The sequence below is a fragment of the Priestia sp. YIM B13551 genome (genome assembly GCF_042787905.1).
Classification (GTDB): domain Bacteria; phylum Bacillota; class Bacilli; order Bacillales; family Bacillaceae_H; genus Priestia.
The window spans coordinates 173,015-230,685 of the sequence record NZ_JBHZOX010000003.1; the positions used below are offsets into that span (position 1 = coordinate 173,015).

Annotated in this window: 57 protein-coding genes, 1 pseudogene and 2 riboswitches (2 of these 60 running past the window's edge); of the genes and pseudogenes, 39 read left to right on the top strand and 19 right to left on the bottom strand. The window is 38.4% G+C overall.

What is annotated here, in order from left to right:
- The 3 genes in view from aepY to ACFX4N_RS17915 are tightly spaced (at most 7 nt apart) and all read left to right on the top strand, a layout consistent with a single transcriptional unit that may run on beyond the window.
- Nucleotides 1–371, top strand: partial view of a phosphonopyruvate decarboxylase gene (aepY, locus tag ACFX4N_RS17905; RefSeq protein ID WP_013055493.1) — the end only. Its footprint begins 760 nt before the window's first position; only the last 371 of its 1,131 coding nucleotides appear in the window; its start codon lies off the left edge, out of view; its stop codon occupies nt 369–371.
- The gene (locus ACFX4N_RS17910) at nt 364–2,205 is read left to right on the top strand and encodes a 2-aminoethylphosphonate aminotransferase (RefSeq protein ID WP_301264152.1); all 1,842 of its coding nucleotides are present in this window, start codon (nt 364–366) and stop codon (nt 2,203–2,205) included. The genes aepY and ACFX4N_RS17910 overlap by 8 nt, the downstream gene beginning before the upstream one ends.
- A 7-nt stretch (nt 2,206–2,212) precedes the next feature.
- The gene (locus tag ACFX4N_RS17915) at nt 2,213–2,635 is read left to right on the top strand and encodes an NUDIX hydrolase (RefSeq protein WP_013055495.1); all 423 of its coding nucleotides are present in this window, start codon (nt 2,213–2,215) and stop codon (nt 2,633–2,635) included.
- 111 nt (nt 2,636–2,746) lie between these two features.
- Here the strand turns inward: ACFX4N_RS17915 and budA are convergent, their stop codons facing one another.
- The 6 genes from budA to ACFX4N_RS17945 all read right to left on the bottom strand — a co-directional run bounded on the left by budA (nt 2,747) and on the right by ACFX4N_RS17945 (nt 7,246).
- On the bottom strand, nt 2,747–3,460 hold the full coding sequence (gene budA, locus ACFX4N_RS17920; protein ID WP_029324807.1) for an acetolactate decarboxylase: 714 nt from the start codon (nt 3,458–3,460) through the stop codon (nt 2,747–2,749).
- Nucleotides 3,461–3,476: 16 nt separating this feature from the next.
- Nucleotides 3,477–5,156: an acetolactate synthase AlsS gene (alsS, locus tag ACFX4N_RS17925; RefSeq protein WP_082611872.1), complete on the bottom strand. Its 1,680-nt coding sequence runs from the start codon at nt 5,154–5,156 to the stop codon at nt 3,477–3,479.
- 225 nt (nt 5,157–5,381) lie between these two features.
- Nucleotides 5,382–5,546 carry an aspartyl-phosphate phosphatase Spo0E family protein gene (locus ACFX4N_RS17930; protein ID WP_078081481.1) on the bottom strand — a complete coding sequence of 55 codons (165 nt, stop codon included), beginning with the start codon at nt 5,544–5,546 and terminating at the stop codon, nt 5,382–5,384.
- Between the two features lie 870 nt (nt 5,547–6,416).
- Nucleotides 6,417–6,614 (bottom strand): YwbE family protein, encoded by a 198-nt coding sequence (locus tag ACFX4N_RS17935; protein ID WP_377261945.1) that lies wholly within the window; start codon nt 6,612–6,614, stop codon nt 6,417–6,419.
- Nucleotides 6,614–6,793, bottom strand: coding sequence for a hypothetical protein (locus ACFX4N_RS17940; protein WP_013055499.1), 180 nt, complete (start codon nt 6,791–6,793; stop codon nt 6,614–6,616). Before ACFX4N_RS17940 ends, ACFX4N_RS17935 begins: the two co-directional genes overlap by 1 nt.
- Before the next feature lie 84 nt (nt 6,794–6,877).
- On the bottom strand, nt 6,878–7,246 hold the full coding sequence (locus tag ACFX4N_RS17945) for a winged helix-turn-helix transcriptional regulator (RefSeq protein ID WP_013055500.1): 369 nt from the start codon (nt 7,244–7,246) through the stop codon (nt 6,878–6,880).
- A gap of 329 nt (nt 7,247–7,575) precedes the next feature.
- Between ACFX4N_RS17945 and ACFX4N_RS17950 the strand changes: the two genes are divergently transcribed.
- The 9 genes from ACFX4N_RS17950 to ACFX4N_RS17990 all read left to right on the top strand — a co-directional run bounded on the left by ACFX4N_RS17950 (nt 7,576) and on the right by ACFX4N_RS17990 (nt 16,319).
- Nucleotides 7,576–8,775: an MFS transporter gene (locus ACFX4N_RS17950; protein WP_014461498.1), complete on the top strand. Its 1,200-nt coding sequence runs from the start codon at nt 7,576–7,578 to the stop codon at nt 8,773–8,775.
- Between the two features lie 57 nt (nt 8,776–8,832).
- Nucleotides 8,833–9,789, top strand: coding sequence for an LLM class oxidoreductase (locus tag ACFX4N_RS17955; RefSeq protein ID WP_029324810.1), 957 nt, complete (start codon nt 8,833–8,835; stop codon nt 9,787–9,789).
- A 143-nt stretch (nt 9,790–9,932) separates the two neighbouring features.
- A complete protein-coding gene (locus ACFX4N_RS17960; protein ID WP_179863784.1) occupies nt 9,933–10,106 on the top strand; it encodes a hypothetical protein in 174 nt (57 codons plus the stop codon).
- A 115-nt stretch (nt 10,107–10,221) separates the two neighbouring features.
- The gene (mdcH, locus tag ACFX4N_RS17965; protein WP_053486855.1) at nt 10,222–11,148 is read left to right on the top strand and encodes a malonate decarboxylase subunit epsilon; all 927 of its coding nucleotides are present in this window, start codon (nt 10,222–10,224) and stop codon (nt 11,146–11,148) included.
- Between the two features lie 37 nt (nt 11,149–11,185).
- Nucleotides 11,186–12,838, top strand: a complete 1,653-nt coding sequence (gene mdcA / locus ACFX4N_RS17970; protein WP_274588866.1) for a malonate decarboxylase subunit alpha — start codon at nt 11,186–11,188, stop codon at nt 12,836–12,838.
- Between the two features lie 5 nt (nt 12,839–12,843).
- Nucleotides 12,844–13,710, top strand: a complete 867-nt coding sequence (locus tag ACFX4N_RS17975) for a triphosphoribosyl-dephospho-CoA synthase (protein ID WP_377261952.1) — start codon at nt 12,844–12,846, stop codon at nt 13,708–13,710.
- Nucleotides 13,711–13,733: 23 nt separating this feature from the next.
- Nucleotides 13,734–14,036 carry a malonate decarboxylase subunit delta gene (locus ACFX4N_RS17980; RefSeq protein ID WP_013055506.1) on the top strand — a complete coding sequence of 101 codons (303 nt, stop codon included), beginning with the start codon at nt 13,734–13,736 and terminating at the stop codon, nt 14,034–14,036.
- The gene (mdcD, locus tag ACFX4N_RS17985; RefSeq protein WP_192100521.1) at nt 14,023–15,723 is read left to right on the top strand and encodes a biotin-independent malonate decarboxylase subunit beta; all 1,701 of its coding nucleotides are present in this window, start codon (nt 14,023–14,025) and stop codon (nt 15,721–15,723) included. The genes ACFX4N_RS17980 and mdcD overlap by 14 nt, the downstream gene beginning before the upstream one ends.
- Nucleotides 15,711–16,319, top strand: a complete 609-nt coding sequence (locus ACFX4N_RS17990; protein WP_013055508.1) for a malonate decarboxylase holo-ACP synthase — start codon at nt 15,711–15,713, stop codon at nt 16,317–16,319. The genes mdcD and ACFX4N_RS17990 overlap by 13 nt, the downstream gene beginning before the upstream one ends.
- 39 nt (nt 16,320–16,358) lie before the next feature.
- Here ACFX4N_RS17990 and ACFX4N_RS17995 read toward each other — a convergent pair whose 3' ends face one another.
- Together ACFX4N_RS17995 and ACFX4N_RS18000 are read right to left on the bottom strand one after the other, a co-directional pair.
- Entirely contained in the window at nt 16,359–17,297 is a 939-nt protein-coding gene (locus ACFX4N_RS17995) for a response regulator (protein ID WP_013055509.1), read from the bottom strand.
- 4 nt (nt 17,298–17,301) lie between these two features.
- A complete protein-coding gene (locus ACFX4N_RS18000; RefSeq protein ID WP_057274346.1) occupies nt 17,302–18,552 on the bottom strand; it encodes a sensor histidine kinase in 1,251 nt (416 codons plus the stop codon).
- A 266-nt stretch (nt 18,553–18,818) separates the two neighbouring features.
- Between ACFX4N_RS18000 and ACFX4N_RS18005 the strand changes: the two genes are divergently transcribed.
- Nucleotides 18,819–19,808, top strand: coding sequence for a glutaminase (locus ACFX4N_RS18005; protein ID WP_035439364.1), 990 nt, complete (start codon nt 18,819–18,821; stop codon nt 19,806–19,808).
- 103 nt (nt 19,809–19,911) lie between these two features.
- Nucleotides 19,912–21,342, top strand: a complete 1,431-nt coding sequence (locus ACFX4N_RS18010; RefSeq protein WP_057274347.1) for an alanine/glycine:cation symporter family protein — start codon at nt 19,912–19,914, stop codon at nt 21,340–21,342.
- Nucleotides 21,343–21,372: 30 nt separating this feature from the next.
- On the opposite strand, the gene ACFX4N_RS18015 is transcribed toward ACFX4N_RS18010, so the two are convergent.
- Complete coding sequence (locus ACFX4N_RS18015) at nt 21,373–22,872, bottom strand: sodium:solute symporter family protein (protein ID WP_013055513.1); 1,500 nt, start codon at nt 22,870–22,872, stop codon at nt 21,373–21,375.
- The gene (locus tag ACFX4N_RS18020) at nt 22,872–23,075 is read right to left on the bottom strand and encodes a DUF3311 domain-containing protein (protein ID WP_013055514.1); all 204 of its coding nucleotides are present in this window, start codon (nt 23,073–23,075) and stop codon (nt 22,872–22,874) included. The genes ACFX4N_RS18015 and ACFX4N_RS18020 overlap by 1 nt, the downstream gene beginning before the upstream one ends.
- Nucleotides 23,076–23,174: 99 nt before the next feature.
- On the opposite strand from ACFX4N_RS18020, the gene ACFX4N_RS18025 reads away from it, so the two are divergent.
- Nucleotides 23,175–23,348, top strand: coding sequence for a hypothetical protein (locus ACFX4N_RS18025; RefSeq protein ID WP_170959555.1), 174 nt, complete (start codon nt 23,175–23,177; stop codon nt 23,346–23,348).
- A 105-nt stretch (nt 23,349–23,453) separates the two neighbouring features.
- Here the strand turns inward: ACFX4N_RS18025 and ACFX4N_RS18030 are convergent, their stop codons facing one another.
- Entirely contained in the window at nt 23,454–23,954 is a 501-nt protein-coding gene (locus tag ACFX4N_RS18030) for a cupin domain-containing protein (protein ID WP_231101671.1), read from the bottom strand.
- Nucleotides 23,955–24,439: 485 nt separating this feature from the next.
- A riboswitch (ZMP/ZTP riboswitch) is annotated at nt 24,440–24,518 on the top strand.
- Between the two features lie 56 nt (nt 24,519–24,574).
- On the opposite strand from ACFX4N_RS18030, the gene ACFX4N_RS18035 reads away from it, so the two are divergent.
- The 7 genes from ACFX4N_RS18035 to ACFX4N_RS18065 all read left to right on the top strand — a co-directional run bounded on the left by ACFX4N_RS18035 (nt 24,575) and on the right by ACFX4N_RS18065 (nt 33,352).
- Nucleotides 24,575–26,170: a glutamate/serine transporter AimA gene (locus ACFX4N_RS18035; protein ID WP_013055516.1), complete on the top strand. Its 1,596-nt coding sequence runs from the start codon at nt 24,575–24,577 to the stop codon at nt 26,168–26,170.
- Between the two features lie 182 nt (nt 26,171–26,352).
- Nucleotides 26,353–27,399 (top strand): DUF5105 domain-containing protein, encoded by a 1,047-nt coding sequence (locus ACFX4N_RS18040; RefSeq protein WP_194719151.1) that lies wholly within the window; start codon nt 26,353–26,355, stop codon nt 27,397–27,399.
- Between the two features lie 151 nt (nt 27,400–27,550).
- The gene (locus tag ACFX4N_RS18045; protein WP_013055518.1) at nt 27,551–28,060 is read left to right on the top strand and encodes an acyl-CoA thioesterase; all 510 of its coding nucleotides are present in this window, start codon (nt 27,551–27,553) and stop codon (nt 28,058–28,060) included.
- Nucleotides 28,061–28,193: 133 nt separating this feature from the next.
- Nucleotides 28,194–28,343 carry a hypothetical protein gene (locus ACFX4N_RS18050; protein ID WP_377261962.1) on the top strand — a complete coding sequence of 50 codons (150 nt, stop codon included), beginning with the start codon at nt 28,194–28,196 and terminating at the stop codon, nt 28,341–28,343.
- A gap of 179 nt (nt 28,344–28,522) precedes the next feature.
- Nucleotides 28,523–31,291: a phosphoenolpyruvate carboxylase gene (gene ppc, locus ACFX4N_RS18055; protein ID WP_013055519.1), complete on the top strand. Its 2,769-nt coding sequence runs from the start codon at nt 28,523–28,525 to the stop codon at nt 31,289–31,291.
- 217 nt (nt 31,292–31,508) lie between these two features.
- Nucleotides 31,509–31,952 carry a hypothetical protein gene (locus ACFX4N_RS18060; RefSeq protein WP_057274350.1) on the top strand — a complete coding sequence of 148 codons (444 nt, stop codon included), beginning with the start codon at nt 31,509–31,511 and terminating at the stop codon, nt 31,950–31,952.
- 392 nt (nt 31,953–32,344) lie between these two features.
- Complete coding sequence (locus ACFX4N_RS18065; RefSeq protein ID WP_057274351.1) at nt 32,345–33,352, top strand: aromatic ring-hydroxylating dioxygenase subunit alpha; 1,008 nt, start codon at nt 32,345–32,347, stop codon at nt 33,350–33,352.
- Nucleotides 33,353–33,382: 30 nt separating this feature from the next.
- Here ACFX4N_RS18065 and ACFX4N_RS18070 read toward each other — a convergent pair whose 3' ends face one another.
- The 3 genes from ACFX4N_RS18070 to ACFX4N_RS18080 form a co-directional block, all read right to left on the bottom strand.
- Complete coding sequence (locus tag ACFX4N_RS18070; protein WP_013055522.1) at nt 33,383–34,138, bottom strand: ABC transporter permease; 756 nt, start codon at nt 34,136–34,138, stop codon at nt 33,383–33,385.
- The gene (locus ACFX4N_RS18075; protein WP_029324823.1) at nt 34,135–34,872 is read right to left on the bottom strand and encodes an ABC transporter ATP-binding protein; all 738 of its coding nucleotides are present in this window, start codon (nt 34,870–34,872) and stop codon (nt 34,135–34,137) included. The genes ACFX4N_RS18070 and ACFX4N_RS18075 overlap by 4 nt, the downstream gene beginning before the upstream one ends.
- A gap of 97 nt (nt 34,873–34,969) precedes the next feature.
- The gene (locus ACFX4N_RS18080) at nt 34,970–36,277 is read right to left on the bottom strand and encodes a homocysteine synthase (protein ID WP_013055524.1); all 1,308 of its coding nucleotides are present in this window, start codon (nt 36,275–36,277) and stop codon (nt 34,970–34,972) included.
- A 344-nt stretch (nt 36,278–36,621) separates the two neighbouring features.
- On the opposite strand from ACFX4N_RS18080, the gene yknW reads away from it, so the two are divergent.
- Genes yknW through ACFX4N_RS18100 form a run of 4 tightly spaced genes read left to right on the top strand, consistent with a single transcriptional unit; the run spans nt 36,622 to nt 40,318 of the window.
- Nucleotides 36,622–37,308, top strand: coding sequence for a YknW family membrane protein (gene yknW / locus ACFX4N_RS18085; RefSeq protein WP_057274352.1), 687 nt, complete (start codon nt 36,622–36,624; stop codon nt 37,306–37,308).
- Nucleotides 37,309–38,439, top strand: a complete 1,131-nt coding sequence (locus tag ACFX4N_RS18090; protein WP_057274353.1) for an efflux RND transporter periplasmic adaptor subunit — start codon at nt 37,309–37,311, stop codon at nt 38,437–38,439.
- A complete protein-coding gene (locus ACFX4N_RS18095) occupies nt 38,436–39,125 on the top strand; it encodes an ABC transporter ATP-binding protein (protein ID WP_029324827.1) in 690 nt (229 codons plus the stop codon). Before ACFX4N_RS18090 ends, ACFX4N_RS18095 begins: the two co-directional genes overlap by 4 nt.
- Nucleotides 39,122–40,318 (top strand): ABC transporter permease, encoded by a 1,197-nt coding sequence (locus ACFX4N_RS18100; protein ID WP_016763129.1) that lies wholly within the window; start codon nt 39,122–39,124, stop codon nt 40,316–40,318. Before ACFX4N_RS18095 ends, ACFX4N_RS18100 begins: the two co-directional genes overlap by 4 nt.
- 69 nt (nt 40,319–40,387) lie before the next feature.
- On the opposite strand, the gene ACFX4N_RS18105 is transcribed toward ACFX4N_RS18100, so the two are convergent.
- Nucleotides 40,388–41,374 carry a S8 family peptidase gene (locus ACFX4N_RS18105; RefSeq protein ID WP_013055529.1) on the bottom strand — a complete coding sequence of 329 codons (987 nt, stop codon included), beginning with the start codon at nt 41,372–41,374 and terminating at the stop codon, nt 40,388–40,390.
- A 353-nt stretch (nt 41,375–41,727) separates the two neighbouring features.
- On the opposite strand from ACFX4N_RS18105, the gene folP reads away from it, so the two are divergent.
- The 3 genes and pseudogenes from folP to ACFX4N_RS18120 all read left to right on the top strand — a co-directional run bounded on the left by folP (nt 41,728) and on the right by ACFX4N_RS18120 (nt 43,720).
- Complete coding sequence (gene folP / locus ACFX4N_RS18110) at nt 41,728–42,576, top strand: dihydropteroate synthase (protein ID WP_082611874.1); 849 nt, start codon at nt 41,728–41,730, stop codon at nt 42,574–42,576.
- A gap of 118 nt (nt 42,577–42,694) precedes the next feature.
- Nucleotides 42,695–43,155: pseudogene (locus ACFX4N_RS18115) on the top strand (alcohol dehydrogenase catalytic domain-containing protein); the annotation flags it as partial.
- A gap of 370 nt (nt 43,156–43,525) precedes the next feature.
- Complete coding sequence (locus ACFX4N_RS18120; RefSeq protein WP_013055532.1) at nt 43,526–43,720, top strand: hypothetical protein; 195 nt, start codon at nt 43,526–43,528, stop codon at nt 43,718–43,720.
- A 26-nt stretch (nt 43,721–43,746) separates the two neighbouring features.
- Here the strand turns inward: ACFX4N_RS18120 and liaG are convergent, their stop codons facing one another.
- On the bottom strand, nt 43,747–44,616 hold the full coding sequence (gene liaG, locus ACFX4N_RS18125) for a LiaG family protein (protein ID WP_029324831.1): 870 nt from the start codon (nt 44,614–44,616) through the stop codon (nt 43,747–43,749).
- Between the two features lie 387 nt (nt 44,617–45,003).
- Nucleotides 45,004–45,105: riboswitch (purine riboswitch) on the top strand.
- A 138-nt stretch (nt 45,106–45,243) separates the two neighbouring features.
- Between liaG and ACFX4N_RS18130 the strand changes: the two genes are divergently transcribed.
- From ACFX4N_RS18130 to ACFX4N_RS18155, 6 genes are all read left to right on the top strand, one after another.
- Nucleotides 45,244–46,437: a NupC/NupG family nucleoside CNT transporter gene (locus tag ACFX4N_RS18130; RefSeq protein ID WP_013055534.1), complete on the top strand. Its 1,194-nt coding sequence runs from the start codon at nt 45,244–45,246 to the stop codon at nt 46,435–46,437.
- Nucleotides 46,438–46,753: 316 nt separating this feature from the next.
- Complete coding sequence (locus ACFX4N_RS18135; protein ID WP_057274357.1) at nt 46,754–48,190, top strand: amino acid permease; 1,437 nt, start codon at nt 46,754–46,756, stop codon at nt 48,188–48,190.
- 137 nt (nt 48,191–48,327) lie between these two features.
- A complete protein-coding gene (locus ACFX4N_RS18140) occupies nt 48,328–48,891 on the top strand; it encodes a biotin transporter BioY (RefSeq protein WP_057274358.1) in 564 nt (187 codons plus the stop codon).
- A gap of 32 nt (nt 48,892–48,923) precedes the next feature.
- Nucleotides 48,924–49,646 (top strand): dethiobiotin synthase, encoded by a 723-nt coding sequence (gene bioD / locus ACFX4N_RS18145; protein WP_057274359.1) that lies wholly within the window; start codon nt 48,924–48,926, stop codon nt 49,644–49,646.
- Entirely contained in the window at nt 49,627–51,000 is a 1,374-nt protein-coding gene (gene bioA, locus ACFX4N_RS18150; protein WP_057274360.1) for an adenosylmethionine--8-amino-7-oxononanoate transaminase, read from the top strand. The genes bioD and bioA overlap by 20 nt, the downstream gene beginning before the upstream one ends.
- Nucleotides 51,001–51,121: 121 nt before the next feature.
- Nucleotides 51,122–51,256 carry a hypothetical protein gene (locus ACFX4N_RS18155; protein ID WP_255286047.1) on the top strand — a complete coding sequence of 45 codons (135 nt, stop codon included), beginning with the start codon at nt 51,122–51,124 and terminating at the stop codon, nt 51,254–51,256.
- An 81-nt stretch (nt 51,257–51,337) separates the two neighbouring features.
- Here the strand turns inward: ACFX4N_RS18155 and ACFX4N_RS18160 are convergent, their stop codons facing one another.
- Nucleotides 51,338–51,520 (bottom strand): YolD-like family protein, encoded by a 183-nt coding sequence (locus tag ACFX4N_RS18160; RefSeq protein ID WP_013081858.1) that lies wholly within the window; start codon nt 51,518–51,520, stop codon nt 51,338–51,340.
- Between the two features lie 376 nt (nt 51,521–51,896).
- Here ACFX4N_RS18160 and ACFX4N_RS18165 point away from each other — a divergent pair, with 376 nt between their 5' ends.
- A complete protein-coding gene (locus tag ACFX4N_RS18165; RefSeq protein ID WP_013055539.1) occupies nt 51,897–52,562 on the top strand; it encodes a TerC family protein in 666 nt (221 codons plus the stop codon).
- 131 nt (nt 52,563–52,693) lie between these two features.
- On the top strand, nt 52,694–52,831 hold the full coding sequence (locus ACFX4N_RS18170) for a hypothetical protein (protein ID WP_013055540.1): 138 nt from the start codon (nt 52,694–52,696) through the stop codon (nt 52,829–52,831).
- 75 nt (nt 52,832–52,906) lie between these two features.
- On the opposite strand, the gene ACFX4N_RS18175 is transcribed toward ACFX4N_RS18170, so the two are convergent.
- Both ACFX4N_RS18175 and ACFX4N_RS18180 read right to left on the bottom strand, forming a co-directional pair.
- A complete protein-coding gene (locus ACFX4N_RS18175; protein WP_013055541.1) occupies nt 52,907–54,175 on the bottom strand; it encodes a dicarboxylate/amino acid:cation symporter in 1,269 nt (422 codons plus the stop codon).
- Between the two features lie 145 nt (nt 54,176–54,320).
- Complete coding sequence (locus ACFX4N_RS18180; protein WP_049787027.1) at nt 54,321–55,334, bottom strand: DctP family TRAP transporter solute-binding subunit; 1,014 nt, start codon at nt 55,332–55,334, stop codon at nt 54,321–54,323.
- A gap of 153 nt (nt 55,335–55,487) precedes the next feature.
- Here ACFX4N_RS18180 and ACFX4N_RS18185 point away from each other — a divergent pair, with 153 nt between their 5' ends.
- The gene (locus ACFX4N_RS18185) at nt 55,488–57,056 is read left to right on the top strand and encodes an ATP-binding protein (protein ID WP_029324833.1); all 1,569 of its coding nucleotides are present in this window, start codon (nt 55,488–55,490) and stop codon (nt 57,054–57,056) included.
- 12 nt (nt 57,057–57,068) lie between these two features.
- Nucleotides 57,069–57,671, top strand: the 5' portion of a protein-coding gene (locus ACFX4N_RS18190) for a response regulator (protein WP_013055544.1). It continues 84 nt past the right edge of the window; the window shows 603 of its 687 coding nt (coding positions 1–603); it begins with the start codon at nt 57,069–57,071; its stop codon lies off the right edge, out of view.

Consider the following 57,671-nt stretch of genomic DNA (forward strand, 5'->3'; position numbering starts at 1 on the left):
ACATCATTACAATTGATGGAGACGGAGCGTTGCTTATGCGCATGGGAAATCTAGCAACCAACGGATACTACTGTCCAGCAAATTTATTACACATTCTTTTAGACAATCAAACCCATGACTCTACAGGGGGACAACATACGGTCTCTCATAACATTAATTTTGTAGATATTGCTTCTTCCTGTGGGTATCAAAATTCCATTCATGTTCATAACTTATATGAGTTAGAGACGTATATCAAACAGTGGAAAAGTGATAAAAAATTAACGTTTTTATATCTTAAAATAGCGAAAGGATCTAAAAAGAACCTGGGGCGTCCTGAAATGAAGCCTTATGAAGTCAGAGAAAGACTGCAGGTGTTTTTAGATGATTAAAACAGCTGTTATTCTAGCTGCAGGGATGGGGAGCAGGATTCGTAAAAGAGCTGGAAACCGCCCTAAAGGTTTTTTGATGATTGATGAAAAATCGATTATTGAACATTCCATTTCCAAGTTAATAGAAGCAGGAGTCAAGACGATTTTTATTGGAACAGGTTATATGAAAGAAGAATATGAAAAGCTAATGGTTAGATATCCTCAAATAAAATGTGTTTATAATTCTAGATACGAAACAACGGGAAGTCTGTTTACGCTGTATCAATTTAAAAATTATATTAAAGAAGATTTTTTACTATTGGAATCGGATGTAATTTATGAAAAGAATGCGTTGGAAACATTAGTAAATCATTCGAGATCAGATGTCATACTAGCGAGTAAATTGAACGGTGCTGGCGATGAAGTTTATATTGAAGCTGATGAAGATAATAACCTTAAGAATATGTCAAAACAAAAAGAAGAGTTGAATAGTATCTATGCAGAACTAGTTGGTTTAACCAAACTCTCTTATGCTACATTTCAGAGACTTTGTGATGAAGCAAATACGCTGTTTCAGTTTAATCAAACGATCGATTATGAATATGGCCTCGTTAAAATTTCCGAAAAAGCAAATGTGTATGTTCATAAACTGGATAATTTGGCATGGTGTGAAGTGGATGATGAAGATCACTGGGCAAGAGCAACTACTATTGTTTATCCGATTATTAAAGCTCGAGAAGGTATTCCACTTACAGTTAAAAGAAATATACTCCTAAACCCCGGACCGGCAACTACAACAGATACCGTCAAATATGCTCAAATAGTGGAGGACATTTGCCCGAGAGAAAAACAATTTGGAGAGACAATGGAATTTATCTCTGCTGAACTAACAAAATTTGTTGGGAATCCAGAGAAGTATACTACGGTATTATTCGGCGGATCTGGAACGGCGGCAGTGGAATCGATTTTAAGTTCAGTAATTGATAACGGTACGGTTGTTATTATCAATAATGGTCCATACGGTGAAAGAATGTGTAAAATCGCTGAAATTTATGGACTGAATTATTTAGAATATAAAAGCTCCGCCCAGCAGGCTATTGATATGAACGACTTAAAAATTTTTATAAAAAAGATTTCAACGAACGTTTCCTATCTGGCGCTTGTTCACTGTGAAACTTCCACGGGGCTTCTTAATGATATTGAACAAATTGGGGAATTTTGTGCAGTGAAAAATATCGAAATGATTGTGGATGCAATGAGTTCGTATGCAGCTGTTCCAATTGACATGCAAAAAATGAATATAAGCTATCTGGCCGCAAGTGCAAATAAGAACCTTCAAGGAATGGCAGGCGTGTCGTTTGTTATAGCAAATAAAGACCGGTTAGAAAAAACGGAGCAAATAAAGCCTCGTAACCTTTATCTTCATTTATATGATCAGTATCGATATTTCCAAATGAATAAACAAATGCGTTTTACTCCTCCTGTTCAGACTATGTACGCCTTAAAGCAGGCAATTATAGAAACTCAGTGGGAAGGAATTGAGAAACGATATGAACGCTACTCAAAATCATGGACTACTTTAACGGATGGAATTACTCGGCTTGGGTTAACCTATTTGGTTCCTGAAACACATCATTCTAAAATTATTACCTCTATCATCGAGCCTTCCAATAGAAAGTATAATTTTGATATTATGCATGATTTTTTTTATAAACAAGGATTCACCATTTATCCTGGTAAAATTGATAAATTAGAAACGTTTCGAATAGCAAATATTGGTGATATCACATATAGAGATATAGAAAGATTTCTTCACCTTCTTGAACAATATCTTAAAGCTTTAAAAGGAGAGTGAGAAAAAGTTGAATCAAAAATTAGCTGTAGCAGTTATGGTGGTAAATCAAGATCATCACGTGCTTCTAGTCAAGAACCATAGACGGGGATGGGAATTTCCAGGCGGTTTTGTTGAAGCAGGTGAATCAATAAAAGATGCGGGGATACGAGAAGTTAAAGAAGAATCTGGAATTGTTATTGAAGTGACCAACTTTCTAGGAGTAGAACAAGATGTTAAACGATCTACTACTGTTATTTTATTAAAGGGAAAAGCGATTAGCGGAAAAATTTCTGTCTCCAATGAAACGCAGGATGTGGGATATTTTACGTTAGAAGAAGCAAAAAATATAATTAAATTAGATAACTTTAAGGATCGAATGGCTAGATGTCTAAAAGAGACTGAAATACCATTTTTCTATGTTTTAAAAGACACGGGCTCCTTTTACGTATAGGCGGAAGGTTTCTGTGTTGTGCTAGAAATGAAGCCTGAACGCGATTAAATAAAAAACGCTCATCGTCATGCGTGACGATGAGCGTTTTTTTATCAGTAAAAGTATGGTTGTTTATTCAGCCGTGGCAATTTCTTCTTCTACATCATGGTCTTCTAAATTAGCACTTAAAAATTCACTTGTTTCCGATAAATTGAGATTTAATTTCGTTTTTTTGCAGATTTGAATTGTAACATCCTGAACGGAGACATCTAAAACATGCCCCCCTTCTTTTTTATATTCATCAATAAAGTGCAGGTGGTAGCCGGGAACACCGATGCCTGAAGAATATTCTGGCGTGTAAAAACCTGCTAGTGTTCCATTTACATCTGAAGATGTAAATGTAGGCTGATCAGCAGCCGCATCTACCATGGAAGGATAGGGCTTCTCTTGCTTTGCAACCGTGCGCGTTTTTACTTCTTTAAACTTCCCGTCAATGCGAACTGCATAGAATAAATTCGGGCTAGGAATAAGCTCGTTCATTAAGGTTTCTAGTTGTTCACGATTCATTTCCTTTTCTACACGATAAGAGATATCTTCATAAAAGGTTGTCATAATGGCAAAAGGTGTTTTTGCATCTTTACTAATAGGTGAGGCTTTACCATCAGCAATATGATAAAATTCTCCGTCAAAGGCAATCATTTCACCATCCAATTGATTAAAGGTACCAATGCCGAAATCCCCTTTCTTAGCTAAATCCTTGTATGTGACAACACCGTCAAATACTCCGTCTAATAAAGCGATCATAGTGGAAGTTTGGTGAATCGTTAATTTTTCTTTATTGCTCATTCTTTACTCAGTCCTTTCAGTTAATTTGATCTGGCAGTAGCTGTGTATTTAATTTTTCATTATCTTTATAATCTACAGGAACATCGATGATAACGGGGCCCTGTTCACGAAAAGCGCTTGCTAGAGTGTCCGAAAATTCTTCTGGTGAGTTAACTCTAAATCCTTTGGCACCAAAACTTTCAGCAAGCGTAACAAAGTCTACACTGCCAAACTCTACTGCAGATTTTCGGCCATATTTAATCTGCTGTTGAAAGCCAACCATATCGTAGGTTTGATCGTTCCAGATAATGTGAACAATTGGTAAGTTTAACCGAACGGCTGTCTCGAGCTCCATAGCTGAAAATAAAAACCCCCCGTCTCCAGACATGGACAGAACTTTTTTATGGGGGCGAACGAGTGCAGCTGAAATAGCCCAAGGCAAAGCAACACCTAGTGTCTGCATGCCGTTGCTGAATAGTAAATGCTGAGGTTCATAGGAACGAAAATAACGAGCCATCCATATGTAATGCGAACCAACGTCACATGTGATGGTAGTATCATCTTCAACAAAGTTCTGCAGAGCTTCAATTAATTGTAGGGGATGAAGGTGAGTGTCATTAGAAAACTCGTACTGATCGTCAGGTTGTTCAAGTTTGCTTTTTAGCGTTTTTAAAAAAGAAGCACTTTCTTTTGAACGTATTAAATGTGGGAGTTTATCCGCTAATATGTCAATTGTGCTTGGAATATCCCCTACTAACTCAATTTCCGGCTGATAATGGTGGTCAGCTTGTGCTTGTAAATCATCTAAATGAATAATGCTTCTTTGACTTTCTGAGTTCCAAAGAGAAGGAGGGTATTCAACTGGGTCATATCCGATTGTTAAGACGACGTCAGCATGCTTCAATAACACGTCTCCAGGCTGATTGCGAAAAAGACCTACTCGCCCAAAAAAGTGAGTTTCAAGCTCTCGTGAAACAGCTCCCGCACCTTGGAACGTTTCCACCACAGGAAGGTCATGTTCTGCTATAAGCTGACGGATTGATTCCACTGCTTTAGATTTACTTGCTCTCATACCTAAAAGTAAAACAGGTAGTTTTGCTGTGCGAATAGTGTGTATAGCTTGGGCAACAGCGTCTAAATTAGCAGCGCCAATCGTAGGAGCTTTTAAAACGGATAGAGTGGAAGCTGATGTTTCGTTATCCATTACATCCTGCGGCAAGCTGACAAAAGATGCTCCTGAAGGAGAAGAAACAGCTTCGCGAAAGGCGTCTGTTATCACTTCTGGAACGTTTGCAGCGTCTTCTACCTCAACGCTGAATTTGGCGATAGATTTAAATAGTCCTTCATTATCCATTGATTGATGCGTCTTTTTTAATCGATCTGCTCTTGGAACGGCTCCTGCTAGGGCTACCACTGGATCACCTTCAGAAGTAGCAGTGACAAGGCCAGTGGCTAAGTTAGCGGCACCTGGACCTGATGTGACAAGGCAAACGCCCGGCGTACCTGTCAGTCTTCCCATAGCAGCTGCCATAAACGCAGCATTTTGTTCATGGCGGCAAACAATTACTTCTGGTCCTTTTTCTTTCAAAACATCAAATACGCCATCAATTTTGGCTCCTGGAATGCCAAAAATATAAGGCACATTCTGACTTGCCAAACTTTCTACTAGTAAGTCGGCGCCTTTTTTTGTTTCGGTAGTATCAGCATTACTCATCATGCACTCTCTCCTTTATATTTCTTAGATAGGTTTTAAGGCCTACTGATTGGATACCCAATTTGTATGACAACTAACCTAAGGAAAGGAGAAGGTTTTAATTTTCTAAATAAAAAACTTCCCTATTAATTAGGGAAGCAGAGATATACCTATTGCGAATAAAACATATCTGTTTTATTTGTAGTTTATGGTACTTGAGGGATAGCAAGTGAAAGTCCTACGCGGCTCTTATTTGGTACGGTTAAAAAGCTTTTGGTAACTAACAATTTTTTGATCTAGCTTTTGACTTAATTTTAAAATCTCACCGTGAGAATAGCTGCTTGTTTTTTTAGCTAATTGGTAAATATCTGATTGTAAGGCTCGAATTTCTTTTTCTAACTGAGGTTGCTTCATTGAAATCCTCTCCAAGTCAGAATACTTCTATCTTCTATGTTGTATCTTTTATCTAATAGTATGAAATTCCTTCATATTTGTAAAATGTTTTTTGTTTTGAAAAATATGACATAGGTGAAGAGCTGCTGACAAGCTTTGTCGAACACTTTTTTTACCTGTTTTCAACAAGTATGATATACTGAGGCTAGGAAAAATGACAATCTGGAGCGCACGTTCAGTTATTCTTAACAGGCGAATGAATTCTTAGCTTTGACAAGTTTAGCTTGTAAGGTGAAGAAATTCATCACATAATCTTATTAGATCTGAACCTTGTTAGCCCGGATGAGGATTTGTCGAAAACGATTCACTAGAAAAAACCTTCGAGACCGCCAACTCGGAGGTTTTTTTATTTTTGTGTATGGGAAGTGAAAAAAAGACATAGACTAATAAAGAAAAAGGTCCCGCACCCATAATCGGCCGTAGTTGATTACACCTTGTCCATTTCTGCAAGGAAGCTGTCTTTTTACTATAGGGAAGTGCCGCCAAACACCATTCCCTAAAGACAATCAGCACACGAGCCTTATGGATGAAGAACCTTTTAGACGATACTTATCGGTGATTACTTATTTTACTACTGGAAAAATAGCAAAATAAGAGCGACTATGGCTCCTAAAAGCTCTACGTAAGCCGTTAGGAGCTGAACATTCTCAGCATCTAGGAAAAATGACTTGAGGATTCGTCTCAGACTATCCACCACCTTTTTCTTCCTTGCGTGAATTCCCAAGGGAAAGAAAGGGGACGACAGTGCTTCTTTATTTTAACAAAAGTAGGAAATGATAAGTAGATTTATTTGAAGTGTAAATTAAAAAAGCATGTAGAATACATGCTTTTTTAATTTGGATAAATTTCTTTTATGCGTCCGACTTGTCCATCTGTTAAACGGACTTTGATGCCGTGTGGGTGAAAGTTTGAATTGGTCAGAATGTCTTTGACCGTTCCGTGTGTAAGTTTTCCAGAACGCTGATCTGCTTTTAAAACAATGTCGACTTCAATTCCAGGAGCTACGTCTTTTCTATTTTGTCCGTTCATTATACACCTGTTCTCTTTCGCTGATTATTCGTTTTTTTTGTTTGTTGACTCGTCAGCTTTTTGGTTGCTTGATTGGTGCTGCTATTTTGAGCTTTACTTGAAGATTGATTTTTCTTATTAGCAAGCTGCTGTTTGATAGCATCTTGAAGACTAATTTTCTTTTTAAGTTGTTCTGTCATATGGGTTCCTCCTGAATATATACATCATCTGAAAAAACAAAGAAAGTAAGGGAATGAAAAAGCTGACTAGATAGTCAGCTTTTTTTAATTAGAAACAGTGACTTCTTCTACAGGCTGCATAAGTACAGCTTCTTTATCAGGATACGTTTTTTCAATATGATGTTCTCCCCAAGAGCATAATGAATCAAGAATGCTTTTTAAAGACCATCCGTAATCTGTTAAAGAGTATTCTACTCGAGGCGGCATTTCATTGTACATTTTTCTAACAATGATGCCGTCTGCTTCAAGTTCGCGAAGCTGCTGCGTTAATACTTTTTGCGTAACGCGCGGCATAATTCTTTTTAATTCTCCAGGGCGCTTTGTCCCTTTAATTAAGTGGCAAAGAATAACGACTTTCCACTTGCCTCCAATGACTTCTAGTGCCGCTTCCACTGGAATATTATATTTTTTCACGTTAACAACTCTCCTTGTTCTAGAGATAACGGTCAAATGCATGTTTTCGCATTTTTTCTGATGTTTATCATATCACTATAGAGCAAAATTTTCTAGGTGTAAGCATTTTTTTAGAATACCCAATAGTTCATGACTTTAGTATTTACGCTTATTGTAACCTCCAGGTGCCTATATCACTTGAAAGTGCGTACTTTTTCTTTGGTTTTACATCGCTCATAATAACAATTGTTGATGGCGAGTTAGCGAATATATGAAAGGTACCTAAGCTAATCAGCCGTAAGAGAAGCTATTATGAAGAAGTTATCATAACGAACAGGAGGCGTTAAGAAGTGAACACACTTTCACAAACACAACAAAGTAAAAAAAGCGGTGCTTTGCCGCTATTAGCGCTAGCTATTAGCGCCTTTGGAATCGGGACTACAGAGTTTGTTCCAGTAGGTTTATTATCATCGCTTGCAGATGATTTAAATATTTCCATTACACTAGCAGGGTTATTAATTTCAGGATACGCAATGGGAGTTGCATTTGGAGCTCCCGTATTAACAGCTTTAACAAGTAAAATGAGCAGAAAATCACTGTTGATGCTATTGATGGTTATTTTTATCGTAGGAAACTCAGTAGCAGCTTTATCAACAAGCTTTGGGCTGCTGCTTATAGCACGAATTATTACTGCATTTTCACACGGAATTTTCTTTTCCATCGGTGCGACTATCGCTGCTGATTTGGTGCCGGAAGATAAGCGAGCAAGTGCCATTGCTTTAATGTTTACAGGTTTGACAGTTGCAACTGTTACAGGTGTTCCGCTTGGTACATTTATCGGACAAGCTTTCGGCTGGAGAGCAACATTTTGGGGAGTAGCGTTACTTGGGGTTATTGCCATTATTGCAAGTGCTCTTTTAGTGCCTAAAAACTTAAAGGAAGCGCCGCCAGCAAAGTTTAGTGATCAATTGAAAATTTTGAAAAACGGGCCGCTTTTACTATCGTTTGCTATTACCGCCTTAGGGTATGGCGGAACGTTTGTAGCTTATACGTATTTAGCACCTATTCTTGAAAAACTAACAGGATACGCACCAAGTGCGGTTAGTATCTTGCTACTGGTATACGGTGTAGCAGTAGCCATCGGAAATACGATCGGAGGAAAAGCTGCGAATAAAAACCCGTTAAAAGCATTATTTTGGATGTTTTTAATTCAAGCAGTTATCTTAGTTATTTTATCGTTTACTGCATCGTTTAAAGTAGCGGGAACAATTACGATTTTTGCCATGGGCTTATTGGCATTTATGAACGTACCTGGACTGCAAGTACTGGTTGTGAACTTAGCTGAAAAGTATGTTCCTTCAGCAGTGAACGTAGCCTCTGCGCTTAATATTGCTGCATTTAACGTTGGAATTGCTATTGGTTCTTTTGTAGGCGGCCTGATTGTTGATTCGATTGGTCTTGTTCATACTCCTTGGATTGGGGGAGTTATGGTTTTAGGAGCGGTCTTATTAACAGCATGGAGCCGCTCAATAGAAGCAAAAGCAAAATAAAACAAGAGATCATCGCCTTTTGCGATGATCTCTTAGCTATAAAAGGAGAGGAAGCAAATGACTACATTTCAACATCATAAGGCATATCGTCGTATGTACAAGAAGAATGAGTTAACGTTAGGTTTGCATATGCCACTTGAAAATTATCAATATGCCACGCCTACGATGGAAAAACAAGTAGAGCTCACGCAGCTTGCAGAACAATATGGATTTACAAGCTTATGGTTCCGCGATGTCCTTCTTCAAGATCCATCATTTGGCGATCCAGCCACGGGTCAAATTTATGATATGCTTATTTATTTGACTTATCTGGCCAGTCAAACAAAAGAAATTGCTCTTAGTACAGCTGCTATTGTGCTGCCTTTGCGCCATCCGCTTCGCGTAGCTAAAGAAATGGCAACCATTGATCAGCTTTTTCCTGAGCGTTTGATTATGGGCGTATCTTCTGGAGACCGTCAAGCAGATTTTGGAGGGTTAGGTATTCCTCATGAAGAAAGAGGAAAGCGATTTGCAGAAGCTTTTCATTATTTAGAAGAAGCGTTAAATAAAGAATTTCCATCTATCCAGTCTGCTTTGGGATCCATTCAAGGAGCAAATGTCGTTCCTAAGCCAACGAAACGTATTCCAACGATGATCACGGGATACAGTCAGCAAAATATGGAGTGGTTTGCACAGTATGGAGACGGCTGGATGTATTATCCTCGTCACCCCCATTTTCAAGCAGAAGCTATTACACAATGGAGGAAACTGGTTGACATCTATCATCCAGGCGTTTTTAAACCTTTTACACAACCTATGCATCTAGATTTGGCAGAAGATCCAAATGAAATGCCAACGCCGATTCGTTTAGGATTTCGAGCAGGGCGCAATGCATTAGTTGAGCTTCTTTCTATTTATAAAGAAATAGGAGTTAATCACCTGTTTTTTGCTCTTTTTGATAGTAAGCGTCCGGCTGAGGAAGTCATACATGAGCTTGGTGAAGAAGTGCTTCCGCATTTTCCGTCTCATATGTAGCAAAAAGAGGCTGGGACAAAAGTAGTTTAGTTAAAGGGAAATCCGAACGATGAATCGAGATTCTTAATGGAGAATCTAACTCGTTCGGATTTTTTTATTGGTAGGATGAACGTAGCATTTATGTATGTAGTTGCTTCTAGCGGTTGATTGGAAGACAAGACGAAGACTCTGGGGGGCTCGCGGGCCGCCCGCGGAAAGCGAAGTCTTGCACGGAAGTCAACCGTGATGGAACAAGCGACCCATATGAGCTCCTTTATCCAATTAGTTCGTCTTTAGATTCCATTGATTTCGTTATGTCTCAATCTCTTTTTATATAGATTTCAAGTTATAGGATATATAAGAAATATGTATTAGAGTTATTGATCCTATGTTCTTTATAATAAAATTATCCATTATCTCCTTGGATGATATAAAGTCGAAAGGAGAAACACGATGAGTGTTGCATTTCTATTTCCAGGACAAGGCGCACAATACGCTGGTATGCTTCATGATATAAAAAATAAATGGGGATTATCCCCTACTTTTGAAGAAGCAAGTGAGGTTTTAAATCAAGACGTATTATCATTAGATTCGTCAGAAAAATTAAAATGTAATAAAAATGTTCAGATATGTCTTTTTATTGCAGGAGTGGCTACGGTTAGGTCGTTTAAAAACAAAGGATACTCGCCAGACGTGGTAGGAGGGCATTCTATAGGGGCGTTTGGAGCAGCAGTTGCATCTGAAGTGTTATCTTTTAAAGAAGCTCTTCTTCTTGTGAAAAAAAGAGGGGAACTGATGGAAAATGCTTATCCTGATGGTTATGGTATGGGGGTTGTGATGGGACTGCGTGAACATCAGATTCTCTCTATTGTACATGAACTATCAACTGATGCAGCTCCTGTGTACGTAGCGAATCTAAATTCTCCTGATCAAATAACGATTTCTGGCACCTTAAAAGCAATTGAGAAAGTTCTTGAAAAAGCATCTAAAAAAGGGGCTAGAAAAACTAAAATGCTTCATGTAACGGTGCCTTCTCACTGTCCTCTTATGGAAGGAGTTTCGAGTGAATTACGAAAAACCATAACGGAAGTGAAAGGAAAGGACCCGGCCGTTCCTTTTATAGGTAATTGTAAAGCTCGGAAATTATGGAAAGCTGCTGATATTAAGGAAGATTTGGCAGCGAGTGTTGCCCTGCCCGTCCGTTGGCATGATACGACGGAAGTTATGTATGAAATGGGCACAAGATTATATATTGAAATGGCTCCAGGAAGAGTGCTAACGGATTTGGCTGCTAAGAGTTTCCCTGAAGCAAGGGCTATTTCGGCAGCCGAATCTACGATGAAAACTTTGCTGATTTTAATGGAAAAAGAAAAAATGTAAGCGTATTAATTTAGAAGTGTCAGAAAGGAGATAGAACATGAGTGGCATAAAAAAAACTTCAAAATCATGGACAACTCGCCGAGATCAAAAAGCAGTTCGCCTTGCGAAAATAGACCATCTTCTTAAAGGAAAGTTATTGGGTAATGCACACATTATTGAAGCGTTAGAATTGCTTATATCACCCGGAGATAAAGTAGTGCTTGAAGGAGACAATCAAAAGCAAGCATCTTTTTTATCAAAGGCGCTGAATGAAGTAAGCGCTGATAAAATAAACGGCCTTCATATGATTATGTCTAGTATTTCACGTCCGGAACATCTCGACATATTTGAAAAAGGAATTGCTGAAAAAATTGATTTTTCGTACGCCGGTGCTCAAAGCCTTCGCGTGTCTCAAATGATTGAAGATGAGACGTTGAAAATGGGAGAAATTCATACATATCTAGAGCTTTACGGACGCCTTTTCATTGATTTAACTCCGAACATTGCCTTAGTGGCTGCTGACAAAGCGGATGAACAAGGTAATTTATATACAGGAGCAAATACGGAAGAAACACCAACCATTATCGAAGCAACCGCGTTTAAGGATGGAATTGTTATTGTGCAGATAAATGAACTTGTTGAAGAACTTCCGCGAGTTGATATTCCGGCTTCTTGGATTGATTGTATCGTCGTGGCGGATCAGCCTTATCAATTGGAAGCTTTATTTACGCGAGATCCTCGTCATATTACAGAACTCCAAATTTTAATGGCTATGATGACGATTCGAGGTATCTATGAGCGCCACAGCGTACAATCATTAAATCATGGCATTGGCTTTAATACCGCTGCAATTGAGCTTTTGCTGCCTACTTATGGAGAAAAGTTAGGACTGAAAGGTAAAATATGCAAGCACTGGGCTCTGAATCCTCACCCCACGTTAATTCCGGCTATTGAAAGCGGATGGATTGAGAGCGTGCACTGCTTTGGCGGAGAAGTAGGAATGGAACAATACACAGCAGCGCGTCCAGATGTGTTTTTTACAGGACGCGACGGCAGCCTGCGCTCAAACCGTGCGATGTGTCAAGTGGCTGGTCAATATGCGGTAGATGCTTTTGTAGGATCAACTTTGCAAATAGATGGAGAAGGAAATTCTTCTACCGTCACATCTGGACGTTTGTCAGGGTTTGGCGGAGCGCCTAATATGGGGCATGACCCTAGAGGCCGCCGACATTCTACGCCTGCTTGGCTGGATATGATAAACGAGCAGCACGAACTAGCAAGAGGCAGAAAGCTAGTTGTTCAAATGGTTGAAACCTTTCAATCAGGAAATGAGCCTGTTTTTGTGGAGTCTTTGGATGCGATAAAGTTAGCGAAACAAGCAGGCTTAGCTACTGCTCCTGTCATGATTTACGGGGATGATGTGACGCATGTTGTGACGGAAGAAGGAATTGCTTATTTATATAAAGCACAAAGCTTGGACGAAAGAAAAGCAGCGCTTGAAGCAGTAGCAGGGGTAACACCTATAGGGCTGCGACATAACCAAAATAAAGTGGAAAAGATGCGCAGAGATGGCCTGGTGGCTTTTCCCGAAGATTTACAGATTCGCCGTACAGAAGCAAAGCGTTCATTATTGGCAGCAAGAAGTGTCGAAGATTTAGTAGAATGGTCGGATGGCTTGTATAATCCGCCTGCTAAATTTAGGAGCTGGTAAGGAATATGCGTATTCAAAGTATTCAAGAAGAGCCAAGACCAGCTGTGTTTTACTCATGTCTAATAGCTAAAATGGCAGTTACCGCTCTGGTTGATGAAGCGGTGCTTACACCTAAGCCTGGGCTTGTGGATGCAGCAACAACTGGATCTCATCAAGATATGAATATTGAGACGCTGTTAACTTCTGCTTATGCTTTACAGCCGACCTTTTTACAGATTGCATTATATAGTCAAGGAAAGCAGCCAAGTCAGATGCTAAGGGAAGAAATTGCTCGAATTGGACGCGAGGGCGAACAAATTATGTACGCGGCTACGGATGGTGTTAATACACACAAAGGAGCCATTTGGGCATTAGGCCTACTTGCGTCTGCAACAGCGGTTTGCGGCATTCAAGCATCACCTGCATCCATCACAGAAGCTGCAGGACAAATTGCTCGTTATACAGATCGTTTTTGTCCTCTGCATTCATCTAATGGACATCGTGTGAAAAAACAGTATGGCGCAAAAGGAGCAACTGGAGAGGCGAAGCAAGGATTTCCTCACGTAATTCATATAGGCTTGCCTGCTTTACATAAAGCTCGCAAGCTAGGCATACATGAAACATCAGCAAGGATTGATACTTTAGTAACACTAATCGCCAACCTTGATGATACGTGTATTTTGCATCGTGCTGGTCCGGTTGTGTTAGAGGAGGTTAAAATGGCGGCATCCAATGTGTTAGAAGCTGGAGGGGTATCTACATCAATGGGAAAACAGCGGCTAGAAGCGTTAGATCATATACTTCTATCATCTAACGCTTCTCCAGGCGGAAGTGCAGATTTGCTGGCTGCTGTATTATTTTTAGATCGAATATCTCTTTTTAAAGAATCGTAAACGTCTGCAGGGAGGAGTGGCTAATGGAAACGTTAGTGTTTAAATATAAAGCCGATCGAAAGTTAACTCAGCGCGCACATGTAGGTGTTGTTGGTTCAGGGGATTTAGAAATTTTAATGGTTCCTTCTGATGAAGAACATGCTCACGTATCAGTACGAACAGGAAGTGAAGGGTTTAGCGAAACCTGGAAAGCCGTATTAGACCGGTTCTTTAGTGTTCATACCATTCAAGCGAAAATTGTAATTAATGATTTTGGTGCTACGCCTGGTGTAGTCGCCTTGCGTCTTGCACAAGCTTTGGAGGTGAGTGAAAATGGGAGTGAATAATCAAAGCTTTATTGAGTTAAATGGAAGAGAACGAGCGCAGGCAATCTTAGATCAAGGAACATTCTGTGAGCTGCTTGGGCCCTTTGACGGAATCGAATCGCCTCATTTACCTAAGCAAAATATTGTTCCTCAAAGCGATGATGGTGTCATTATAGCAGATGGGCTGATAGCAGGAGAGCCAGCCGTTGTCATTTCAATAGAAGGAGGGTTTCAAGGGGGAGGCATTGGTGAAGTATCGGGAGCTAAAATTGCAGGAGCTTTAGAACTAGCCCTTAATAATCACAAAAAAGGTATTCCTGTTAGACCTGTTTTTCTATTCGATACAGGAGGGGTAAGGCTCCAAGAAGCGAATTATGGACTTTTGTCGATATCTGAAATTGGCTCAGCTGTGGTTGCTTTGCGTGAGCATACACCTGTTGTCGGAGTTATTTCAGGAAATGTAGGCTGCTTTGGAGGAATGTCCATCACTGCTTCACTCTTTAGTTATCTCATTATGACAAAAGAAGCAAGGTTTGGCCTTAACGGCCCTGAAGTGATCGAACAAGAAGCAGGGGTTGAAGAGTTTGATGCAAGAGACCGAAGCTTAATCTGGAAAACGATTGGCGGTATTCAACGCTATGAAACCGGGTTTGCAGATGCCTTAGCACAGGATGATGTCACTGCTATTCAACGAGCGGTTCAAGAGACGTTTCAGAAGAAAGAAAAAGTAACTAGTAAAACAGAACAAGTAGATTTTTACAGACATTTGCTTAGTAAGGTTGATCCTTCAGAAAAACTGGCTTCTGATCAGTTTCAAGCATTGTATAAAGCAACAAAAAATGAACCTATCCCTTCAACAGTCTCTTACTCGCTAAATGAAGTTCCAGGTAACATGCCCAACAGCCGCGGTCGCGTGTGGATCAACGCCTTAATAAATGATGAAGAAGCAGATTTTGAAATTCCTTCCGTTCTTTATAAAGACGCATTGCTAGGAAGAGAAAAGGTCCGATATATCTCCGTTGTACCTAATCCTTATAATCGTTTCTTACGTGCACGGAAAGGGGAAGTAGGACTAGATGAAGGCTGGGCAATTGCCAAGCACGTTCGTGAAGTAATAAAAGAAGATCGAAATCAATCTCCGCGCCCTATAATCGCCATTGTGGACGTACCGAGTCAAGCGTATGGCTATCATGAAGAACTTCTAGGTATTCACTATGCTTGCGGTGCTGCGGCTGATGCTTATGTAGCAGCGCGCTTAGCAGGTCATCCGGTTATTACGTTAATTGTCGGAAAAGCAATTTCAGGAGCATTTCTGGCTCATGGATACCAATCAAATCGAATTGTGGCTTTAAAAGACGAAGGAGTGAATGTTCACGCCATGTCCAAACAGTCGGCAGCGCGCATTACTAAAAGAAGTATAAAAGAACTTGAAGAAGCTTCAAAGAAAGTCCCGTCCATGGCTTATGATATTGAATCATTTGCCTCACTTGGCGCTTTATATGAGCTGGTTAGCGGTATTCAAGCAGAGCAGCCCACAGATCGCGACGTTCAAACGATTCAAGATATTTTGACTGGAGCGGTAGAAGATGTACGCCGTGAAGGTGTGTACGATTTAAGCAGCCGGCTATACAGTGAGCAAGCAAGGAAGGAAGGGCGTAAAGCTTCTTTAGTAGTAAGAGGTGAGTTGGAAAGACAATGGAATATATAGCTCATGATTTGCTTCAGTTAAAAGAGGAAGCAAAGCTTATCAGTTATACACCTATCCCCGAGTGGGTGGAGCATTCTTTAGCGAAGGCTCCGTTTGTAGTTGTAAGGCGGGCTGTTCACCGAGATAGCCTGATACCTGTTGGAGTAAGAGGAGAAAGAAGAAATCAGCGTTTTGGAGCATTTGTATCTGAGCAGGCCGTTAAACAAAGAATTAGGCCGGAAGATCTCGTTTCTATTTTTCAAAACGGGCACTTTAGAAACATGCCAGCCATAGGTGCTTTAAAAGAAGTCGCTATTATTTTAAAAGATTTTGCGTGGGGACCAACCGGCAGTGTTGGATTCGAATTTGCAAGTGGTGCCGAAGTTATTACAACAACTAGTGATTTGGATATACTTATTCGCCTTTCTTCTTATTTGTCGGTGGAACAAGCGCAACTGATAGTTAATCAGTTAAAAGAGTGTCCAGTTTCTGTAGATGTACAGGTAGAAACAGAAAAAGGAGCATTTTCTCTGGTGGAATATGCAAGGGGAGAAAAGACGCTGCTTCTGCGTACTGTATATGGACCTTCCTTAGTAAAACTGAATCAATTAGTATAAAAGACGGAAGAGGTATTTGCACCTTTTCCGTCTTTTCTGTCAATACCAGCTTTTTTCCTTGCTTAACAAGCGCTTTGCTTCAAAAAAGAATATTTGAATAAATTTTTTGGTGTTAATGCGAATCGGCAAAATTTTAGAATCTCCCTGTAATTCTTTCATTTTTTTACGAACAGCTGTAAAGTCAAAAAACTTAGAAGCATAATTTTCAAATTTCGGATTTGAAAAGTCTGTTAATCCAATAGAAGCAAAGTGATTTAGTGAGTGAGTAACTGCTCGTCTTATTCGCTGTTCACAGGCTTTGGTTTCGCGATTAATTTCAATGGAAGACGCGTGAGCTCCTAATTTTTTCTCAGCCACATTCACAAAAATATTTTTTAGAGAAGGGAAATGTTTTTCCACACTTTCTCTTTGGTCATAAGTGTACAGAAACTGTAAAATATCCAGTAAATCTTTTGCACCATTTTCTCCTACAATACCTAACTCGGCTAATAAGAATTTACCTACATCGTATAGATGGGCTTGTTTCGTTACCGGCTGACTTGAAGGGAGGGGGTGATGAGCTGTCGCTAAACTATTCAAGGAGGTTTTAATATCATCGATTGATTTCTCAAGGGAGATTCGTTCCATTACTTTTCGAATAACCGTTAAAATTTCAATTCGGTTAATTGGTTTTGTAATATAGTATTCAATTCCTAATGAGTAGGCCTCTCCTATCAATTCTTTGGACTCTACCTGTGAAATCATAATCATTTTTCCTTTAAATGAATCTTTTAAATGACGGATCGTTTCGATTCCGTCCCGTCCTGGCATAAGTAAATCGATAAATAAAATATCAATTTGTTTTAAATTTAACGTAGAGGCATCTAAAAAGCTTCCGTCGACGACTTCTTCTACAACTTCTCCTAAATCCTCATCTTCAATCAGCTGACTGAGCGTTGAACGAATAGCTGAATCGTCATCTGTAATACAAAATCGCATAAACTCATCCTTTCTGAATTAGATTACGAAGGGGGATTTGAATGATAAACGTCATTCCGCTGTCTTCTTGTGTAGCTTTAATCGTACCTTCAAGTTCTTGAACAATATCTTTTACATAAGAAAGACCAATGCCAGTAGAGGGGTTTCCAAATTGATCGTACTTTGAGGTGAAACCAGGCTCAAAGATAGCTTTTTCGTACTTTAAAGGTACTCCAGGACCGTTGTCTTGTACATGAAATTCTACATGTTCAGCTTGTCTATGTACCGATAAAACAATCCTTCCTTCATCTTTAATCGCTTCCACTGCGTTGGCTACCAAGTTATTAATGATCGATAAAATGGTGTAAACGTGGTAGCTGAAATGTTCCCCGTTTACAGAAGAAAAAAAGGTAATTTGTTTGTGAAGAGAATCGGCATATTTTTTGTTGATGCGTACGATCAGCTCGATTAATTCCTCTGCTTTCATATAATTTTGGAAACTTTCATTTGAAATTGTTTTAGATAAGCCCGCAAAAATACGCTGGTTGTCTTTTTTTACTTCGTGAATATCTCCGGCAATCCGAAGCGCTTTTTTACTGAGCGTTTGGTTTAGCACAGAATGATCTTTTTCCTGCTGATTTAATACGCGGTATAAATCGTACGAAGCTTTTGTAATCGCTTCTGTATTATGAAGGGTCTTTTTTAAATGAACGGTTTCTTCATAAAGGCTTGTAATGAGCATTAGCATGTGCTCATTTTGTTTGCGAATTTGACGTTCTCGTGACTGTGATTCATAAATCGTCATCATATTAAAAAAGCTAAGTACAATGAAGCTGTGAGCAAAAGCAATAACCGCCATGTCAGATAATGAATCGACATGGATTGTTGTGTGCAAAACTATATACTGCGCAGTTAGTTCCACTATATCAGCAGCAATTTCAATGATGAGTCCAATGAATCCAATTACAATAGCACTATAGTTCATGCGGCTTACCTTAAAAACAAAAAATAAAAGTGCATACGTAAAGTAGAAGAAAAACGTAGGGTAATGCGTATGTGCAGAAGCCGCAAATTGAAAATGATCGAGCATGATATAATCGAGCATGATGCGAAAGAGAACGACACTTAAAGCGGTTAACAAGCCCCCGGCTAAAACGGTTTTCCGTTTTAAAAGCAACAGGAAAAAGAAAAATGTAGGAGCTCCAAATGTAATTCGAAATGTTTCATTTAACGGATAAAATTTTAACTCTCCCGCCAGGGGGACAGTAATGAGCATGAGCAATAAAATGTACGGATCTTTTCGAATGAAAGATTTAAAATTCAGATAATTACACCTCCTGAAGTGGTTCGTGAATTAGTATACATTGTGACAGCGTCCAGCACAATGGAGAAGAGTGCCAAAGATAAAAATATAATTCCAAAAAGTTTTGTAGGTTTTTGTATGCTCTCGTAGGTTGCATTGTACATTAAAAACGAAAATGAAATCTCGCTTTATGAAAGCGCTTTAAAATAAAAAGTTAATTAAGTGATGAGGTGATTTTAATGAAAAGAGAAATTGAACAGGAAATGTCTTACTTACAGGTCACTGCAAAAGAACAGTTACATGAGTGGGTAGAGCAAATAAAAGAATTTTCTTCAGAAGGAAAAACGGCTGATTACATTCCAGCTCTGAAAGATATGGACTCGTCTCAATTAGGTATTTGTTTGATTGGTGCTGACGGTACTGTTATCCAGTCTGGAGATTATGAATCGGTATTTACTCTTCAAAGTATCTCTAAAGTTATTAGCTTTATAGCAGCTTGCTTATGCTGCGGCATTCCTTATGTGCTAGAGAGAGTGGATGTAGAGCCAACTGGAGATGCATTTAATTCTATTATAAGACTGGAAATGCATAAACCAGGAAAGCCGTTCAATCCTATGATTAACGCCGGTGCTTTAACGGTTTCATCTCTTTTATCTGGGGAGACGGCAAAAGAAAAATTAAGCTATTTGTTTGATGTGATAACAATGCTTACCGGGAAAACACCACTCATTAATGAAACGGTCTTTGAATCAGAATGGCAAACGTCTCATCGAAATCGTGCGCTTGCCTACTATTTAAAAGAAACGAACTACTTACAAGGAGAAGTAGAAGAGGTTCTAGAGGTTTACTTAAAGCAGTGCTCAATTGAAGTAACGACTGAAGATATTGCACTGATTGGATTAATTCTGTCATTAGACGGATATCATCCAGTGTTTCACAAACAAGTAATTCCAAAAGAAGTAGCTAAATTAACAAAAGCGCTCATGCTTACATGCGGTATGTATAATGCTTCAGGAAAGTTTGCGGCATTTGTTGGTATGCCAGCTAAAAGCGGTGTATCGGGAGGAATCATGTCATTGGTGCCGCCTAATACGAAAAAGCAGTCTCCATTTCCAGACGGATGCGGTATTGGAATATACAGTCCAGCTATTGATGAGTACGGGAATAGCGTAAAAGGCGTTACGCTGCTAAAAAAAATCGCAAAAGAATGGGATTTGAGTATTTTTTAGTCTATTTACGTACTCTTCATTCGCTTCAATAATATAAACACCAAGAGAAAAAACTTTCATGTTTTGCATTTGTTCTACCAAATTTTTTAATGAGGTGATAGGCATGCAACAAGCAGTTGAAAGTGTGATTAGCGTCATCAATGATTTTTTTTGGTCGAATTTATTAATTATTTTACTTGTATCAATTGGTATTTATTTTACGATTCGCTCTCGTTTTTTGCAGTTTCGCATGTTGAAAGAAATGGTACTTGTTTTGAAAGAAGGACGAGCGGCTAAAGGTGGAGGAGTCTCCCCGTTTCAAGCTTTTTGCATAAGCATGGCAGCTCGAGTAGGAACGGGAAATATTACAGGGATAGCGATTGCTATTGCACTTGGTGGCCCGGGTGCTGTATTTTGGATGTGGATTATTGCCATTATCGGTTCAGTATCAAGTTTTGTAGAAAGTACACTCGCTCAAATTTATAAAGTAAAAGGATCAAACGGGTTTCGAGGAGGGCCCGCTTATTATATGGAAAAAGGGTTAAATAAAAGGTGGATGGGCGGGCTATTTGCTGTACTCATTACACTATCATTTGGCCTGGTGTTTAACGCTGTGCAGTCTAATACGATTACGCTAGCATTTGAGAACTCTTTTGGAACGAGCCGCTTGTTGATTGGGATTATTATGACAGTTATATTTGCGATAATTATTTTTGGCGGAATCAAACGCATCGCCAAGATATCGGAATACATCGTGGTCGTATTAGCCGTTTTATACATTGGAATGGCTCTGTTCATTATCTTTAAAAATATTGATCAAATGCCTGCGGTTCTATCTCTAATTGTGAAAAATGCATTTGGGTTTGAACAGGCGCTTGGGGGATCAATTGGTGCAACGTTAATCAACGGAGTAAAGCGCGGACTGTTTTCCAATGAAGCAGGAATGGGAAGTGCTCCCAACGCCGCGGCAACTGCAGTGACGAGTCATCCAGTTAAACAAGGTCTTATCCAAGCATTTGGTGTCTTGACGGATACACTCGTGATTTGTACAAGCACAGCATTTATCGTTCTCTTATCCCCCGCCTATAAGCAGGGACTAAGCGGCATTGAATTAACGCAGGCTTCTCTTAGTACCCATATCGGCTCTTGGGCATCAGGGTTTTTAGCTATTATGGTATTTCTATTTGCTTTTAGTACGTTAATTGGGAATTATTATTATGGAGAAACGAATATTGAATTTTTAAATTCAAATAAGGTGTGGCTTTGGTCTTATCGTGTAGGTGTTTTAGCGATGGTTATTTTTGGATCGGTCGCTCAGCTTCAGCTTGTATGGAATTTGGCAGACTTATTTATGGGGATGATGGTAGTCGTGAACTTGATTGCTATTTTTCTATTATCGAAAGTGGCATTTTCTGCCTTGCATGACTATACTCAGCAGAAAAAGGAAGGGAAAAATCCAGTCTTTTATAGAGATGCGCTAGAAAACAATCAAAATATTGAATGTTGGGAAAGAGAATCTACTCCATCCTCTTCTGAAAAAAAGAATATTATCTAAAAAAAGTTCAGCCAATTGGCTGAACTTTTTTTATGCGTTTTTCTTTAATTCAGATTGCACAGTGTCTTTAGAAAATAATGTTTCTTTCACACCGTTAGTTGCTGCTTTCGTTTTTACCGCAAAGATTGGATTTAAAATAACAACTACGAGTAAGTTAGATAACAATCCCCAGAACCCTTCATAAAGACCAAATGAATTTCCTGTGGCATGAACGGTAAACGTTACAACCAGCCCTACTACTAATCCAGCAATCGTACTTTCTTTCGATTGATTTCTCCAAAACAGGCTGATAACGATAGCCGGGAAGATTTGTACCATACCGGATACCCCTAGTAACTGTAGGGAAACAAGTGCTTGAGGGAATAATAAACCAAATAAAAGTGCCAGTCCAATAACAACGAAAACCATAGAACGAGTAACCATTGTTAATGTTTTACCCTGTACATTTGGATTAATTAAATCTCTAAATATATTATTTGCAAATAAGTTAGACGCTCCGATAGCCATGATAGAGCATGGAATTAATGAAGCAAGAGCAATCGTTGCATAAGCTAACCCTTGGCCAATGCCGCCATATGAATATTGAATTAAGGTTAATAATGCTAATCTAGGGTCCGTCGTATCTTGAGGTAATACTTGATAAGCAATAAATCCTAAGAAGATGACTAGAATTAAAACGATATTGTAAAGCGGTAAGAAAATAGCATTTTTACGAAGCGAATCTGCACTTTTAGCAGTGAAAACACCTGTAGCAGCGTGGGCCCACATGAATAAAGCTAAAGCAGATACGAGTGATGCTGTAATAAACCATGGAATGCCTTTAGGTCCTTGTGTTGGGATCGTTAATAGCTGAGGTGCATCCTTTGCAACATTGTCGATCATGTTGCCCCAGCTTCCAAAATGCATAATTGGCAGAGAAACAACCATAAATAACATAATCGCCCATACTAAAATATCTTTAATAATTGCCGTATATGTGGGACCTTTAATTCCGCTGAAAAAGGTATAAAGAGCCACAAGAAAGAATGAAAGAATAACGACAGCTTTTACGTTAATGTAGCCAGTTCCTGCAACGCGAAGAGTATCTTGAATACCGCTAAGCTGAAGATCAATATATGGAATGAGCATCAATACACCTACTATGGCAATTAAAGAGGAGAGAAATTTACTGTTAAAACGTTCTCTGGCATAATCAGCAAGCGTAGTAAGTTTGTGCTTTTTAGCAACAGTCCAAAGCTTTGGAAGAAAAAAGTATGAAATTAAAAAGGCTAAAACAGAGTAAGGAATGGCAAAAAATGCGATGCTTCCTCCCTGATAAGCTGTACTCGTAAGACCTAGGAATGTATAAGCAGTATATAAATCTGCTCCTACTAAAAGCCAGACGAGCAGGCTTCCAAAACGTCTTCCACCTACAGCCCACTCTTCAACTGAGCTTCTAGATGATTTGTCACGTCCCGCTATAAAGCCAATTGCGATAACGACAAGAACAATTGCTGATGTGATTAAAAGTGCGGTTAAATTTCCTTGCATTATTCAATGTCCCCCCAAGATTTTTGTAAACGATAAATAATAAATGTACACACAGGCGTTAAGAAGACCCATAAAAATAACCATAAATGCAAAAGAGGTAATCCAAAAATAATTGGATGAATGTTATTTACAAAAGGTAAAAAAGCGAATTGAGCAATAAATGGAATGATGAATAAAATAAAAATTATGAATTTTCTGTTCAATTTTACTCCTCCTACTAAAAATTTATCTAACAATGTTCACTATGATAGCAAGTCTGACATGGTAAAGCAATAAGTTTTTTGAAAATTTAGTTATAATCTATGGAAATTTTTTTAGAAAAACAAAAAAGAGCTTATGATGGGAGTATATTTGAAATGATTATGCAAGAAAAAAAGGGGGATAATCTAAGCGAAGTTGCTCTTGAAGCAAAAAAGAGAACGGAAAAGAAGAAATTTAGTTTTGACCGGGAAGTTTTTGTTATTTCGCTGAGATAAAGTATATTGCTATTGCATCATAAGAAAAGAATTTGTATGTTCAAATAGAGATTCATGGAAAGAATAAAACAAAGCAAATAAAAAAACTAGACAATAAGTGCTTGTCTAGTTCCACCACTCTGTCAATGGTCCTTTGTCGCCATAAACAGGATCTGTTGTAGGAATAGGTACTTGTGCAATTTCATCAAATACGTGAGGGCGATCAGTTTGTTTTCCTGTTCGTAAATTGTACTCCATGCCCTCTGGATAAGCTCCAACCACTTTAAAATCAGCAGTTGACTGCAGACGCATATGCCCTGTACCTGCAGGAAGTACGAGCACATCACCAGCATGCACCACGATATTTTCCCCCATATGTCCACCTAGTTTTAAACGCGCAGATCCGCTAATTACACCTAGTGCTTCATGAGAATTGCTGTGGTAATGGTGAAAATCATATATGCCGCCTACCCAGCTATTTTTCCAGTCGTGAGAATTAAAAATGCTCTCCACTTTCGCTTTCTTACTAATAAATACGTGTTCATACAACAAAACTGGAAGACGAGGGTGATTTGGAATGGTTCCGTCGTCATCAAAATAAAGAACTTTTACATTTGCATAATTCATAAGCATCCCTCTAACAATCTTTTTTTCGTAATTTTCCCTGTTTTTTGCTGGCGTAAACAGAGAAGTTTGCTCGAAGTACTTCATTTGTTGCGAAGTGCATGATATGTAGGTTTTAACGTTTTCCTAAAAGAAGTCTCCCACTTCAAGCGTAGCTATGTGGTGGGCAGTTCCCTTTAGTATCTTTTCTTCATATTGTATATAAGTAAAGGGTCTAGTGCAAGAATTCTATGGATATATAGCTGTTAATTCTTATTTTGTAAATGAATAATGTATATTAATATAATTTTTAGAAGGTGATCTGCTCGTGGAGTAAAAGAATCAAATAATAGAAAAAGTTAGGATTTTAGTTCTTTTTATAATTAAAAAGAGATTTTTAGAAGATTAATTCGGAATTTTACGAATAATTTATTATTTTTAGAAAAGTAATGTAAACATTTTTGTGTATTGAGTAATAGTAATGAATGTTATATACTGATAAAAAATATATTCCTATATGTGACTGGCGCAACATGGATGACCATGGGGGAGCATATAGCGTATAAGCCGCGCGCCTGGGCAAACACTTGAGAAAATTTCGCAAGTGTTTTTTTTATTTTCCTAGGGAAGAGGAGTAGATTTGGATGAGCAATATGCAAAGGAAGATGGGAACATTTGCTTTAACCATGACAGGCATAGGTTCGATTATCGGTTCAGGATGGCTGTTTGGAGCATGGAAAGCAGCTCAAATTGCGGGACCCGCGGCTATTTTTTCATGGGTTATTGGAATGGTGGTTATTTTGACCATTGCTCTATCATATGCTGAACTGGGCGCGATGTTTCCACAAGCAGGGGGGATGGTCAAATATCCTCAGTATTCACACGGATCATTTATTGGTTTTTTGGCTGCTTGGGCTAACTGGATTTCAATCGCTTCAACGATAACAGTGGAGGCTATTGCATCTGTGCAATATATGAGTACTTGGCCGTGGAAATGGGCTCGCTGGACTCATGAATTAGTAGACAATGGCATTTTAACGTCCAAGGGGTTGGCAGTTGCGTCTTTGTTATTATTCGTTTACTTTTTTGTGAACTATTGGACGGTAAATCTCTTTGCTAAAGCAAACTCATTTATTACGATTGTTAAATTAATTATTCCTGGTTTAACGGCAGGGGCTTTATTTTTTGCTGGTTTTCATAGTGGAAACTTTTCAAGTGAGCATGGGGTAGCACCTTACGGATGGGCCAGTGTTTTAACGGCAGTGGCAACATCAGGTATTGTGTTTGCATTTAATGGGTTTCAAAGTCCTGTAAATATGGCAGGAGAAGCAAAATCACCTAATAAATCGATTCCGATAGCTGTAATTGGTTCAATTTTTATTGCAGGAATTGTATACATTATATTGCAAATTGTCTTTATCGGAGCAGTAAGTCCGTCATCAATTGCTGATGGATGGAATCATTTGAATTTTAACTCTCCTTTTGCTGATTTAGCGATTGCGCTTGGAATTAACTGGCTAACAATTGTGTTATACGCAGACGCATTTGTTTCTCCTTCCGGCACAGGTGCTACATATACGGCAACTACTTCTAGAATGTTATACGGGATGCAGCAAAATGGATACTTGCCAAAGATATTTGGTACTCTTCATCCACTTTACAATGTCCCGCGCCCAGCTATGTGGCTAAATTTAGCAGCTTGCTTCTTGTTTCTCTTTTTATTTAGAGGATGGGGTGTCTTAGCAGAAGTGATCTCAGTAGCGACGCTTATCTCTTATATTATGGGTCCTGTAGCGCTTATAACATTAAGAAAAACGGCTTCACACTTTTACCGTCCATTTTATTTAAAAGGGGCATCAGTTATTGCGCCATGCGGCTTCGTTTTTGCTTCCTTGACGCTTTACTGGGCAAGGTGGCCACTTACAGGTGAAGTGATCTTTATTATGGCAATTGGCCTGCCTGTTTATTTTTATTACCAAGCGAAAAATAAATGGGTGGGCTTTAAAAAAGAATTTTTAACCGGGGCTTGGATGCTTATCTATTTAGCGTGCATGATTTTTATTTCCTACATAGGAAGCGAAAAATTCGGAGGAAAAAATATTTTGCCTTTCGGATGGGATATGCTAGTGATTGCTTGCGTATCATTAGCTTTTTATTACTGGGGAATTAAAAGCGGCAAATCTAACCGATATATGAAAGAAGCTGAACAAATCAATCAAGAAAATTTTAAATCTAAATAAAAAAACACGAGCCCGTGCTCGTGTTTTTTTATTTAGGTGAGTAGAGAATTTAGACTTATTTTTTATCAAAATATTGTAAAAAATATAGATTTTAAGGTTTAAGTATTTATACAGAGGGAACCTTTATTTGGGATAAAGTTCTAAAAAAACAAAATAAAGGGGATTAGGCAGCTGTGAAAAAAATGAATGTTTTGGCTTTGGCTTTTGTACTTATGCTAGTATTAGCAGCTTGCAACAGTTCCAAGGAAACGGGAGGATCCACTTCGGCTAAAAATAAGGCGATTGAAGCATCCATTGACAGCGCATCTTATATTTTAGTAGATAGTGATGAAGGAGCTACAAGTGAAGAAAAAGGGCTGTTGAAAGTTGATTTAAAAGTGAAAAATGTATCCAAAAACAGTATATCTTTATCGGATTATGACGGTGTGTATTTATACGAAGGAGATGAACAGCTGTCTCCAAAAACGGGAGTGAACAGTCGTGAGCTTGGACTAGAAAGCAGTGCATCTGACAAGATTGGCGCTGGAAAGCAAAAAAATTTAACGTTTGTCTTTGAAGTCAAAAAAGATAAAAAGTACAAAATTGGGCTTCAGCCAAAATCATCTGATTATGATGAAGAAATTGACGAAGTGACATTAACACTGGATACGAAAAAGTACGCGAAAAGCTATAATAAGCTGCAAGACCCAGAAAAAGCTCTGCAAGCTTACACAGAAGTCCTTTACTTAAACAAAGAAAACGTAGACTATGATAAATATGTAACAGCAGATAAAACAGCTGTCATAGAAGAACAGAAAAAAGCGTTTAATGAGGAATTAAAAGGTGCGTTTTCTAACAGTTTAACCGACAAAGCAAAAAAAGATTTTTTTAACATGTATAAAGATGTTTTAAAAGAAAAAGCAAGTGTGAAAACAAATATGATTGCGAATGCAAATAATAAAGCCGTAGTAGAAGTGGAGTACACTACTCTTGATTTATCAGACTTATATTCATACGTATCGCAGCTTAAGCGAGCATACACAGATGAAACGAAAGATTACGATACACAACACTCTGAAGAGTTTGCGGCTTCTAAATTCAAAGATATTGTAAATGAATTAGAAACGAAAGAAGGAAGTCGTCCCCTACGAATTTTTATGGTGAAAGAAGATGGGAAATGGACTGTAAAGTCAAGTGACCTATACAGTGATTCTTTAGGTAAAACGTTTGGATCAAGCTATATTCGATAGACAAAAAAGAGAAGAATTTTTCTTCTCTTTTTTGTTTTCTGTAAATAAATCAACGAGTTTTTTGTAAAGCTAAATTTATCAAAATATGCTAGTATAGGTTCATTCATTCTTTTATTCTTATTATGATAGGCATCAATGGAGGTTCTTACTAATGAAAGCAAATTATTGTAAAGATACAAAGGCCGTTCGAACGAGCCGCATTTTTCCTAATGATATTAATAATCACAATACGTTATTTGGCGGAAAGTTAATGAGTGATATTGATATGATTGCGTCCATTTCAGCTTATCGTCACAGTCGTACAGAGTGTGTGACAGCTTCAGCAGACTCTATTCATTTTCTGCACCCTATTACGCCTCAGGATTCTGTATGTTTGGAGTCATACGTATCATGGACAGGTCGTTCATCCATGGAAGTGTTTGTGAAAGTGATTAAAGAAAATTTAAAAACCGGGGAGCGTCAAATTGCAGCTACATCATTTTTAACTTTTGTGGCAATGGATGATGATGGAAAGCCCCGCGCAGTACCGGAGCTTATTCCAGAAACAGAAGAAGAAAAATACCTGTTTCAAACGGGGGCAGATCGCGCTGCCACGCGTAAACAAGTGCGTAAAAAAAGCAATGAACTAGCCTCGGTATTGGATTTAGGACAACCTTGGTAGCATAAAAGAGAGGCCGAGACAAAAGTATTTTAGCTCAAATGAAAAACGAACCATTAATCAAAATGTTTGATTAGCGGTTCGTTTTTTTTGTTATGGTGAACGTAGGTTTCATCTGTTTCGTTTCTTCTAGCAGTTGATTGGAGGGCAAGACGAAGACTCCGGGGGGAAAAGCGGAAGCGACGAGGAGGCTCAGCGACCACCTGCGGAAAACAAAGTCTTGCACAGAAATCAACTGCGGCGTCACAAGCGGTTCGGCTTATGTATCCCATTTGTTCGTCTTTAGATTGGATTCATTTAGTTATGTCTTAACCTCTCTTTTATATTTGATGAATCTCCTCTCCTGAACGAGAGGAGGAAATAAAATTATATGAAATTTATTTTCGTTCATGGTAATATGAATTTAATATAATTTTCTAAAAAGTTTAAAAAGTACAATATTTATGAAGAAAGGTGTCGTGTCTAATGGTAACAGTAGAAGCAGCAGAAAGACAAAACAGCAGCACTGCCCTGCGCCGTGATGTAAAGTTTCTCGGTCAATTGTTAGGGAAAGTTCTGGTTCACCAAGGTGGAGAAGAACTGCTCAGCAAAGTAGAAAAAATACGCGAAGTAGCAAAATCACTTAGAGAAAACAAAGATGAAGTTATCTATAAAGAAATAAAAAATGAAATCGTTACTCTTGAACAGCCGATGCGCGAGCAGGTTATTCGGGCGTTTGCAGTTTATTTTCATTTAGTTAATATTGCAGAGCAAAATCATCGAATTCGTCGCAGACGCGAATATCAGCAGCAAGAAGATTCTATTATGCAGCCGGGCTCATTGGAAAGTGCCGTTGTTTCGCTTAAAAATAATGGCGTGGCGCCAGACGTAATTGCTAACTTGCTTCAAACTCTATCTCTAGAGCTCATCATCACTGCTCATCCAACAGAAGCCACTAGACGAAGTGTCCTTGATATTCATAAACGAATGGCTGAGCTTCTGAAAAACTTGGATAATCCAACGTTAACAAAACGTGAACGTACGGAAATTGAAGAAAGACTGTTTAGCGAAGTATTAATTTTATGGCAAACAAATGAACTGCGAGATCGCAAGCCGACTGTGATGGATGAAGTATCCAATGGATTATATTATTTTGATGAAACGTTATTTGAAGTGCTTCCTCAACTTCATCAGGAGTTAGAAAATTCATTGCAGGAGAATTACCCTGAAGAAAATTGGAAGGTGCCTAATATTCTTCGATTTGGTTCATGGATTGGCGGAGACCGAGATGGAAATCCAAACGTAACTCCTAAAGTAACGTGGCAAACGCTTGTCAAACAAAGGAAGTTAGCTATTCGTAAATATAAAGAGTCGCTTACTCAATTGAGACAAAGGTTAAGTCAGTCTACAAAAAGAGTCGCAGTTTCAGATAATCTTCTTGATTCTATTAATCAAGAAATATCGCTGCTGCCTGAGAAAAAGCGATGGAGAATCAAACACGAAGTATATCGCTGCAAGCTTACGATTATGCTTCATAAATTAAATTTAGTTGGAGAATCGGAAGCAGGCTATCAAAGGTCGGAAGAACTTCTACATGATTTATTTCTAATCAAAGATAGCTTGCAAAAGCACCAGCCTCAGGATTATCAGTTAAAAAGCTTATGTAAATTAATTCGCCAAGTTGAGCTGTTTGGTTTTCATTTAGCAACGCTTGATATCCGTAATCACAGCGGGGAACATGAAGCGGCAATCAAAGAAATTTTCCATGCTGTTTCTTTAGCTGAAGATTATTCAGCGTTAACGGAAGAGAAAAAAGTTGAGCTGCTAGGGAAAGTTCTTCAAGACCCAAGACCTGTGATATCATTTGTAGAGAATTACTCTAAAGAAACGCAGCAAGTAATTGAAGTATTTAATATGATACATCGAGCACATAAAGAATTTGGAGAAAGATCTATTGAAGTCTACTTAATCAGTATGACGCAGTCTGCAAGTGATTTATTAGAAGTCATGGTACTCGCCAAAGAAGCGGGTATTTATCGCCTTCATGCAGATGGCCGCATTGAAAGTAAGTTAAATATAGCTCCGCTGCTTGAAACGATTGATGATCTCACAGCAGGTCCTAAAATCATGGAACAGCTATTTCAATTAGATTTTTATCGAGAGCACTTAAGGAAACAGCAGGATTTGCAGGAAATTATGCTTGGCTACTCAGATGGAAGTAAAGACGGAGGAACGCTTACTGCTAATTGGAAGCTCTATAAAGCGCAGCAGGAAATTCACGATATGGCGAGGAAGTATCAAGTTCGTCTGAAGTTTTTCCATGGCCGAGGCGGCTCACTAGGCCGAGGAGGTGGGCCGTTAAACCGAAGCATTTTATCTCAGCCTGTTGAGACGCTAGGAGACGGCGTCAAAATTACAGAGCAAGGAGAAGTTCTTTCTTCTAGATACTCTTTATATGACATTGCTTACCGAAGCCTTGAACAAGCGGTTTCAGCTCTTCTTACAGCGGCAGCAAATGTTTCTCAAGAAGCTGAACAATGTGATATTCGTACACATGAATGGGAAGAAACAATGGACGAGATTTCAACTGCTTCTTTACGTAAGTATCAAGAGCTTGTTTTCAAAGATCCAGACTTTTTAACGTACTTTAAACAAGCTACACCTCTTCCTGAGCTGGGGGCTTTAAATATTGGGTCACGTCCAATGAGTCGAAAAGGAAGTGATCGCTTTGAAGACTTGCGAGCAATTCCGTGGGTATTTGCATGGACGCAAAGCAGACAGCTGCTTCCAGCCTGGTACGCTGCAGGTACAGGCTTACAGCATTTAGTAGAGAAATCCGGAGATATACAGCTTCTTCAGCAAATGTATAAAGAATGGCCATTCTTCCGCTCGACCGTCGATAATCTGCAAATGGCCTTAACAAAAGCAGATTTAATGGCAGCAAAAGAATACACGGAAATGGTACAAGATCCGGTTATTTCAGAGCGGATTTTTACCGCCATTAAAAAAGAGTATAATCTCACAAAAGAAATGATTCTTCAAATCACAGGTCAAAAAGAATTAATGGATCATCTTCCTACGATTAAAGAATCTATTAAATTACGAAATCCGTATGTGGACCCTCTAACGTTCTTACAAGTTAAGGTCATTTCCAAGCTGCGTGAAGATGAGGCTGGAACGTTAAATGAAGAACTTTTAAAAGAAGCGTTATTAACGATTAATGGTATTGCAGCAGGGTTACGTAACACAGGCTGATGATACTAAAAGACACCTCAAGAAAATAAAAGAGGTGTCTTTTGTTTATTCTTCTCACATAAAGAACTGCCTGTCAGTTCCCTCTCTTTTAAAGAGAACTTCCGCCTGCGAAATAGGCATTGAGAAAAATCAATGATAGAATAGAGAAGGAATGGAAATATTCTACAAATGGGTGCGGGTGACGGGATAACTAGATTGAATATGGAGGACGAGGACAATGGTAAAAAATTCGCAAATCTTCATTGAAGCTGACTCCGAGAATTCTATATTTATTGGACTGGAATTTTGTGAGTATACACAAAAAATGAATCCTACTTGTTTGTCCAAACAGCATATAAATGTGCTTATTCATCCAGAAGAACTCACTGTGGAATTTAAGAAAACAAAAAGTGATAGAACTATCGACGATTTTCATCTGATGCATATCGTTCCGGTTCATTGCTTTAATTATTTATTATGTTCGATTTCGCAAGGTATTGTTACAGATGTTCAGCTGAAAGCGGTCGGTCATCAAGGAGAAACGTTGTTTGAAGAAAATCTTACATTGAAGTTTCATGAAAAAGCGACGGATTATGAAGAAACCCTCTCATTTTTCAAACATTTAAATCAAGAAATACAAAAGCAGACGAAAAAATATACAGCCAGTTATATGAGCTCATAATAAAGCAAGCTGCGGTTTTTAAAACCGCAGCTTTTATTCGTTTAACCGAAAAAATTATGTTAGAGATGCTTACAAAGCAAGAGATTTTTCAGTGGGAAATTGATAAAGTAAAACTAAGAGAAATCAGTGGACAGAAAAGCTTTTAGCGGCTGGCCGCTCTTTATTCAATATATAAGGGTTAGATTTTAAGATTAAAAAAATAGCGATGAATACGTATTGTCATTGTAGATGAAGTGCTAAGGTCGCTCTATCTGCAATCATGTAGAATCTTCGCGCGCTTATAGTCTGTTTTACGGAACGAAAAAGCTGCGGAATTAGAAGCACTCCTTCTATTTCTGCGGTTTTTTTTATAAACAAGAAATAAATTTACTTATTGTACGGAGGCGATGCAGATGATTAAAGATTTAGTATTGGCTAAGGAATGGCTGCCTGCAGCTTATTCACATGATTTAACAGATCAGCCCTTGCAAGTAACGATTTTAGAAGAGCGAGTTGTGCTTTTTCGCACAACTAATGCCATTAAAGCATTTAAAGATTTGTGCATCCACCGCGGTGCAGCGTTATCTCTTGGAAAAGTGGTAGATGATTGCATTGTATGCCCTTATCACGGATGGAAATACGATGATGCCGGGGCTTGTGTGAAAATTCCTCAACAGCCGCCGGGAAGAGCTATTCCTTCAAAAGCAAAAGCACAGGTGTATGACTGCGTTGAAAAGTACGGGATTATATGGGTGAAGATGAACAGCGAGGCAGGTGATACTCCTCTTCCCTTTTATGATGAACATCTTAACTCCGGATTCAAAACGGTTTGCGCCAACCCTCATACTCTGCAGGCAGCAGCTCCTCGTGTGGTAGAAAACTTTCTAGATGTAAGCCATTTGGCTTTTGTTCACGAAGGAAGCCTTGGGCACTCTGACTACGCCGAAATTCCTGATTATAAGGTGCATTGGAAAGATAATCGCTACGTTTCTGATGAAATTGCTGTGTACGCAGATGCAGATGGTACGGGTAACTTTGCGACTATTTATTATACCTTTGAAATTCTTCGTCCTACCGTTGCAAGGTTGAAAAAAGTGAACTACGAAACGGGTGAAATCTTTTCAATGCTGTTTGCGGTTTTACCTGAAGAGGAAAGGAAGTCCACGGTGTTTGCGCTGGTTTCTAGAAACTATTCGTTTGATGCACCTGATCAATATTTCCGCGATTTTCAGCAGCTTATTATTGAACAAGATACCAGTATTGTGGAAAGTCAAAAACCAGAAGAGCTGCCGCTTGACTTACAAGCAGAGCTTCATTTGAATCCGGACCGACTGAGTATTGCGTATAGAAGATGGCTCGGCGATTTAGGAGTAACCTTTGGAAGTGACATAGGATCAAGATTAAAAAAAGCTGCTCAATAAAAAAAGAAGAAAGGAGTCTCCTTTCTTTTTTTATGTATGCTCACGGATAAGCTGCTGATAGCTATTAAAAAGGGTAGGGTATGTTAATCGGCTTAAGATGACGCAGGAAAGCGTAGCAGACGCTAGAATAGTAAAAACGATAAGCAGCTGGAATTTGACAGCTTGTATCGGATCTGCCCCTCCAATAATCTGGCCTGTCATCATACCCGGAAGCTGAACGAGTCCAATTGTTTTTTGACTTTCTACAGTAGGAATCATGCTAGCTTTGATTGCGGCATTTAAAATACTATGAATAGCTTGTTGAGGAGTGCCGCCAAGCGCCAGAATCAATTGAATTTCGTCTCGTCTTCTATTTACTTCAGCATCTAACCGATTTAAAAATAAATTGGCCAAAATCATCGAATTTCCAATAATCATACCACTGACAGGAATGATATATCGCGGAGTAGCAGGGATAATATGTAGTCCGAGCATAACGCTTTGGGTCAGGATTTCTACAATAAAAAGAGTGACAAATACACGAAAGAAAGCTTTAAATCCCTGCTTTTTTTTCTTTACAACATTTTGGGAAGCGACCGTCAGCATAACGAATAAAATGAGAATCATAAAAGCAGGGTGATTCGCGTCAAGAATAAAAGATAAAACATATCCTATCACTAACAGCTGAACGGCTGCTCGAATACTGGCAATGATAATATCTTTTTCGAGTCCTATCCGAAAAGATTTTGATAAAAAAAGAGCAATAAAAACAAAAATGATTGTAAAAATCAGTGAAAGTGAACTCATAGAAAGGCTCCTTCAATAAATTGTTTTGTTTCAGCTTTTACAGGAGCATGAAAAAAGGTCTCCGTCTTCGCTTTTTCTACAATCACTCCGTTCATTAAAAGCCAGACTTCCTCTCCTAAACGTTTCGCTTGATCTAAATTATGGGTAACCCAAATAATCGTTTTATTCTGCTCTTTATGTAAATGAGAAATAAGCTGTTCAATTTCATGAGCAGAAGTGGCATCCAAAGCGGAAGTGATTTCGTCTAAAAGTAAAAGGTCAGATCCGTTCGACAGCGTGCGGGCTAATGATAACCTTTGTCTTTGACCACCGGATAAATCTCTTGCATCCTGCTCTAACAAGTCAGGGGAAAGACCGGTTAAGGCACAGAGTTCTTCAGGCATAATATCCTGCTTGCCATGCAGTTTTTGAACAAGCATCATATTATCACGCACTGTTCCATCAATAACAGGAGCTGATTGAAAAGCAATGCCCACTTTTTTTCGTAAATCAGAAATATTCCATTTGCTAATGTCTTTTCCATATACTTCAATGCTTCCTTCATCAGGTGCGGAAAGTAAATTGCACATGGAAAGAAGGGTGCTTTTTCCGGATCCTGATGGTCCTACCATCATGACGAGCGAGCCTTGCATCACTGTACCCGATATGCCTTTTAAAACACTATGTTCTTTATCCTTAAATGTTTTATGAACGTCTGTAAATGTGATAGCAGGTATTGAATTGAACGTGTTCATAGTAACTCCTTTTTCATTCGTTTTGTTTATTGTAGCATAAGCGAAAGTATAAAAAGTTATTGGATGATATAAAAAAAGCTGTGAAAAATCACAGCTTTTAAACAGTTGTATTCACTTTTTGGCTGGCTTTTAAGGCATAATCTAAATCTTCAAGAAGGTCGTCGATTGCTTCTGTTCCAACCGATAAACGAATGAGTTCTGGCGTCACACCCGAAGCTTTTTGTTCGTCTTTAGATAGCTGTTGATGAGTGGTGCTTGCCGGGTGAATAATGAGTGATTTAGAGTCGCCGATATTGGCTAAATGAGAAAATAACTGAACCGAATCAATTAACTTAGCCGCAGCGTTTTTTCCTCCCCTTACACCAAAGGTTAAAATTGCTCCTTGCCCTTTAGGCAAGTATTTTTGTGCCAAAGAATAGGAAGGGTGGGAAGGAAGCCCCGCATAATTTACCCATTCTACTAATTCATGCTGCTCTAAAAATTTCGCTACCTTTAATGCGTTTTCGCTGTGACGCTCTAATCGCAGATGGAGTGTTTCTACCCCTTGAAGGAGTAAAAAGGAATTAAAAGGTGATAAAGCAGCTCCAATATCTCGTAAAAGCTGAACGCGCGCTTTTGTAATATAAGCAGCTTCACCGGCAGCTTCTGTGTATACAAGGCCATGGTAACTTGGATCTGGAGTTGTTAAGTCTGGAAATTTCCCGCTCGCTTCCCAATCAAATTTTCCACTGTCTACGATAACACCCCCAATTGCTGTTCCATGCCCTCCAAGAAACTTAGTAGCAGAATGAACGACAATATCTGCTCCGAAATCGATGGGACGAAGAAGGTAAGGGCTTGGAACCGTATTATCAATAATAAGAGGAATTCCATGTTCATGGGCAATGTCTGCAACTGCTTCGATGTCTAGCACATTTCCCTGCGGGTTTCCAACGGATTCAGCATAAATTGCCTTTGTTTTGGAAGTGATTGCACTTCTAAAATTTTCTGGATTATCGGCGTTTACAAATTTGACGGTAATGCCCAGTTTAGGAAGCGTAGACGAAAAGAGGTTGTATGTTCCCCCATATAAACTGCTTGCTGATACAATTTCATCTCCTGCGGAAGCGATATTCAAAATGGAAAAGGTAGTAGCTGACTGACCCGAAGCTACTCCTAGAGCACCTACCCCGCCTTCTAACTCAGCAATTCGCTGTTCAAAAACGTCCGTAGTAGGGTTTACAATTCGAGTGTAGATGTAGCCTTGTTCACTTAAATTAAATAAAGATGCAGCGTGCTCCGTATCTTTAAAACCAAATGAGCTTGTTTGATAAATAGGTACCGCACGCGAAAAAGTAGCCGGGTCAAGCTGTTGGCCAGAATGGATGGCTTGTGTTTCAGGACGAAATGGTTTCTTAGCAGACATTGAAACTCCTCCTTAAATATAAAACTTACAAAAAACATAGGAATAATAAACTTTAATCATAATATACGAATTATATTGAACGATGTCAAATTATAATTAGAATATTTAGAAAATATAAATAAAATTAATACTGTAATTCAGCATTAAGACATCTCTTTAATTTCTAAAAATACCATAAAAAATATAAAATGTAAGAAAAATGTAAATTTATTTGTATAATTATGTTAGAATATTAGGTGTTTGAGAGTTTCTTAGAGAGAGCCGATTTTGCTAGAAGACTTTAAAAAATAGTAAAAGACGGGTCTTAAGAGCTAATAACGAAACAAAATAAAAGGAGTTTGATTATGAGCACAGAAGTCAATGTATCTTCGGAAGTCCAAGAGAAAGGAAAGCCTTCTATTTTTGGTTTTATTACGAGTCCGGTTGTACAGTTTGAGAAAATGAAAAGCAGCCCGGTCATCTGGGGACCTCTTTTTCTTATCCTCATCTTAACAGCTGCAACAACGATTCTAGCCGTCTATACCCCTCAGGGACAAGAAGCGCTGCAACAGCAAAAAGAAGCTGGCATTGAAGTGAATTCAACATTTAGTATGATTGGCGGAGCGATTGGAGGAGTTATTGCAGTAGTTGCTACACTGGCATTCACAAGTTTGATTCTGTTTTTAATTGCAAAGTTAGGGACTGGAAAAACAACTTACCGCCAAATGTTTAGTTTGAATTTGTTTGTTACGTTCATCACAGCAATCGGTCAGCTAATTAATACGGGAGTAGCTGCACTAGCCCATACTTCAGCTAATGTGACTTCGTTAAATGGAATGGTTGGTGCTAAAGGTGCTATGGGAGGAGTATTTACTTCCATTGAAATCTTTTCTATCTGGGGACTTATTCTGACAGCAGTAGGACTACAAAAAGTGGCAAATGTATCAAAAGCTGCTTCTATTATTACAGTGATTATTTTATTCATCTTAGGAGCCGCTATTTCAGGAGTTGGAGGAGCTGCTTCAGAAGCGCTTAAAGGAGCAGGGTTGTAAATGAAAAAAGGAATAATTATTACAGCTGTAGCAGTTGTTATTGTTGCGGTTATTGGGATTAACGTATATCGTGCACAAAGTGTAAGTGGGAAAGCAGTCAATGTTCACGTAGCAAATATAAAGGAAAAAAAGTTAAGAAATACAGTTATGGTTCCGGGTACGTTAAAGCTTGCTGATGAACAATATGTCTATTTTGATGCTGAAAAAGGCGAGGTTGAACGATTTCACGTAACAGAAGGCTCTCGTGTACAGCAGGGCACCTCTCTTGTAACATACGAGAGCGATGCGCTTGATTTAGAGCAAGAACAAAACAAGCTAGAAAAAAAATCCAGTCAGCTGCAAATTGACTCAGTAAGTAAACAGCTTTCTAATTTAAATAAAAAACAAAAAGAATTGGAAAAAGAAATGAGTAAGCAAGAAGCGAGAGATCAAATCGATACAGAGCGTACGCAGCTCAATCTCGATTTAGAAACGGCTAAAATTGATTTAGAACGAAACAAACTAGAAGCCAAATCAATTGCTAAAAAAGAACGTAATTTAGACGTAGCGAGTGATATTAATGGGACGGTGCTAGAAGTAGATAAAGAAGCGGTTAATAACACAAGTGACGTTCAAAAACCGCTTATACATATTGGTAATACCGATGAATACTTAGCTACTGGCGTGCTGTCTGAGTATGATGCATTAAAAATTAAAACCGGTCAAGCTGTTAAAATTACATCAGATGTGCTGCCTGATAAAGAATGGGCAGGGAGCGTCAAACAAATTGACTATCTACCTCAGCAGCAGGCATCAGCAGAAGCGGGCAATGATGCGGCTAATCAATATCCAATTGAAGTAAAAGTAGATGACCAGGATATCACGATGATTAAGCCGGGATTTAAGCTGCTGCTTGAAATTGAAACAAGCAGTAAAAAAGCTTCATCTTTGCCGATAAAAGCAGTTGTAAATGAAGACGGAGAAAAATATGTATATGTAGTGAAAGATAAAAAGGCGGTTCGTAAGGAAGTAAAGATTGGAGAAACAACAAATAAATTTATTGAAATCAAAAGCGGCGTATCTTCTAAAGACAAAGTCATTACAAATCCTACAAAGAACTTAACTGACGGTGCGGAAGTGACTGTTCAATGATTGAGCTTGTGAATATTCATAAAAGTTATCATCTTGGCAAAGAGGAAGTGCCAATTTTAAAAGATATTAATTTGAAGATTTATGACGGTGAATTTGTTGCGATTATGGGACCTTCTGGCTCAGGTAAATCAACGCTAATGAACATTATCGGATGTTTAGACCGTGCGTCTTCAGGGTCCTATTTATTAAATGAACAAGAAATCTCTACTTATAGTGATGAGCAGCTTGCAAAAGTAAGGAATATTCATATCGGTTTTGTTTTTCAGCAATTTCAGCTGTTGCCGCGTTTAACAGCGGTAGAAAACGTAGAGCTTCCAATGGTATACGCCGGTGTAACGCGTAAGGAAAGACGAGCCAGAGCAGAAGCTGCGCTTGAAAAAGTAGGGCTGAGTGAGCGGATGAAACATTTACCGAGCGAGTTATCAGGAGGGCAAAAGCAGCGTGTTGCTATTGCTCGTTCTATTGTTAATAATCCGACGCTTATTTTAGCGGATGAACCGACAGGAGCTCTAGATACAAAAACAAGTGCTGATATTATGGAACAATTTTCTAAACTTAATGCAGATGGCACAACAGTGGTAGTCATTACCCATGAACCTGAAGTGGCAGAATACACATCGCGTACAGTTATCGTTCGTGACGGTAAAGTGTTAAGTCATAGCGATAAGGAGAACGATAGCTTATGAGTTTGATAGAAAATATTCGTATGGCTCTCTCTTCGGTTCTTGCTCATAAAATGCGCTCTATTTTGACGATGCTTGGTATTATCATTGGCGTAGCGGCTGTTATTATCGTTGTAGCCATTGGTCAAGGCGGAGAACAAATGATTAAGTCGGAAATAACAGGAGCAAGCAATACAGTTGATGTATACTATCAGCCTCCTGAAGACGAGATGCAAGCTGATGACCTTTCAATGACGGGTGAGCCCATCTTTACAGAGGATGATATTAAAGCTCTTTCGACTATTCCCGGAGTGAAGAATGTGGTGGCTTCTAGCTCAATGGGAATGGGGATAAGATATAGAGACAAGGAATCTGATACGACTGTTAATGCTATTAACGAAGGATATATTGAAGTTAATCAGCTGGAAGTTTCAAAAGGAAGAATGTTAGACAGCTCTGACTTTTTATCAGGTAATCGAGTAGGTGTTATCACAAGCGATATGAAAAAAGAGCTATTTGATAAGAAAGAAGCTCTTGGGCAAGTAGTATGGGTTCAAGGACAGCCTATCAAAATTATTGGTGTCACAAAAAAGGCAACGGGCTTTTTAGCATTTGAAATACCGACCATTTATATTCCGAATAATACGTATAAATCAAGCTTCGGTAAGCTCGATTACACCAACCTTAGTGTTCAAGCAAAAAGCTCTGATCAACTAAAAAAAGTAGGCAATGACGCAACGGATTTGTTAAATAATTTGCATGATGCGGAAGATGCTTACCAAGTGCAGAACTTAGAAGAAATAGCAGATAGCATTGGAAATGTAACGCGAATTATGACAACGATTATTGGATCGATTGCAGGCATTTCACTGCTTGTTGGCGGGATTGGCGTTATGAACATTATGCTGGTTTCTGTAACGGAACGTACAAGAGAAATTGGTATTCGTAAAGCGTTGGGAGCATCTAAAAGACAAATTCTAACTCAGTTTTTGATTGAATCCATTACCCTCACGTTAATTGGTGGTTTGCTTGGAATTGGCCTCGGCGCGGGCGGGGCAGCTCTTGTTTCGTTATTTGCTGGCTGGCCGTCATTAATTTCGTGGCAAGTAGTACTTGGAGGAGTGTTGTTTTCCATGACGATTGGCATTGTATTCGGCATGCTTCCTGCAAACAAAGCGGCAAAGCTAGATCCAATCGAAGCATTAAGATATGAATAAAGACATGCGTTCGCATGTCTTTATTTCAATTTAACGAGAACCAAGAAGATTTCTCGTTTTTCTTATTTATTACTTACTAGGACTGATGCGGGCTACGTTAATAATATCATGTATTTTTTCTACCAAATCGAGCATGAGAAATCCGTTTCCTTCAGAGCTTTTTCGATATCCTAGAGGAAGCGTCCTTTTTACAAGTTGAGCATAGATTTCAGCTTCAATTAAAGACCGGCCAAATTCCTTCTCACATAAGTTAATCAATAGAGCTAAAGCTCCAGCCACGTGGGGAGTTGCCATTGAAGTTCCTGAAAGAGTAGCATATTTACCTTCTAAAAAAGTAGAGATGATGTTAACTCCGGGTGCGACTAAGTCTACTTCTTCATTGACATTGGTAAAAGGAGCTAAACTTAAGCTGCTGTCTACAGCTCCTACTTGAATGACTTCGTTATAACTTCCCGGATATGAATATTCAAAGGTTTCTTCACGGTCATCACCTTCATTTCCAGCTGCAACAACAACAGAAACGTCTTTATTCACAGCGTTTTGAACAGCTTCGTGAAGTTCTGGAACGTCCTGTGGTCCGCCGAGTGACATGGAAATCACTCGTGCTCGTTCATTGTTAGGGCCCCGCCATTCGACGGCGTAGTTAATAGCGTCAATAATCCATTCGTAATTTCCGGATCCTTCACTGGTAAGTACTTTTAAGCTGAGAATTTTTGCTTTGGGTGCCACTCCTACTACCCCTTCATTGTTGAGCGCAGCAGCAATGGTACCAGACACGTGAGTACCGTGCCCATTATTATCTTCAAATACAGAAGAATCTCCGTTATGATCCGAAGTGAAGTTTCTTCCTCCGATAATACAATCTTTTAAGTCAGGATGATTTGTGTCAACACCAGTGTCGATAACTGCAATTACAATGCCTTCTCCTTGATTGCTTTGTTCCCAAATAGCAGGTGCTTGAATTAAGCTTACTCCTTTAGGCGTTTCGTTTGTTGAGTCGATAATCGACTCAATTGTATAAGGAATTAATTTGACTTGTAACGGTTGTTGAGTCATAGTCATCCTCCTTAAAATGAATTCCATAAAAATGGAAGTTGCTTAATTATAAATTCCCAACTATTGCTATAAATTAAACGCTTTTCATGCGAATCCTTTCTTTTTGAATGAAAAGACTCACAAAAGATGTGAGAAGAGGAAAAAAGACCCTAAAGACAAGCCCGATAGAGATTTTTAATGTTATCTGTGTATTCACTTTTAATGTTTATCTCACACTATAGAAGAAAGAAACTCCAAGAAAAATCACATAGGACTGGTGACTTTTGATATAATTACGAACGGTATGACATTCTCAAAATACATGATATTTATAAATATACATCAATTTGCAAATTACGAAGGGGCTGAGGATAGTGTCAACTTTAACGTCTCAATCCGTCATTAAATGCGGAAAGTATGAACTTAATTATGCAGACCGTACGCTTATTATGGGGATTTTAAACGTAAACCCGGATTCATTTTCAGATGGCGGAAAATACTACGATGTAGATAAAGCGGTTGCTCATGCTGAGGAAATGGTGAAGCAAGGAGCAGACATCATTGATATCGGGGGAGAATCAACTCGTCCTGGTTATACAAGAATTAGCGATGAAGAAGAGATTAAACGGATTGTGCCCGTTATTTCTGCAGTGGCTAAGCGCGTAGAGGTGCCGATTTCTGTAGATACATACAAGTCGGAAGTGGCCAAGCATGCGCTAGAAGCAGGAGCACATATTATTAATGATATATGGGGCGCAAAGGCTGATCCCAAAATGGCTCAAGTTGCAGCTGACTATAATGTTCCTATTATTTTAATGCATAATCGCCATGAGCCCAATTATACAAATCTGATTACAGATATGATAAGTGATTTGGAAGAAAGCATATCAATTGCAAAAGCTGCAGGAGTTCGAGATGATCAAATTATTTTAGATCCAGGCGTTGGCTTTGGAAAAACGGCTGCGCATAATGTAGAAGCGATTCAGCATCTAGATCAGCTGACAAAGATGGGCTATCCTGTGCTGCTTGCTACTTCTCGTAAAGGATTTATTGGGCAAATAGTCGATGCTCCTCCTACGGAAAGAATGGAAGGAACTGCAGCTACTGTATATGCAGGGATTGCACAAGGCGTTCAAATGGTTCGAGTTCATGACGTATTAGAAATCAAGCGCTTTGTAAAGATGGCAGATGTACTGGTAGGAAAACATTTATTTCAGTTTTAATAATCATTTAAGCAGACGCGTAAGCGCTGCTTTTTTATTTTCCTTGATTTCTCCGGATAGAATACATACCTTTAGATAAATTTAAGTAATATGAAGTTTGTAAAAATGGAGGGTGAAAATGAGAGCGGTAACGTATCAAGGGCCTAATCAGGTAAAAGTAGCAGAAGTAGAAGATGCGAAGTTAGAGAAGAAAGATGACATTGTCATTAAAATAACGTCAACGGCTATTTGTGGTTCTGATCTGCATTTATATCAAGGAAGCATGCCATTGCCTCACGGTTATATTATTGGTCATGAACCAATGGGGATTGTGGAAGAAGTAGGACCGGATGTTACAAAAGTAAAAAAAGAGATCGCGTTATTATTCCGTTTAACGTAGCATGCGGACAGTGTGCGTACTGTAAGGATGATTTAACGAGCCAATGTGATAATTCTAATCCACATTACGATTCTGGCGGCTATTTCGGTTATACTGAAAAGTTTGGAAATCATCCAGGAGGTCAAGCCGAATATTTAAAAGTGCCATTTGGAAATTTTACACCATTTGTCATTCCGGTTATGCCGAAATTGTATGATCAAATTGTAAAAGGAGAATTCGATCCAAAAGAAATTATTACTCATAAAGTCGCTTTAGAAGACGCAGCTGATGCCTACAAAATCTTTAATGATCATCAAGATAACTGCATTAAAGTCATTTTAAAACCTTAAAATTCCATTTCTATTAGGTGAAGATTCCTGAGCAGTGAAGCTCGGGAATTTTTTATGTATGTAAAGTGGTGGAGGAAAATAATGCACGATTGGATGGTTGATTTTACATAATTTAGCTTTATGATAGAAAGAGAAGATATAACGCTTTCATATTCTGATTAAATCGTGCTGCTTAAAATGAAATAAATAACATCATGGTATTCAGTCTTATTCAATCACCGAAATATGGAGGAGAGAATGAATGAAATTAGCATTGCTTCTTGTCATTATTATCGGCGTTGCTGCCCTTGCAGGTACGATCAGTGCTGCAAAGAAAGTAGATGAAGATTACGGAAAATCTAAAAAGAAAAGTATAGTGAATTTATCTATTATTTACGGAGTCGTATTCATAGGATCAATCGTAGGAGTAGCGTGGTATATTGCAGTGAGACCATAAATAAAACGAACACTTCCGTGTTCGTTTTATTTTGATTTTAACGTTAATTCTCCGCTTGAAACAGCTACATCAATAGGATATTTTCCATTTCCATGCTTTCCTTTTAATACATCTTCTGTTACGGTTGCATTGCTTAACTTAAAGTCATTGTTTATATCACCGCTGCTTACTTTTCCATTCACTTTAAAACCAGCGCTTTTCGGAAGAACCAGCACGGCATCTCCAGATCCTACATCTACAGAAACGGCCTCTTCTAGCTTTTTAAAATCCATATAAAGATCACCAGATCCAATGCGCGCCTGAAGTTTTCCTTTATAGTTTGTTCCTTTAATTTCCCCAGAGCCTACAGCAAATTTAGCCGTTTGGCTTTCAACATCACTCAGCTGTAAATCTCCAGAATTGACATCCGTGCGAAGAGAGGTGCTAATCAAGTTTGAAATACTTGCATTTCCAGAACCTACTTTAATCGAAACATCTTTCAGCTGAAGCGCTTGCTCAGGCTGTGCAGCAACTTGAAGGTCCCCAGAACCTACCGTAAGCGCAAGGTTGTGGTGATAATCTCTAGGAATGTAGATTGTCACTTTTGTGTTTGAAAAAATAGAAAGCCATTGAAAAGGACTTTTTTGATAAGTGATGACTAGGGTGTCTCCATTTTGCTTTACATCTACTTTTCCTTTCCCTTCTACTTTTGTTTTAATATCTTGACGATCTTGCGGCACGACAGTTGTACTAATGCTTGGAGAGTCAATTTGAATATGCTGAATATCACTTGATAACGCTGCTTCAGACTTGGACGTCTTGAATGAACTTAACGACCAAGAGGAAGGTGCAAACGCAGTAGAAAAGAGGACTGCCGTACCACCTATCACTAAAATAAAAGCCAATATTTTTTTCACGTTATAACCCGCTTTCTACCTAAATTAAATTTGTTTTCTTCTACCATAAAGTGTAAATTGAAAAGCGGTTAATTTCAACGAACAGCAGGATTATTTTTTTCTACGTCTCAAGTCGTAAAAACGAAACATTTTTTTGAGGAATTAAATGAAAAGCGAAGTAGATATTTAAACATACTCATCAAAGAATCAATTTCTTTGCTTCAAAAATAGGAAAATAATTGAGTTAAAAGAACGATTAAATTCACTTTTTTTGTGTGATTTTGGGATAAGTAGTTCAAAAGAAGTGATAAATAAATAGAATTTTCATACCAATTTTATTATTCCGAAAAACTTTTAAAGTGTTGATTATTAAAAAAATAAAGGGTAGAATTTGTTCATATCAATTGAATACAGCTAAGATTACGATCTTGTATATTATCAGTAATATGGTCTGATAGTCTCTACCTAGTAACCGTAAAAAACTAGACTACAAGAAAGTTTGGATATAAGCAGCAAAAAGAAGGGCGTATTATCATAGATACAGCCTTCTTTCAAAGCTCTTACTTTTCATACTTTCTGTTATTGTCAGAATTTATGAAAAGTAAGAGCTTTTTTTGGTTTTCAAATACACACCTGGGAGTGGCTTGCATGTACTTTTTATTAAATTTATTAGGCGTTTTTGTAGTAATGGGTGTCGTCTTCTTATGTTCTCCTAAAAAGAAAGAAATAAAGTGGCGTCCTATTGCTTCACTGTTGGTCGTTGAAGTGCTCATTACTTGGTTTATGTTAGGAACTTCAATCGGAACATGGATCATTAATAAAATTGCTTCGTTCTTTACTTGGCTAATTTCCTGTGCTAACGATGGAATTGCTTTTGCGTTCCCATCCGTAATGGGAAATGAAACGGTTGACTTTTTCTTCAGTGCATTACTGCCTATCATCTTTGTCGTGACATTTTTTGATATTTTATCTTACTTTGGTATTTTAACGTGGATTATCGATAAAGTAGGCTGGGTCATTTCGAAAGTTTCTCGTTTGCCTAAATTAGAAAGCTTTTTCGCTATTCAAATGATGTTTTTAGGAAACACGGAAGCATTGGCTGTTATTCGTAATCAACTTTCTGTGTTAAAAGACAACCGTTTGCTTACGTTTGGAATTATGAGTATGAGCAGTATTAGCGGATCTATTATCGGTGCTTATTTAACGATGGTTCCCGCTACGTACGTGTTTACAGCAATTCCACTGAACTGTTTAAACGCGCTTATTTTAGTGAGCTTATTGAATCCAGTTCATGTTACAAAAGAAGAAGATATGATTTACGTACCGCCAAAGTCGGAGAAAAAAGACTTTTTCTCTACCATTTCAAACAGTATGTTAGTCGGAATGAACATGGTTATTGTTATTTTAGCGATGGTTATTGGATATGTAGCTCTTACATCTGCGCTTAACGGTATTTTAGGCGTTATCGTAGACGGCTTGACTGTACAAAAGATTTTCTCTTATATCTTTAGTCCATTCGCATTCTTACTAGGGCTCACGGGGCATGATGCAATGTACGTAGCTCAGCTGATGGGTATCAAGCTAGCAACAAATGAATTCGTCGCGATGATGGATTTGAAGAAAAATCTAGATACACTTCCACCGCATACGATTGCAGTTGCTACAACATTCTTAACATCTTTTGCTAACTTCAGTACGGTGGGTATGATTTATGGAACGTATAATTCTACGTTATCAGAAGGTAAATCAACGATTATTGGAAAAAACGTATGGAAACTGCTTGTGAGCGGTATCGCTGTTTCATTATTAAGTGCTATGATTGTTGGATTGTTTGTTTGGTAAAAAGTGTGAAAAAGCTGTGCTTTCGTCTTCGAAAGCACAGCTTTTTTCTTGTTGCATCCTCTATTCATTTGAAGAAAAGCGGTTATGAATATCAACAGTAAAAGAAAATTACACTATTCAAGAAAAATTCATTTTACTTTTGCAGAAAAACATTTTAAATCTAGTGAGCATTATGTTAAGATTACAAAAGGCTGTTTCATTTAAATTGAGAACACCGCATAAATATGTAAGTAAATATGCATAGAAAACAAAGGTTTATTAATTTTTTTCTAGGTAATATCTCGTAATAAATAGGTTGAAAGGAAATGTCGTTAATATGATAGAAGGACAACAGCAAACAAATGAATTAAAAAAGACGATGAAAAGCAGACATTTGTTTATGATTTCGCTCGGCGGGGTTATCGGTACCGGTTTCTTTTTAGGAACAGGATACACGATTAGCCAAGCAGGAGCGATTGGAGCTATCCTTTCGTTTATCGTAGGTGGCTTCATTATGTACTTAACAATGCTTTGCTTGGGGGAACTTGCAGTAGCAATGCCAGTTTCCGGTTCGTTTCAGACATATACAACAAAATTTATTGGCCCTGGTGTTGGTTTCGCTTTTGGATGGTTATATTGGTTGGGCTGGGCTGTAACGGTTGCATTAGAATTTTTGTCAGCAGGTCAGCTCATGCAAAGATGGTTTCCTGATTCTCCTGTATGGATCTGGTGTGCTATATTTGCACTTTTATTATTCTCATTAAATGCACTGTCAGCTAAAGCGTTTGGTGAAGCGGAGTTTTGGTTTGCCAGCATTAAAGTGTTAGCTATTATTTTATTTATCGTGCTTGGTGGAGCTGCTATGTTTGGTTTTCTTCCATTAAGTAATGGAGACAGCGCACCGCTTTTCTCTAATTATACGGCTCACGGCGTGTTTCCTCACGGAATTAGTGCCGTGTTGATTACCATGATTACAGTTAATTTTTCATTCCAAGGCACGGAGCTTATTGGTGTAGCGGCTGGGGAAAGTGAAAACCCAGACAAGACTGTACCAAGAGCAATTAAACAAACGGTATGGAGAACGCTTGTATTTTTTGTACTAGCTGTAGCTGTCTTAGCGGGTATGATTCCGCTTGAAAAAGCAGGCGTAGTTGAGAGTCCATTTGTTGTTGTGTTTGACCAAATTGGTATTCCATATGCAGCAGATATTATGAACTTTGTTATCCTAACGGCACTGTTATCTGTAGCTAACTCAGGTCTTTATGCAGCAACGCGTATGCTGTATTCATTGTCAAAAGATAACATGGCAAGTTCAGCTTTCATGAAAGTAAATAAACGCGGTGTGCCGATGAATGCCCTGCTTTTAACATTAGGCATTGCGCTTTTATCTTTACTTTCAGGATTCTTTGCTCAAGAAACAGTATTTGTATGGCTCATTTCTGCAGCGGGTTTAGGTGCACAAATCGGCTGGATTACGATTGCTGCATCACTGCTTGCATTTAGAAAAAGATATATCAATCAAGGAGGGCAAATCGAGGATTTAAAATTTAAAGTCCCTCTTTACCCGGTATTACCTTTAATCGCATTAGTATTAAATACAATCGTATTGGGAAGCATGGCATTTGATGCAGAACAGCGAATGGCACTGTATGTTGGTATTCCACTAGCGCTGCTGTTTTATGCTTATTATCATGCCCGTGTAAAAAAGAAAGTTGATTTATCTATCAGCCGTCAAGAAGTGCAGCTTAAAGACAACAAAAAAGTAATTTTATAAAAATCAAAAAGACGCAAAAGCCCAGGTTTTTGCGTCTTTTTTTATTACTTATTTGTCAACTTAAAATAAAATTAAGTTGACAAATAAAAAGAAATTATTGCAAACTTAAAGCAACGAAAAGAGAAAGGAGGGTAAATATGAAACCGAAAACAATGGCGTATGTTTCCTTATTTGCAGCTTTAACGGCGATCGGTGCATTTATAAAAATTCCTATTCCCTACATACCGTTTACTCTTCAAATTGTTCCTGTTTATTTAGCCGGTGCGCTGCTAGGTCCGCGTTTAGGCTTGTATAGTCAGCTATGCTACATAGGTATTGGGTTAATCGGTGTTCCGGTTTTTGCAGAAGGAGGAGGTTTAGGGTATATCTTCAAACCAACGTTTGGCTATTTAATTGGCTATGCTGCAGGTTCATTTATGAATGGCTATCTTATTCAAAAATATGACTTAAAGAAACCCTTTTCTATCTTTTCAGCTAATTTATCTACGTTAGCTATTGTGTACGCAGTCGGTTGCTTCTGGCTTTACGGAGCAATGAAATGGATAATTGAAAAGCCTCTTTCACTGAGTGATACACTTCTTTTTGGAGCTGTTTTGCCAATGCCTGGAGATCTTTTATTGTGTATTTTATGTTCAGTGCTGATTCACCGGATGCAGCCTCAATTTAGTCGTTTGTCATCAAAGCGGGTTAAAGCGGGGTAACTAAGACATAGAAAAAAAGGAGAAAAAAGAAAATGGGCAAAGCGTATTTTATTACGGGAACTGGAACAGATATTGGAAAAACCCTGGTTACAAGTATTTTGTATAAAGTGCTTGTTCGTCTAGGAATAAAAACGACAATTTGCAAACCATTTCAAACCGGCTACCAAGACGAAATTGGAGGTTATCCGGATATTCACTGGTTTGAAACAAGGCTCGGAGTAGCAGATACGGGTATTTATCAGTTAAAGCCGGAGACGTCTCCTCATTTGGCTATTGCACTGAGCAACAAGCAAATAGAGCCTTCAATCGTCTTAAAACGCATTAATGAATTAAAAAAGAAATTTGATGTAGTGCTCGTGGAAGGAGCGGGAGGTCTTGCCGTACCTTTAATTGAGGAGGAAACAACATTCTATATGACAAAAGATTTGATCATAGATGCACAAATGCCGGTTATTGCTGTTGGAACAACGGGGTTAGGAGCCATTCACGACGCGCTTTCTACCTTTTCATATGCAAGTGAGCATCACCTTAAAATCAACGGACTCATTTTTAATCGTTTTAATCACAGCAGTATCATTCATAATGATAATGTTCGAACGATTGAAAAGCTGCTTCAAATATCATCTTTAATGACCGTTCCAGTATTCACACATATCGATGAAGAGTTAGATGCATATATTGAGAAAATGATGAGGCAAAAAAGTGTTATTCAACATATTCAGGAGGTGTTTGACTGTGCCGTATCAAAAAGCTGAGCTGGAGAAATGGGATAAAGAATATGTATGGCATCCGTTTACACAAATGAAAGCTTACCGTCAATCGAATCCTCTTATTATTGAAAGAGGAGAAGGAAGCTATTTATATGATGTAGAGGGAAACAAATATTTAGATGGATACGCTTCTCTATGGGTGAACGTGCATGGACATAATGATCCGGAATTAAATACAGCTTTACATATACAAGTGGAAAAATTAGCGCATTCTACGCTGCTTGGATCCGCAAACGTTCCATCCATTTTGTTAGCCAAAAAGTTAGCGGAAATTACTCCTGACAGCTTATCGAAAGTCTTCTACTCTGATACAGGATCCGCCGCTGTCGAAATTGCGTTGAAAATTGCCTATCAATATTGGCAAAATCTCGACTCTGTAAAGTACAAAAACAAAAGTAAATTTATCTCATTGAATGAGGCATATCACGGAGATACAATTGGGGCAGTCAGTGTGGGAGGCATGGATTTATTTCATCGCATCTTTAAGCCTTTGCTGTTTGAACGAATTCCCACACCTTCTCCTTATACTTACCGTATGGAAGGATTCGAAACGGAAGAGCAAGCTTCAGCTTACTGTATTCACCAGTTAGAGAAGCTCTTGCAGAACAAAGGAGAAGAAGTAGCCGGTTTGATTATTGAACCGCTTGTGCAAGGCGCAGCGGGTATTATTACACATCCTCCTGGTTTTTTAAAACAAGTAGAGCATTTGTGCAAAGCGTACGAGATATTGCTGATTTGTGACGAAGTAGCCGTTGGATTTGGACGAACAGGAACGCTGTTTGCATGTGAGCAAGAAGATGTTGTACCGGATATTATGTGTGTAGGAAAAGGAATAACAGGAGGGTATATGCCGCTTGCTGCTACGTTAACAACCGAACAGATATTTAATGCTTTTTTAGCTCATCCAGATGAAAATAAAACCTTCTTTCATGGACATACGTATACGGGAAATCAATTAGCCTGTGCAGTAGCGCTTAGAAATATTGAACTGATAGAAGAAAGAGAGTTAATCCGTAGTGTAAAAGAAAAGGCAAAAGTTTTTAAACGTTATCTATTAAAGCTTTATGAACTGCCTAACGTGGGAGACATTAGACAAAGAGGATTAATGGCAGGAATCGAAGTTGTGAAAGACCGCCAAACAAAATCTGTTTTTGAAGATAAAAAAGTGATGGGAGACATTATTTTAGCGGCTCGCCAAAAAGGTTTAATTATTAGAGAACTAGGTCCTGTGGTTACAATGATGCCTATTCTTTCAATGACGGACGAAGAATTAAAAAGAATGGTTGAAATTGTATATGAATCAATTAAAGAAGTAATCGCACGCTATAAAGTGAGCTAAATAAAAAGAGGGTAGGACAAAAGTATTTTATTTAATTGAAAGAAGATCCGAACGATGAATCGTTCGGATCTTTTTATGGTTATGATAACGTGAATTTACTCTATTTAGCTGCTTCTAGCGGTTGATTGGAAGGCAAGGCGAAGGCTCCTGCGGGAAAAGCGGAACAGGTGAGAACCCGCAGGAGCGTAAGCGACGAGAAGGCTCAACGGCCGCCCGCGGAAAGCGAAGTCTTGCACGGAAATCAACCGCGGTGTAACAAGCAGTCCAGATCATTTGTCCAATTTGTACGTCTTTAGATGGGGTTGGTGTAGTTATGTCTAAATCTCTTCTTTTTTTATCAATAAATATTTTTAATACTTGATAGGCGAAGTGATCGTACATGCTGATTTTCATCTTTTAATAGAAGAGTTTGTTCAAGTAAGTTTAAGTTTTGAATATAACCTTTTACCGTTTGAACAAAACCGTTGTTTTGATAGTTAATAGTTAATAATTTATTTGTTTTTAGCGCTTTTAAAATCATACCTATTTTCTCCCTTCTTATGTCGTAGCGGTCGAAAAACTACAAAATAACGAAGAAGCATTGGAGGCTTGTATTATTTATAAAAATTACTCTATTTTTTATAAATGCTCTCCTGCTACTAATAGTAGAGGGTGATGGTGAAAAATAGATGAAAGATAAAGGATAAGGTTTGATTTATTGTAATGAACTGACTTTTCCTTTACAAATCCCTATTTCAAATTTCTTTTTAGTGATAAAATACTGTTAGTGAAATAACTACTTCTCTTCATTAAAGGGTAAGAACGGGTTATATTGATAGAGTTTTAGTTCTCTATTTCTAGTAATGAAATAAGAGATAGAGAAATAGACTAATAAAAATCAATCAAGGAGTTTTTTTATGGATCAGAGTTTTATTTTAAATCTTTTAGAAATTTTACTGATTAACATTGTACTGAGTGGCGATAACGCAGTCGTGATTGCTTTAGCTTGTCGGAATCTTCCGGACGAGCATCGAAACAAAGCGGTTGTTTTCGGTACATTAGGAGCGGTTGTATTACGTGTAGGGCTAACGTTTGTCGCTGTATATTTATTAACAATCCCATTTTTAAATTTCATCGGAGGCCTGCTTCTTCTATGGATTGCGATTAGTCTTTTAAAAGGTGAAGATGACGGAGATATTAAAGCGAATTCAACTCTAGCAGGTGCTATTAAAACAATTATTATAGCGGATCTTGTTATGAGTTTAGATAACGTAGTAGCGGTTGCGGGTGCGGCTAACGGCAATATTCTACTCATTATCCTTGGTCTTGTTATCAGCATTCCGTTAATCATTTGGGGAAGTCAGCTTTTAATGAAAATCATGGAAAAATTCCCGATTATCATCATTGCCGGAGCAGCGCTTCTTGGCTATACTGCTGGTGAAATGATTTTTAAAGACAAAGCGGTGGGACATGTATTAGAAGGATTAAATCCGCATTTGCATATGATTGTTCCTATTTTGTTAGCTATTTTAGTTGTTGTTGTTGGGAAACTTAGCGGACGTTCTAAAAAAGAAACGCATTAATCCTAAAAAAGAGGTTGGGACAAAAGTATTTGATGAAGTGAAAAACGAACCACTAATCAAAATGTTTGATTAGTGGTTCGTTTTTTTGTTGTGGTGAACGTAGGCTTCCTTTGTTTAGATCCTTCTAGCAGTTGATTGGAGGACAAGGCGAAGACTCCTGCGGGAAAAGCGGAAGGGATGAGACTCCGCAGGAGCGTACGCGACGAGGAGGCTCATCGGCCGCCCGCGGAAAGCGAAGTCTTGTACGGAAATCAACTGCGGTGTCATAAGCGGTTCAGCTCATGTATCCCATTTATTCGTCTTTAGATTGGATTCATTTCGCTATGTCTCAACCTCTTTTTTTATTACTTAGCTAATGGAGGTGCGGAATTAACGTCTTGTATCGTCTCTACAGGAGGATGAAATTCATTTTCCATTTTCGATACAACTACAGTTGCTACACCATTTCCAATTAAGTTTGTAATGGCACGAGCTTCCGACATAAAGCGGTCTACCCCAATTAACAGCGCGATTCCTTCAACTGGAATCATCGGGAATGCAGCAAGCGTAGCTGCTAGTGTAATAAATCCAGAGCCAGTAACTCCGGCAGCTCCTTTAGACGTTAGCATTAAAATACCAAGTAGCGTAATCTCTTGCATTAACGACAGGTCGACTCCATACGCTTGAGCGATAAAGATAGCAGCCATGGATAAGTAGATGGCTGTTCCATCTAGGTTAAATGAGTAACCAGTTGGAATGACAAGTCCTACCACAGATTTTGAACATCCGTACTTCTCCATTTTGTCCATCATTTTTGGCAGTGCAGATTCCGAAGAAGACGTACCTAATACAAGTAGAATTTCTTCTTTAATAAAAGCAATGAATTTAAAAATATTAAATCCATAAATCTTAGCAATGGTTCCAAGTACAAATACAATAAATAAGAACATAGTAATGTAAACAGATCCCATTAAGAAACCGAGTTTTTGAAGAGAGCCTATTCCAAAGTTACCGATCGTATAAGCCATCGCTCCAAACGCCGCAATAGGTGAAAGTTTCATAATCATATTAACAATTCCAAAGAAAATATCTGTACAGCGTTCAAAGAATGTAATGACAGGAGCCGCTTTTTCGCCGAGTGTAGCTGTAGCCATTCCAAATAGTACGGCAAAGAATAAGATTGGCAATAATTCACCATTTGCCATTGCCCCAAATACGCTGTCTGGAATAATTCCCATGATAAACTCCATAAAGCCATGCTCCGCTTCAGCTGCTTGCTGCGTATATTGAGTAACATCAGCTCCGCTTGCACCATTGATATTAAAGCCAGCCCCAGGTTTGATAAAGTTTACAACGATAATTCCAATTGCTAAGGCAAAAGTAGTGACAATCTCAAAGTATAAAAGAGCTTTACCTCCAATTCGTCCCACTTTCTTTAAATCTCCCATGCTTCCGATACCGATGACCACTGTTAAGAAAATAATTGGGGCAATCACCATCTTAATTAATTTAATGAAGATATCAGCCAATACTTTTAATTTAGCTCCAAATTCAGGAAACATGAAGCCAATTGCAATACCAAGAAGGATACCGATAACAACTTGAACAGTTAGATTTTTAAAACTTAATTTCATACGTAATGCTCCTTTCGAGAGTGTTTTTGTTAACGCTTACATTATTCTTATCCTTATATTAACTGATAATTTTAACTATTTATATTTCTGGTGATAATGTTCTTTTTGGTCATTTTGGTCAAAAAAAGTGATGACTATATAGTCATCACTTTTTGCTTTCGATATTTTTTATTTGTTGAATGATATCAAGCGTTTGTTTTGTTGCATTGTTTTCAAAAGATTGATAAAGAGAGTTAAACTGTTTTTTCCATTCGGCTTTTTGTAAATCATTTAAGTAATAAACGCGCATGCCAGATTTATTTTTTATTTGCTGCAGCTGTTCATCGTTCATCATTTTTGATTGAGTCCAAATCCAGTTAGTTGTTTCTACCATTGCATCACTTAATAGTTGTTTTACATCTTCAGGGAGGCTGTCCCAATACTTTTCATCCATTAAAACAGCGTAGCCCAAGTATCCATGGTTGCTGATGGTCATATATTTTTGCAGCTCGTACAAACGTTTTGAATAAATATTAGAAATGGTATTTTCCTGTCCATCAAATTCCTGTCGTTCAAGGGATTGATATACTTTATTAAACGAGACAGCCTGAGGCTTGGCGCCAAGAAGTTCGAATTGTTTTTTGATTACTTCACTTGGCATAATGCGAAACGTTTGACCTTGAAAATCTGCTGGATAGAGCAAAGGCTTCGTATTGCTAGTCATTTGTTTAAAGCCGTTGCTCCATAAAGCAAGCCCTTTAATGTTTTTCTCTTGCAGCGTACTCAACAAATCCTGTCCGATTTTACCGGTAAACACTTGTTTTGCCTCGCTGTAATCATCGAAAATGAAGGGAAGATCAAAAAGTTGCCACGTAGGGGAGAGGTCGCTTAGCTTGGAAATGGAAGGTGCAATCATTTGTACATCATTTCGACGAAGGGCGGCAAGTTCTTCGTCGTCTGAATACAATACACCGTTTGAATATACTTCAATTTTAACTTTACCATCCGATTTTTGATTAACGATTTCAGCAAATTTTTGAGCGGCTAAGCCTTTTGGAGTGTTTTCAGCTACCACATGGCTAAAATTAATCACAATTTGCTTATTTAATCCTTTTTGCTCATCGTCATGATACACATTATCCTGATTTATAACCGTATACTGCAAAAAAACATAGATCATCAAGAAAACGCTGACAATTATACTTGCCCCTATAAACATCTTCAAAATGTCCAACCCCGCGATTCAATAATTTTTCTCTACAAATATTCTAACACGCAATTTCTCAACGTGGTAAAATTAAAATAAACTTCAATCAGCAGTAGGTGTTCCGCTATGATGCGCTTATCGATGCAAACGAAAATGACGGGGTTAATCTTTTTTATCGTGGCCTTTTCGTTGTTTTTAGCAAGTATCGTGGTGATTAATAATTTTGTACAGTCAAAAGAAAATGATTTAGAGCAAAGGGCTTTAATCACTTCGAGAACAGTTGCTGAAATGCCTGAAATTCGAGAAAAAATTGAAAAAGATAGTAAGAACATTAATCAAATTGTAGAGCCGATTCGCATTATTCACGGTGCTTATTATGTAGTAGTTATGAATATGAATCATGAACGTTTGTCTCACCCTTTGCAAAGCATGATTGGAAAAATCTCTAAAGGAGATGATGAGGGACAGGCGTTTGCAGAACATACCTATACCGATAAAGCAAAAGGAGAAGGCGGAATGGTCATTCGCTCTTTTGTGCCCGTTGTAAACGATCAGCATGAACAAGTAGGAGTGGTTGTCTCAGGCTATCTTCTTCCGAAATTTACAGAGGTCATTTTAAGTTTAAAAAAAGAAATCTTTCTTATCTCAGGTCTTGCTCTTTTTTTTGGAGGATGGGGAGCGTGGGCGCTTGCATCTCGTATCAAAAAAGAGATGTTTGAGCTTGAACCTCATGAAATTGCTCGTTTGTTCGTAGAACGAACGGAGACCTTTAATGCCATGCATGAAGGAGTCATTGCCATTGATAAAGAGGAGAACATCACTATTTTTAATCATAAAGCGAAAATTATGATGGATGTACCCGATGAGGTAATTGGAAAAAAGATCTATGATGTGATTCCAGATACAAGGCTTCCAGAAATTCTGCAGCTTAATCAGCCTGTTTATAATCGAGAGCTTCAAGTTCGAAATTTGAATATTTTAAGCAATCGTGTGCCGATTAAGGTTAATAATCACACAGTCGGTGCGGTCGCTATTTTTCAAGACAGAACAGAAGTTAAAAAATTAGCCGAAGAGTTAACAGGAGTTAAATCATTTGTAAGCGCTCTTAGAGTTCAAAACCATGAATACATGAATAAACTTCATACGATTGCAGGGCTTATCCAACTTGGAAATAAAGACAAGGCTCTTCAGTATGTTTTTCAAGTGTCTGAACAGCAAGAAGAGCTCACCCAATTTCTTCATAAGCATATTAAAGATGAAAGTATATCGGGATTGCTGTTGAGCAAAGTCAGCCGTGCCAAAGAACTTGGAATTGAGTTAGCAATCGATCGCCACAGCGAGCTTCACTCATTTCCTCCTTACTTAGATCATCATGATTTTGTGATTATTATTGGTAACTTAATTGAGAACGCTTTTGATTCGTATCAACATATGGAGCGTCGTGAACGGAAGATCTATATAAGTATGGAACAAAATGACGGCATTCTTTCTATACTAGTTGAAGATAACGGGTGTGGCATGAATGAGGATCAAGTAGAGAGAATCTTTGATGAAGGTTTTTCAACCAAAGCAAAGGAAAATAGAGGAATTGGTTTGCATTTAGTAAAACAAATTGTTGAAAAAGGAAACGGTCAGATCGAAGTAGAGTCAGAATTAGATGTTGGAACGACTTTTATCATTACATTCTTTTTATAGGGGGAGTGGGAAATGAATAAAAAAGAATGGACGGTGCTTCTCATAGAAGACGATCCTATGGTACAAGAAGTGAACCGCCAATTTATTGAACAAGTTGAAGGGTTCATCGTTATCGCTGCAGCTTCGAATGGTTTAGAGGGGGTACAGCTCATTAAACAGCATCAGCCTGATTTAACGATTATTGATATGTATATGCCTAGTCAAGATGGCTTAACTACCTTACAGCAAATTCGAGCAAATGGCTATAAAACAGACGTGATAGCAGTTACGGCTGCAAGTGATATTGAAACCGTACGGAAAGTTCTTCAATACGGCGCGGTAGATTATATTATGAAACCGTTCAAGTTTGAACGAATGAAGCAAGCGCTTGAGCAGTATCGTTCGTTTCAAGTTAAAATAAGTCAAAAAGAACATATTACTCAGTCTGAATTAGATTCTATGCTGTTTCAGCAATTCGAAGAAAAAGCCGATTTGCTTCCAAAAGGGCTAAATGCGGTTACGCTAAGGAGGATACAACAATATCTTTCCGAACAAAATCATCCAATTTCTGCTGAAGAAGTGGCGGACGGCGTAGGAATTGCGCGTGTTACAGCAAGAAGGTATTTAGAGTTTTTA

Excerpts from the sequence above, each read along its gene's own strand:
- mdcA (WP_274588866.1), top strand. The coding sequence starts at position 11,186 with ATGAGTGGCATAAAAAAAACTTCAAAATCATGGACAACTCGCCGAGAT.
- ACFX4N_RS18005 (WP_035439364.1), top strand. The coding sequence starts at position 18,819 with ATGAAAAGAGAAATTGAACAGGAAATGTCTTACTTACAGGTCACTGCA.
- ACFX4N_RS17930 (WP_078081481.1), bottom strand. The coding sequence starts at position 5,546 with ATGAAGCAACCTCAGTTAGAAAAAGAAATTCGAGCCTTACAATCAGAT.
- ACFX4N_RS18175 (WP_013055541.1), bottom strand. The coding sequence starts at position 54,175 with ATGAAATTAAGTTTTAAAAATCTAACTGTTCAAGTTGTTATCGGTATC.
- bioD (WP_057274359.1), top strand. The coding sequence starts at position 48,924 with ATGGGCAAAGCGTATTTTATTACGGGAACTGGAACAGATATTGGAAAA.
- ACFX4N_RS18135 (WP_057274357.1), top strand. The coding sequence starts at position 46,754 with ATGATAGAAGGACAACAGCAAACAAATGAATTAAAAAAGACGATGAAA.
- ACFX4N_RS18015 (WP_013055513.1), bottom strand. The coding sequence starts at position 22,872 with ATGCAAGGAAATTTAACCGCACTTTTAATCACATCAGCAATTGTTCTT.
- ACFX4N_RS18045 (WP_013055518.1), top strand. The coding sequence starts at position 27,551 with ATGAAAGCAAATTATTGTAAAGATACAAAGGCCGTTCGAACGAGCCGC.
- mdcH (WP_053486855.1), top strand. The coding sequence starts at position 10,222 with ATGAGTGTTGCATTTCTATTTCCAGGACAAGGCGCACAATACGCTGGT.
- ACFX4N_RS17935 (WP_377261945.1), bottom strand. The coding sequence starts at position 6,614 with ATGAACGGACAAAATAGAAAAGACGTAGCTCCTGGAATTGAAGTCGAC.
- ACFX4N_RS18000 (WP_057274346.1), bottom strand. The coding sequence starts at position 18,552 with ATGCTCATTACTGTCCCCCTGGCGGGAGAGTTAAAATTTTATCCGTTA.
- ACFX4N_RS17990 (WP_013055508.1), top strand. The coding sequence starts at position 15,711 with ATGGAATATATAGCTCATGATTTGCTTCAGTTAAAAGAGGAAGCAAAG.
- ACFX4N_RS17975 (WP_377261952.1), top strand. The coding sequence starts at position 12,844 with ATGCGTATTCAAAGTATTCAAGAAGAGCCAAGACCAGCTGTGTTTTAC.
- ppc (WP_013055519.1), top strand. The coding sequence starts at position 28,523 with ATGGTAACAGTAGAAGCAGCAGAAAGACAAAACAGCAGCACTGCCCTG.
- ACFX4N_RS18120 (WP_013055532.1), top strand. The coding sequence starts at position 43,526 with ATGAAATTAGCATTGCTTCTTGTCATTATTATCGGCGTTGCTGCCCTT.
- ACFX4N_RS18185 (WP_029324833.1), top strand. The coding sequence starts at position 55,488 with ATGATGCGCTTATCGATGCAAACGAAAATGACGGGGTTAATCTTTTTT.
- ACFX4N_RS18060 (WP_057274350.1), top strand. The coding sequence starts at position 31,509 with ATGGTAAAAAATTCGCAAATCTTCATTGAAGCTGACTCCGAGAATTCT.
- ACFX4N_RS18095 (WP_029324827.1), top strand. The coding sequence starts at position 38,436 with ATGATTGAGCTTGTGAATATTCATAAAAGTTATCATCTTGGCAAAGAG.
- ACFX4N_RS18140 (WP_057274358.1), top strand. The coding sequence starts at position 48,328 with ATGAAACCGAAAACAATGGCGTATGTTTCCTTATTTGCAGCTTTAACG.
- ACFX4N_RS18100 (WP_016763129.1), top strand. The coding sequence starts at position 39,122 with ATGAGTTTGATAGAAAATATTCGTATGGCTCTCTCTTCGGTTCTTGCT.
- ACFX4N_RS18025 (WP_170959555.1), top strand. The coding sequence starts at position 23,175 with ATGGAAATTTTTTTAGAAAAACAAAAAAGAGCTTATGATGGGAGTATA.
- ACFX4N_RS18030 (WP_231101671.1), bottom strand. The coding sequence starts at position 23,954 with ATGAATTATGCAAATGTAAAAGTTCTTTATTTTGATGACGACGGAACC.
- ACFX4N_RS18165 (WP_013055539.1), top strand. The coding sequence starts at position 51,897 with ATGGATCAGAGTTTTATTTTAAATCTTTTAGAAATTTTACTGATTAAC.
- ACFX4N_RS17940 (WP_013055499.1), bottom strand. The coding sequence starts at position 6,793 with ATGACAGAACAACTTAAAAAGAAAATTAGTCTTCAAGATGCTATCAAA.
- ACFX4N_RS18090 (WP_057274353.1), top strand. The coding sequence starts at position 37,309 with ATGAAAAAAGGAATAATTATTACAGCTGTAGCAGTTGTTATTGTTGCG.
- ACFX4N_RS17995 (WP_013055509.1), bottom strand. The coding sequence starts at position 17,297 with ATGCGATTTTGTATTACAGATGACGATTCAGCTATTCGTTCAACGCTC.
- ACFX4N_RS17910 (WP_301264152.1), top strand. The coding sequence starts at position 364 with ATGATTAAAACAGCTGTTATTCTAGCTGCAGGGATGGGGAGCAGGATT.
- ACFX4N_RS18035 (WP_013055516.1), top strand. The coding sequence starts at position 24,575 with ATGAGCAATATGCAAAGGAAGATGGGAACATTTGCTTTAACCATGACA.
- ACFX4N_RS18075 (WP_029324823.1), bottom strand. The coding sequence starts at position 34,872 with ATGAACACGTTCAATTCAATACCTGCTATCACATTTACAGACGTTCAT.
- ACFX4N_RS18160 (WP_013081858.1), bottom strand. The coding sequence starts at position 51,520 with ATGATTTTAAAAGCGCTAAAAACAAATAAATTATTAACTATTAACTAT.
- ACFX4N_RS18180 (WP_049787027.1), bottom strand. The coding sequence starts at position 55,334 with ATGATCTATGTTTTTTTGCAGTATACGGTTATAAATCAGGATAATGTG.
- ACFX4N_RS18010 (WP_057274347.1), top strand. The coding sequence starts at position 19,912 with ATGCAACAAGCAGTTGAAAGTGTGATTAGCGTCATCAATGATTTTTTT.
- ACFX4N_RS17980 (WP_013055506.1), top strand. The coding sequence starts at position 13,734 with ATGGAAACGTTAGTGTTTAAATATAAAGCCGATCGAAAGTTAACTCAG.
- ACFX4N_RS18040 (WP_194719151.1), top strand. The coding sequence starts at position 26,353 with ATGAATGTTTTGGCTTTGGCTTTTGTACTTATGCTAGTATTAGCAGCT.
- ACFX4N_RS18070 (WP_013055522.1), bottom strand. The coding sequence starts at position 34,138 with ATGAGTTCACTTTCACTGATTTTTACAATCATTTTTGTTTTTATTGCT.
- ACFX4N_RS18065 (WP_057274351.1), top strand. The coding sequence starts at position 32,345 with ATGATTAAAGATTTAGTATTGGCTAAGGAATGGCTGCCTGCAGCTTAT.
- ACFX4N_RS18130 (WP_013055534.1), top strand. The coding sequence starts at position 45,244 with ATGTACTTTTTATTAAATTTATTAGGCGTTTTTGTAGTAATGGGTGTC.
- alsS (WP_082611872.1), bottom strand. The coding sequence starts at position 5,156 with ATGATGAGTAATGCTGATACTACCGAAACAAAAAAAGGCGCCGACTTA.
- mdcD (WP_192100521.1), top strand. The coding sequence starts at position 14,023 with ATGGGAGTGAATAATCAAAGCTTTATTGAGTTAAATGGAAGAGAACGA.
- ACFX4N_RS17955 (WP_029324810.1), top strand. The coding sequence starts at position 8,833 with ATGACTACATTTCAACATCATAAGGCATATCGTCGTATGTACAAGAAG.
- ACFX4N_RS18080 (WP_013055524.1), bottom strand. The coding sequence starts at position 36,277 with ATGTCTGCTAAGAAACCATTTCGTCCTGAAACACAAGCCATCCATTCT.
- yknW (WP_057274352.1), top strand. The coding sequence starts at position 36,622 with ATGAGCACAGAAGTCAATGTATCTTCGGAAGTCCAAGAGAAAGGAAAG.
- budA (WP_029324807.1), bottom strand. The coding sequence starts at position 3,460 with ATGAGCAATAAAGAAAAATTAACGATTCACCAAACTTCCACTATGATC.
- ACFX4N_RS18105 (WP_013055529.1), bottom strand. The coding sequence starts at position 41,374 with ATGACTCAACAACCGTTACAAGTCAAATTAATTCCTTATACAATTGAG.